This is a genomic window from Streptomyces sp. NPDC046215, assembly GCF_040646215.1.
In the GTDB taxonomy this organism is placed as follows: domain Bacteria; phylum Actinomycetota; class Actinomycetes; order Streptomycetales; family Streptomycetaceae; genus Streptomyces; species Streptomyces stramineus.
Map to the genome: position 1 here is coordinate 1 of NZ_JBEYZW010000040.1, position 56274 is coordinate 56274.

Below are 56274 nucleotides of genomic sequence, written 5' to 3' on the forward strand. Positions count from 1 at the left end.
GGTAGTGGCTGAGCTCAGCCACTACCAGCCCGTCCGGCGATTGAGGACGCGCCCGCAGGGCGCTCGCCGCCGCAGGCGGCAAAACAGACCGCAGTCGACGTCTCGCCGGCAGGCCCTGGCGCTCGCCGCCGCAGGCGGCCATGACGGACGCGCCGCAGGCAGATCGTCGGGAGAACCGAATAGGTGATCTTCGGCGGGGCCGGACCGGATGTCCGGGGGCGTGGGAGGCCGTGAACTAGGCTCGACGCGTCCCCGACCGCGGCCGCGGCCGGGCGTGCGGGTGGACAGGAGCGTGGCCCCGTGACGGAGCGGGCGGTGGAGACCGGCAGCAGAGCGGCGGCGGCCCCGCCCGAGCGGCGGCCCGCGGCTGCGCACCCGGGCCCGGCGCCCCGCCGGACCCCCGCCGTCGGCAAGGTCTTCGTCGGCCGCCGCCGGGAGCTCGAGGAGCTGCGCGCCGACATCGACCGCACCGGCCTCGACACCCTCGCCGGCCGCAAGACCCCCCGCAGCCGGGTGCTCCTGATCGCCGGGCGCCCCGGCTCCGGCCGCACGGCCCTGGCCGAGGAACTGGCCCGCCGGCTCGCCCCGGAGTACCCCGACGGGGTGCTGCGGGCCCGCCTCACGGGGGCCGACGGGGAGCCCGTCCCCACCGAGCGGACGGCGCGGGCGCTGCTCACCGCCCTCGGCGCGCCCGTACCGCCCGGCGCCGAGGAGGACGAGCTGACGGAAGCGCTGCGCGGGGCACTGGACGGCCGGCGGGCGCTGCTGATCCTCGACGACGCCGCGGGGGCCGAGCAGGTCGACCCGCTGCTGCCCGACGAGTCCGACTGCCTGGTCGTCGCCGTCTCCCGGGGCCCGCTGACGGGCGTCCCCGACGTGCGCCCCTGCACCCTGGGCGGCCTCGACACGACGGCCGCCGTCGAGCTGCTGGAACGTTACGCGGGCCCGACCCGCATCACCTGCGACCCGGTGGCCGCGGCCGCCGTGGTGGAGGAGTGCGGCGGTCAGCCCGCGGCCCTGGTCCTCGTCGGCGGCTGGTTGGCGGCCTGCCCCAAGATGTCGGTCGTGGACGTGGCCAAGCAGCTGCGGGACCTGCCGCCCGCCGACGGCTACGAGAGCGCCGGCCGGCCCCTGGCCCGCGCCTTCTGGCTCGCCTACGAGGCGCTGCCCGCCTCCACCGCCCGGATACTGCGCCTGCTGGCCCTGGCCCCCGCGGGCCCGGCCGACGCGCACACCACCTCCGCGCTGGCCGGCTGCTCGGTGGCCGCCGCCGAGAGCGCCCTGGAGGACTTCGCCGCCCGGGGCATGCTGCACGCCGAGCCGGCCACCGACTTCCTGGGCGCCCAGTACCAGGTGCCCGGATCGCTGGCGCCGATGCTCCGCGCCCTGCTGGACGCGCAGGAGCGGCCCGCCGAGGTCGAGCTGGCGCGGGCGCGGATGCTGGAGCGGACCGTGCGGCAGCTGCACTCCTGCCGGGCCACCGCCGAGAGCGGCGACCCGCTGACCCGCAAGCGCCTCGCCGAACTGCCCCGGCCCCTGCGCTTCCCCTCGCCGGAGGCCGCCGAGGGGTGGCTGCGCGGCCGGCTGCCGGCGCTGCTGGCCGCCGCGCGCCTGGCGGTGCGCGACGGGCGGCTCGACACCCTGGCGCGGCGTCTGATCTCCGCGCTCACCCGCGCGCTGACGACCCATCTGGGACCGGAGGAGGCGGGGCCCGAGCTCTACGGGCTGCACCAGCTCGTCCTGGACGTGGCGCAGCGCTGCGAGATGCCGCTGGAGAAGGCCGCCGCGCTGCTGAACCTCGGCGACCTCGACGCGCGGGCCGGACGCACCCTCGTCGCGCTGGGCCGCTACCGGGAGGCGCTGGACTCGGCGCGGGAGGCGGCCGACCCGTACGCCGTCAGCCGGTCGCTGGAGTCCATCGCCGCCTCGCACCAGGAGCTCGGCGACTGGCAGCGGGCGGCCGACTGGTACGGGCGGGCACTGGAGCTGCGCCTGACGCGGGGTGAACTCGCGGACGAGGCCCGGCTCTACGGGCGGCTGGGCGCGGTGCGCACCTACGCGGGCCAGTGGGGCGAGGCGCTGCGCGACTGGCGGGCCGCGGCCGCCGCGTGCCGCAGGCTGCGGGACCTGCCCGGCCACGCCCGGGCGCTGAGCGAGATCGCCCGGGTGCAGGAGTACGCGGGCCGCCCGCAGGAGGCGCTGCGCACCTGCCGGGAGGCCGTGGAGTGCGCCCGTCAGGCGGGTGACCTCCGGCTGCAGGCCGCGGTGCGGCTGCGGCTGGCGGACACCCTGGAGCGGCTGGGCGACCCGAAGGCCGCCGAGGGGCACCGGGCGGAGGCCGGGCGGCTGCTGGCGGCCGACGCGGCCGCCGCGGCCGCCGCCAGGGCCGCGGGGGCGGCCGCGGGCGTGGCGAGGGTCACGGCCGCGGATCCGGCGGGAGGCACCGGGGGAGGCGCGGCGGGAGGCACGGCCCGCGGGGCGGCTCCGGCGTCGGGCGCGGGGGCGGGCGCCGGGCCGGGCGCGGGGGCGATACCCCCGGCCGCACGCAGCGAGGCCCCGCCCACCGAGGGTTACCTACGAAATCAGTAGCCGTTCGCCAGAAGATTGGCTCTTTGCAAGGCTAGACAGGGCGGGATCCTTCATTAGACTGGTTGCGCCGCGATCGACGCGGTCTGCTCTGGTGTGCCCCGGCATTTCCGGAATAGCCTGTCATTCTCTGATTCAAGGACCGTGATCGACGTGAAGGTCGGCATCCCCCGCGAGGTCAAGAACAACGAGTTCCGCGTGGCCATCACGCCCGCCGGCGTGCACGAGCTCGTCCGCAACGGCCACCAGGTCTTCGTGGAGAAGGACGCCGGTCTCGGCTCCTCCATCACGGACGCCGAGTACGTCTCGGCCGGTGCGAACATCCTGGAGACGGCCGACGAGGTCTGGGAGACCGCCGACCTGCTGCTCAAGGTCAAGGAGCCGATCGCGGAGGAGTACCACCGCCTCCGCAAGGAGCAGACGCTCTTCACGTACCTGCACCTGGCCGCCTCCCGCGAGTGCACCGACGCGCTCCTGGAGTCCGGCACCACCGCCATCGCCTACGAGACGGTCGAGACCGCGAACCGCGCCCTGCCGCTGCTCGCCCCGATGTCCGAGGTCGCGGGCCGGCTGGCCCCGCAGGTCGGCGCCTACCACCTGATGCGCGCGGCCGGCGGCCGCGGCGTGCTGCCGGGCGGCGTCCCGGGCGTCGCCGCGGGCAAGGCCGTCGTCATCGGCGGCGGCGTCTCCGGCTGGAACGCCGCGCAGATCGCCATCGGCATGGGCTTCCACGTCACGCTGCTCGACCGGGACATCAACAAGCTCCGCGAGGCCGACAAGATCTTCGGTACCAAGGTGCAGACGATCGTCTCCAACGCGTTCGAGCTGGAGAAGGCCGTCGTCGAGGCCGACCTCGTCATCGGCGCCGTCCTCATCCCGGGCGCCAAGGCCCCCAAGCTGGTCACCAACGAGCTCGTCGCCAAGATGAAGCCCGGAAGTGTACTTGTCGACATTGCGATCGACCAGGGCGGCTGCTTCGAGGACTCGCGTCCCACCACCCACGCCGAGCCGACCTTCGAGGTCCACGAGTCGGTGTTCTACTGCGTCGCGAACATGCCGGGCGCCGTGCCGAACACCTCCACCTACGCGCTGACCAACGCCACGCTGCCCTACATCGTGGAGCTGGCCAACCGCGGCTGGAAGGAAGCGCTGCGCCGTGACGCCGCGCTCGCCAAGGGTCTCAACACCCACGAGGGACAGGTCGTTTACGGCCCCGTCGCCGAGGCGCACGACCTGCCGCACATCGAACTGAGCGACCTCCTCGGCTGAGTCGTCAACGCGACACACCAAGAGCGTGCACCCGGCCGGGCCTTGCTGAGCAAGGTCCGGCCGGGCCTTTTCGGGGGCGTTCGGCGCCCCGGGAGGAGCGCCGCGAAACTTCCGGGCGATAGGCCGTACACCCTTGACAGAAGGGTGTTCGATCGCCGACACATCGTGCCGTCTCCGGCGGATTGTGTTGCTGCGGACCGCCGACACGCCATAGAGTCGCAGACCGTCGGCATGGTGCAACGCTGACCTATCTAGATGTTTCCTGGTCACCAAGGAGGTAGGACGACTTGTGAATGAGTCGACATTTGCTCCCGGGGGTGGTCACCCAGGAATGTCTGCGCAGGGCCAGAGTCCCGTGGGACTTCAAGCTGTCGGCTCCGTCGCTGTCCACACCTTCGCGGCACACCAGAACATCCAGAGCACGCAGAGAGCACAGAGCACACCGACAGCCCACCAGAGCATGGACGGCCATCACGTGAACGCCATGGCCGGCGACCGCGGCGGAGCGGATCCCGCCCGGCTCGCCGACTACGAGGACGTGCCCGAGGGGCACTTCTACGACCCTGACGCGGAGTACGAGCCCGACCCCGAGTACGCGGCCACCCTCGCGCCCGACGCTGCCCGGCAGCGCCGCGAGCGCATCGGCCCGACCGGGCGTCCCCTGCCGTACTTCCCCATCCCCGGACCGCTGACCGACCACGGGCCCGCGAAAATCATCGCGATGTGCAACCAGAAGGGCGGGGTCGGCAAGACCACCTCGACCATCAACCTGGGCGCGGCGCTCGCGGAGTACGGGCGCCGGGTGCTGCTCGTCGACTTCGACCCGCAGGGCGCGCTCTCCGTCGGCCTCGGCGTCAACCCGATGGAGCTCGACCTGACGGTCTACAACCTGCTCATGGAGCGGGGCATGCAGGCCGACGAGGTGCTCCTGAAGACGGCCGTGCCCAACATGGACCTGCTGCCCAGCAATATCGATTTGTCAGCGGCCGAGGTCCAGCTCGTCAGCGAGGTCGCGCGCGAGTCCACGCTCCAGCGCGCGCTCAAGCCCCTGCTGGCGGACTACGACTACATCGTCATCGACTGCCAGCCGTCCCTCGGCCTGCTCACCGTCAACGCCCTGACGGCGGCTCACAAGGTGATCGTGCCGCTGGAGTGCGAGTTCTTCGCGCTGCGCGGTGTGGCCCTGCTCACCGAGACGATCGAGAAGGTCCAGGAGCGGCTCAACCCCGACCTGGAGCTCGACGGCATCCTCGCCACGATGTACGACTCGCGGACCGTGCACAGCCGTGAGGTCCTCGCGCGCGTGGTCGAGGCGTTCGACGATCACGTCTACCACACGGTCATCGGCCGGACGGTCCGCTTCCCCGAGACCACGGTCGCGGGCGAGCCGATCACCACGTACGCCTCCAACTCCGTGGGCGCCGCCGCCTACCGCCAGCTCGCCAGGGAGGTGCTCGCCCGGTGTCACGCCGAGTGAGTCTGCCCGGCGCCGACGAACTGTTCCGCACCACCGGGGGGACCGGGCTCCAGTCGTCCTCCCCCCGCCGGCAGGCGAACGGCGAGGCGGCCCCGCGGGTGCCCGGCCCGGCCGCCGGGTCCGACGCCGAGAACGGCGGGACGGGCCAGGCCGAGCACGGCGGGCGCGGCACGGCCGGCACCGAGCGGGAGCCCGCCGCCGAGCGGCGCGCCCCGGGCCCGGAGCGCGCCACCGCGGGCCAGCCCGTCGCCCCCGCGCAGGGCCGCCGCCGCGGGCGCGGCGGCGGCAACCGCCGGCCCAGCGGGCGCGAGCGCCACGACGAGAAGATCACCGTCTATGTCTCCGCCGAGGAGCTCATGGATCTCGAACACGCCCGGCTGGTGCTGCGCGGTGAGCACGGCCTGGCCGTCGACCGCGGCCGGATCGTCCGGGAGGCCGTCGCGGTCGTCCTCGCCGACCTGGAGTCGCGCGGCGACGCGAGCATCCTCGTGCGCCGGCTGCGCGGCCGCTGAGGCCCGCGCCGATAGCCTGCCTCCCCCGAGACCACGAGGCCGCTCCCCGCGGCCGCGTAACGGCCCCACAGGCCCGTGCAGGTGTGTACGTGCCCACGGGGCCGCCCCGTACCGCCCCGCACCCTGGACAGCGACCGCCACTGATGCCCGCCGCCACACCCGCCGCCCCGGCCCCCCGAGCCCGCCGGCCCCTCGGCCACGGCCACGGGCAGCCGCCCGCCCCCGAGGCGGCGCCGGGCGAGGGCGCGGAGCCGGCCGACGGCCGGTTCACCGTCCGGCTGGCGAACTTCGAGGGCCCGTTCGACCTGCTGCTCCAGCTGATCTCCCGGCACAAGCTGGACGTCACCGAGGTCGCCCTGTCCGAGGTCACCGACGAGTTCATGGCCCATCTGCGGGCCATGGGCCCGGACTGGGACCTGGACCAGACCACCGAGTTCCTGGTCGTCGCGGCGACCCTCCTCGACCTGAAGACGGCCCGGCTGCTGCCCGCCGCCGAGGTCGAGGACGAGGCGGACCTCGCACTGCTGGAGGCCCGCGACCTGCTCTTCGCCCGGCTCCTGCAGTACCGCGCCTACAAGAAGATCGCGGACATCTTCGCCGACCGGCTCGCGGCCGAGGAGCACCGCCACCCCCGCACGGTGGGCCTGGAGCCGCACCACGCCGAGCTGCTGCCCGAGGTCGTCCTCGGCATCGGCCCGCGCGGCCTGGCCGAGCTGGCGGTAAAGGCCATGCGGCCCCGGGCGGAGCCGCAGGTCTACACCGACCACATCCACGCCCCGCTGGTCAGCGTCCGCGAACAGGCCGCGGTCGTCGCAACGCGGCTGCGGCAGAGCGGGCAGGCCAGCTTCGGAGAGCTCACCGCGGACGCCCCGGACACCCTGACGGTCGTGGCGCGCTTCCTGGCGCTGCTGGAGCTGTACCGCGAGCGCGCGGTCGCCCTCGACCAGGAGCAGGCCCTGGGGGCGCTCACGGTCCGCTGGACGGGCCCGGCGGACGGCCCTCCAGGGGTGACGGACGAGTTCGACCGTGAGGCGGCGGCCGGAGAGACAGCGAGCGGGCAGAGAGCGACCGGAGAGACGGCGGAGTGAACGACACAGTGCGGGAGAGCGGGCCGGAGGCCGGCGGCGACGGCGGTACGGGGCAGGCCCCCGCCGGGCTGCGGGACGTGGCGGGGCTCGCCCTGCGGCCGGCCCTGGAGGCCGTCCTGATGGTCGTGGACGAACCGGTGGCCGAGGACTACCTCGCCCGGGTCCTCCAGCGGTCCCGCCGCGAGGTCGCCGAGGCGCTGGCCGCCCTGGCCGCGGAGTACACCGCCCAGGGCCGCGGTTTCGAGCTGCGGGCGGTCGCCGGCGGCTGGCGGTTCTCCACCCGCCCCGAGTACGCCGACGCCGTCGAGAGCTTCGTCCTCGACGGCCGGCAGGCCCGGCTGACCCAGGCCGCGCTGGAGACCCTGGCCGTAGTCGCGTACCGTCAGCCGGTCAGCCGATCGAGGGTTTCCGCCGTGCGCGGGGTGAACTGCGACGGCGTGATGCGCACCCTCCTCCAGCGGGGTCTGGTGGAGGAGACGGGGACGGAACTCGAAACAGGTGCGATCCTGTACAGGACGACGAATTACTTTCTGGAGCGAATGGGCCTGCGCGGCCTGGACGAGCTCCCGGAGCTCGCCCCCTTCCTCCCCGAGGCGGAAGCGATCGAGGGCGACACTCAAGAAGGTGTGCCGTCGTTCGATCCGGACGCACCGGACACCGACGCAGACGACAAGACGGAATTTTGATGCGAAGCAGCGGCAGGAACAGCGGAAGCGGCAACCGGGACGACCGGGGGGCGCGAGGAGGATCTCCCCGTCCGGCGTCCGGAGGCGGGCGTGCGGGCGGCGGCCGTTCCGGCGGCGGGCGTCCCGAGGGCGGCCGCTCCGGCGGTGGCCGTCCCGAGGGCGGGCGCTTCGACGGCGGCCGCTCCGGTGGCGGTCGCCCCGGTGGCGGGCGCTTCGACGACCGGCGGTCCGACGACCGGCGGTCCGAGGGTGGTCGCCCCGGTGGCGGGCGCCCGGAGAGCGGTGGCCGTTTCGACGACCGCCGTTCCGGCGGTGGCCGTCCCGAGGGCGGCCGGTCCGGCGGGCGCTTCGACGGCGGCCGCGGCGGGGATCGTCGTGACGACCGCCGTGACGACCGGGCGCAGGAGCGGCCGCGCCGTCCGCGCCCCGAGGAGCGCCGCTACGACGTGGGCAACGACGCGCCGGGCGCCGGCGGCGGCAGCCGGGGCGCGGCGGCCCGCGGCGGCGCCAAGGGCGGCCCCAAGCGGAGCTCCGCGGCCGGCTCCGGCGGCCGCAGCAGCGGGCCCGCCCGCGGCCACCAGTGGACCCCGTCGCGCCCGCGCGAGCTCGACGCCAAGATCGAGGAGCGCAACCGTGAGCGGCACAACAAGCCGCAGGTGAAGACGCCCAAGACGTTCCCCGGCGCCGAGCAGGAGGGCGAGCGCCTGCAGAAGGTGCTGGCCCGGGCCGGCATGGGCTCGCGGCGCGCCTGCGAGGAGCTGATCGAGCAGTCCCGCGTCGAGGTGAACGGCGAGATCGTCACCGAGCAGGGCAAGCGCGTGGACCCCGAGAAGGACGAGGTCAAGGTCGACGGCCTGACCGTCGCCACCCAGTCCTACCTCTTCTTCGCGCTGAACAAGCCGGCCGGCGTCGTCTCCACCATGGAGGACCCCGACGGCCGCCAGTGCCTGGGCGACTACGTCACCAACCGCGAGACCCGGCTCTTCCACGTCGGCCGTCTCGACACGGAGACCGAGGGCATCATCCTGCTCACCAACCACGGTGAGCTGGCCCACCGCCTGACCCACCCGAAGTACGGCGTCCAGAAGACCTACCTCGCCGCCATCACCGGCCCGCTGCCGCGTGACATCGGCAAGCAGCTCAAGAGCGGCATCCAGCTGGAGGACGGCTGGGCCCGCGCCGACAACTTCCGGGTCATCCAGCAGACCGGCAAGAACTACCTGGTCGAGGTCACCCTCCACGAGGGCCGCAAGCACATCGTGCGGCGCATGCTCGACGAGGCGGGCTTCCCGGTCGAGAAGCTGGTCCGCACCGGCTTCGGCCCGATCCCCCTGGGCGACCAGAAGTCCGGCTGGCTGCGCCGCCTGACCAACACCGAGGTCGGCATGCTGATGCGCGAGGTCGAGCTCTAAGCGCTCCGCTGGAAGCCGAGCACGCCGTCTGCGGGCGCGTTGTGGCTGGTCGCGCAGTTCCCCGCGCCCCCTGCGGGGCGCGGGAGCCCGCCCGGACACCGAGCCCTGGACACCCCCGTCCGCGACGGCCCCCCGGCACCCGCCGGGGGGCCGTCGCGCGTTCCCCTCAGCCCGCCGACGCCCGTCGGACCCGGACCAGGAAGTCCTCGACGCGCGCAGCGTCCGGCTCGGCCGGGAGCGGGGTCGCCGTGGCGGCCGCCGCCGTCTCCGCTTCCAGCCGGCGCAGCCACGCCTCGACCTCCGGCCAGGTCACCTCGCCCCGCTTGACGGCCAGCAGCCGCTCGCGGTGCTCGCCCACGTCGACGTGGAGCCGCCCGGTGCGCAGCAGGTCACGGCCGCTGATCAGCAGCCGCACCAGGTGCATCGCGTGCTTCCAGCGCGGTTCGCCCCGGGTCCGCAGATCCGCTTCGAGCTTCCGGCGCTGGGCCGTCGCGTAACCGGCGAACGCCTGGTGGGCCCGGCGGGAGAGGAACGCCCCGCGCAGGTCGAGCAGCTCGCGGCCGGTGGCGTCGGCGTGCTCGACGAGCGGGGAGTGCAGGACTTCGAGGACGTTGGGGTTGGCCCGCAGGGCCAGCTCCGCGAACCGCTCCAGCTCCCACGAGAACCGCTCCTCGCCCGGCCCGTCCACATGGGTGGGCGGCTTGGTGAAGCCCCAGAACATCGGCGTGGGCGCGACGTAGACGCCCCGCCGGTCGGTGTCGCTGTCGGGGGTGGCGAGCCCGAAGGCGCGCGAGCCCGTCACACAGGAGTAGACCGTGTGGTCGGTCACCAGTGCGTGCGGGGTGACGGGGGCCGGCTCGGCGGCGGGCGTGTCGTGCATGGGGTGATGGTGGCGGCCCGGGAGCGGGCGTGTCACCCGAAATTCCGCCCCCCAGGGGGCTCACGACCAGACGGCCAGGCCCGTCGCGCGGCCCTCCTCGTCCCGCTGGATCTCCATCATCCCCTCGACCGCGTCCCGATTGATCCGCCCGAAGACGTGCGGGAACAGCGTGCCGGGCGCGGTCCCGGGCGGCGGGGCCGGGTCCGCGGCCTCCCAGCGGACCACGACGTCCAGCTTGTGCTCGTCGATCAGCAGCACCATCAGCGGGCCGGGCACCTGCCGGTAGAAGGCGGAGGCCACCGAAAGCGTCGTCTCCTCGTCGGGCGAGCAGTGCACGAAGCCCTCGTCGGAGAGCGAGGCGGGGGAGTACGGGCGGTCGGGAACGGCCAGCCAGTCGTCCAGGGGCACCACGTGGTAGATCATGTACATGGTTGTACCGGAATCGGGCCGCCCACGGGCGGAAGGGAGCTCCCCGAACCGGTGGGAGAGCCCGCCCGCCCGGCTGGCTAGGCTGGGTGAGCACGACCCGCACCACCCGCACACGACCCGTACGAGCACCCACGTGCCCGTACGGCACGCACACCGGCGTGTGCCCACCCCGGCGCCGCGGCCGCCCTTCGCAAGGACTTCGCCAGTGAGAACCGCCCTCGTCATCGGTACCGGACTGATCGGCACCTCGGCCGCGCTCGCCCTCGCGGGCCGCGGGGTCCAGGTCCACCTCGTGGACCACGACCCCGACCAGGCGCGGACCGCCGCGGCCCTCGGCGCCGGCACCGACCGGGCGCCGGACGGCCCGGTCGACCTCGCGGTCGTCGCCGTGCCGCCCGCCCACGTGGCGGCCACCCTCGCCGAGGCCGTCGCCGGCGGCCTGGCCCGCGGCTACCTCGACGTCGCCAGCGTCAAGGGCGGCCCCCGCCGCGAGCTGGAGGCCATGGGCTGCGACCTCACCGCCTACCTCGGCACCCACCCCATGGCGGGCCGCGAGCGCTCCGGCCCCCTCGCGGCCACCGCCGACCTCTTCGAGGGCCGCCCCTGGGTGCTGACGCCCACCCGCGACACCGACACCGAGGTCCTCAACCTCGCCCTGGAGCTCGTCGCCCTGTGCCGCGCCGTGCCCGTCCTCATGGACGCCGACGCCCACGACCGGGCCGTCGCCCTCGTCTCGCACACCCCCCAGCTGGTCTCCAGCATGGTCGCCGCCCGCCTGCGGGACGCCGACGAGACCGCCGTGCGCCTGTGCGGGCAGGGTATCCGCGACGTGACCCGGATCGCGGCCTCCGACCCCCGGATGTGGATCGACATCCTCTCCGCCAACCCCGGGCCCGTCGCCGACGTCCTGGCCGCCGTCTCCGCCGACCTCGACGAGACCGTGCGCGCCCTGCGCGCCCTGGACTCCGCGGACGAGGGCGAGCGGGGCGGCGGCGCGGCCGGCATCGAGGACGTGCTGCGCCGCGGCAACGCGGGCCGCGCCCGGGTCCCGGGCAAGCACGGCGCCGCCCCGGCGGTGTACGAGACGGTGACCGTCCTGATCGGCGACCAGCCCGGCGAGCTCGCCCGGATCTTCGCGGACGCGGGCCGGGCCGGGGTGAACATCGAGGACGTGCGCATCGAGCACGCCACCAACCAGCAGGCCGGTCTGATCCAGCTGATGGTCGAGCCGGCCGCCGCACCGGGCCTGGCCGCGGCCCTCCGCGAGCGCGGCTGGTCGGTCCGGCAGTAGGCCCGGCGAGAGGACCGGCGGTGAGCCAGTAACCTTGTCTGAGGTTCTCTGCGCCTTGTCGTACCCGGCGCAGCAACCGACACAGCACCCGATCAGCACCGAAGCAGCACCACAGCAGCCCCGCCCCGCACCCCAGAAAGGTGTCTGACACCCGTGAACAACACCGGCAACGCCGCAACCGCTGCCCGGACTGCACCGGGAGCAGTCGTCGTCGGCATCGACGGCCCTTCCGGCACGGGCAAGTCCAGCACCTCCAAGGCCGTGGCCGCCAAGCTGGGCCTGCGCTACCTGGACACCGGCGCCCAGTACCGGGCGATCACCTGGTGGATGCTGAGCAACGGCATCGACGTCAACGACGCCGAGGCCGTGGCCGACGCGGCGGGCAAGCCCGAGATCGTCTCCGGCACCGACCCGTCGGCGCCGACGATCTCGGTCGACGGCCTGGACGCCGCGGCGCCCATCCGCACCCAGGAGGTCACCTCCGCGGTCAGCGCCGTCAGCGCCGTCCCGGAGGTGCGCACCCGGCTCACCGAGCTCCAGCGGGCCATCGCCGCCGAGGCGCCGCACGGCATCGTGGTCGAGGGCCGGGACATCGGCACGACCGTGCTGCCCGACGCCGACCTGAAGATCTTCCTGACGGCCTCGGCCGAGGCCCGCGCCGCCCGCCGCAGCGGCGAGCTGGGCGGCAAGGCGGCCGCCGACCTGGCCGCCACCCGGGCCGCCCTGGTCAAGCGCGACGCCGCCGACTCGGGCCGCAAGACCTCGCCGCTGGCCAAGGCCGGCGACGCCGTCGAGGTGGACACCACCGAGCTCACCCTGGAGCAGGTCATCGAATGCGTGGTCACCCTCGTCGAGGAGAAGCGGACGGCGTGAGCGCCTCCGCATCCGGTGCCGCCGTCGGCCGGCGGATCGGCATCGGCCTGATGTACGGGCTGTGGAAGCCGCGTGTGCTGGGCGCCTGGCGGGTGCCCGTCGCGGGGCCGGTCATCATGGCCGTCAACCACGCGCACAACCTGGACGGCCCGATGCTGATGGGCACCGCGCCCCGGCCGGTGCACTTCCTGATCAAGAAAGAGGCGTTCGTCGGCCCGCTGGACCCGTTCCTGCGCGGAATCGGCCAGCTGAAGGTGGACCGCGCGGGCACCGACCGCACGGCGATCACCGGGGCGCTGGACGTCCTGGCGGCCGGCGGCGTCCTGGGGATCTTCCCCGAGGGCTCCCGGGGTGAGGGCGACTTCGCGTCGCTGCGCGCCGGGCTCGCCTACTTCGCCGTACGGTCGGGTGCGCCGATCGTGCCCGTGGCGGTGCTCGGCAGTGCCGAGGAGCGGGGCCGGGCGATACCGGCGCTGCCGCCGCTGCGCAGCCGGGTCGACGTGGTCTTCGGCGACGCCTTCCAGGCCGGCGACGGCAGCGGGCGGCGGACGCGCACGGCGCTGGACGAGGCGACCGTGCGGATCCAGGGGCACCTGGCCGCGCACCTGGCGGACGCCAAGCGGCTGACCGGCCGCTGACAGAGACTTTGAGTAGTGGGTCGCGTAAGAGCGGCCCACCGATGACGAAGAACGAGGAACGGACTTCATGAACGACCAGATCCACTCCGGCGACGAGCACGGTGAGCTTGGCGACGCCGAGTACGCGGAGTTCATGGAGCTCGCTGCGCAGGAAGGCTTCGACGCCGAGGAGATCGCCGGCGCGATCGAGGAGGCCGGCCACGGCCCGCTGCCCCGGCTCGCCGTCGTCGGCCGCCCGAACGTCGGCAAGTCGACGCTGGTGAACCGCATCATCGGCCGCCGTGAGGCCGTCGTGCAGGACAAGCCCGGCGTCACCCGGGACCGCGTCACCTACGAGGCCGAATGGGCCGGCCGCCGCTTCAAGGTCGTCGACACCGGCGGCTGGGAGCAGGACGTCCTCGGCCTCGACGCCTCCGTCGCCGCCCAGGCCGAGTACGCCATCGAGGCCGCCGACGCGGTCGTCTTCGTCGTGGACGCCACGGTCGGCGCCACCGACACCGACGAGGCCGTCGTCAAGCTGCTGCGCCGGGCCGGCAAGCCCGTCGTGCTGTGCGCCAATAAGGTCGACGGCCAGTCCGGCGAGGCCGACGCCGCCGCCCTGTGGTCGCTGGGCCTGGGCGAGCCGCACCCGATCTCGGCCCTGCACGGCCGCGGCACCGGCGACATGCTCGACGCCGTCCTGGCGGCCCTGCCCGAGGCCCCGGCCCAGACCTTCGGTGCCGCCGGCGTGGGCGGCCCCCGCCGCATCGCGCTGATCGGCCGCCCGAACGTCGGCAAGTCCTCGCTGCTGAACAAGGTGGCGAACGAGGAGCGCGTCGTCGTCAACGAGCTGGCCGGCACCACGCGTGACCCGGTCGACGAGCTGATCGAGCTCGGCGGCGTGACCTGGAAGTTCATCGACACGGCCGGCATCCGCCGCCGGGTCCACCTCCAGGAAGGCGCCGACTACTACGCCTCGCTGCGCACCGCCGCCGCGGTGGAGAAGGCCGAGGTCGCGGTCATCCTGATCGACTCCAGCGAATCGATCAGCGTCCAGGACCAGCGCATCATCACGATGGCCGTCGACGCGGGCCGCGCGATGGTCATCGCGTTCAACAAGTGGGACACGCTGGACGAGGAGCGCCGCTACTACCTGGAGCGCGAGATCGAGACGGAGCTCGGGCAGATCGCCTGGGCCCCGCGGGTCAACGTCTCGGCGCGCACCGGCCGGCACATGGAGAAGCTCGTTCCGGCGATCGAGACGGCCCTGGCGGGCTGGGAGACGCGCATCCCGACCGGCCGGCTGAACGCCTTCCTCGGTGAGATCGTCGCCGCCCACCCGCACCCGGTCCGCGGCGGCAAGCAGCCGCGCATCCTCTTCGGCACCCAGGCGGGCACCAAGCCGCCGCGGTTCGTGCTCTTCGCCTCCGGCTTCCTGGAGGCGGGCTACCGGCGCTTCATTGAGCGCCGTCTGCGCGAGGAGTTCGGTTTCGAGGGCACGCCGATTCACCTGTCGGTGCGGGTGCGCGAGAAGCGCGGGCGCAAGAAGTAGGGGCGCGCGCCGGCTGGGCTGGGGGTCCGGGGGCGATCCCCCGGGCGGGCACGGTCCTGTCGGTGCGGGTGCGGGAGAAGTGCGGGCGCAAGAAGTAAGCCGGAGCCCGTGCGGGCCCCGTGAACAGCGGACCCCGGGCCCTGGAGGGCCCGGGGAGATACGGGCCCCGTCAGAAGCCGCGCATGCGGCCGTCGCGGGGAGCGGGCGGCAGCGCGGCGGGCATCGGCCCGCCGCGCTGCCGCCCGTACTGCGTTTCCCAGCCCCCGGGGTAGCCCGCAGGGCCGTGGTACCCCGGCTGGCCGCTCAGCTGTCCGTAGTGGCCGTGGCCGACGAGCTGGGGGCCGAACCCGGTGAACCTCAGCTCCTCCTCGCCCGACCGGTCGAAGGGGAGCGCCCGGAACAAGCGGCGGTACTCGGCGCAGAGCGCATCGTAGATCGGGGTGACCGAGGCGGAGTGGCTCTGCGGGGCGGCTTCGCGGGATGGGCGCATGCCGGGGATGTGATTCGGGTACGGGATCCGGGAGGCGGGCTCGTATGAGTGCACGTCTGAGCCAACGAGCCCGTGGCCCGTCGGATGCGGCCCCGGCGTCGAATGGCCCGCCGGCGCGTGGCGTACGGGGGGCACCGCGAGGGTCACGTACCCGCGAGCGGCATGGACGCGGCGACCAGCTGGCCCCGGGAAGCGGCGCGGTCCAGGGCGTCGCGCAGCAGGTCCTCGCGCGGCTGCTGCCCGATCGTGCCGACGGGCGCGGCGAAGACGAGGACCTTGCGCGTCTTGTTGACGGCGGCGCGCCACTCGTCGGCGACCTGCATGGCCTGGTGCGCCTGCCACCAGGCGGTGGGGGAGGGGCCCGAGGTGGCCGGCTGGAGGATCGCGTGCAGCTTCCCCATGGCCAGCAGCACCGACCAGCCCGGGGTGGGCTCCGGCACCTGGTCGACGGCGGCGATGGGCGCGAAGCCCTGCTCGATCAGGAGCGGCAGGAAGACATCGACGGGACCGGTGGTGCCGGGGCGGGCGATGGGGCCGAGCGGCTCGACGACGAGCGCCGGGTGCAGCTCGCCGCCGATGAGGACCAGACCGCTGGTCACCCCCAGCTCGGCCTGGACGGGCCCGTCGGCCGGCGGGGCCGGGGCGGGCGGCGGGGCGGGGGCCCGGTCGCCCTCGGCGGTGATGGACTGCACGGCGGTCTGGAGCTGCTCCTCGGAGACGGGGACGACCTGGGAGGGGATGCAGGTCGCGTGCGCGAAGGCCAGCACCGCCGTCTCCTCGCCGACGAAGAGCACCGTGGAGGTGGGCTCGCTGTCGGTGTTGCCGGGGTTGCGGCAGGAGGTGCAGTCGTAGCTGCCCGGGGCGTTGTCGCCGCCGAGCAGGCGGTCGGCTTCTTCGTCGCCGATCTCGGCGCGGACCTCGTCGCTGACGTCGAGCAAGCGCGGCACGGTGGCTCCTAGAACTCGGGTGCGTGGTGAGGCGGGTGTCCCCGGCTCGTCATGGAGACAACGGGCGATCCGTGGCAGGGGTCACGCATCGGTGAAGATCGCGCAAACTTCCCCGTTCCGCTTCCGGTAACGGTGTTTTCGGGCCTTCCGGAACGAGTTGGTGATCGGGACCAACCTCAGGGGCCTCACCACGGTCTAATCTCTCGGTAGGCGGGCTGCACGGAATGTCCGCGGCGAAACGGCTGCATACGGGGACGAATGCACATCTCATTCCTGATTCACAACGCGTACGGCATCGGCGGGACCATCCGCACCACGTTCAATCTCGCGAGCACGCTCGCCGAGCAGCACGACGTGGAGATCGTTTCCGTATTCCGTCACCGCGAGGAGCCGGTCTTCTCGCCGGGCGGTAAGGTGCGGCTGCGGCACCTGGTGGATCTGCGCAAGGGCACGCCCGGCTACGAGGGCGACGATCCGGCGTACGAGCGGCCGGCCTCCGTCTTTCCCTCCGCCGAGGGCCGCTACAAGCAGTACAGCGAGCTCACCGACCGGCGGATCCGGGAGCACCTGCAGAGCCTGGAGTGCGACGTGGTCGTCGGCACCCGGCCCGGCCTGAACGTGCACATCGCCCAGCAGGCCCGACGCGGCGTCGTGCGCGTCGGCCAGGAGCACCTGACGCTCAGCACCCACTCCGCGCCGCTCAAGCTGGTGCTGCGGACGCAGTACCCGCGGCTCGACGCCGTCACCACCGTCACCGAGGCGGACGCCGCGACGTACCGCAAGCTGATGCGGCTGCCGGGGGTGCGGATCGAGGCGGTCCCCAACAGCATCCCCGCGCCCGTCCTGGAGCCCGCGGACTCCACCGGCAAGTGGGTGATCGCGGCCGGCCGGCTGGCCCCCGCCAAGCGCTACGACCTGCTGATCCGCGCCTTCGAGAAGGTCGTCGCCGAGCGCCCCGACTGGCGGCTGAGGATCTACGGCGCCGGCGCGGAGCGCGCCAAGCTGCGCGCCCAGATCGACAAGCGCGGCCTGTACAACCACGTCTACCTCATGGGCCCCGCGAACCCCCTGGACCCCGAGTGGGTCAAGGGCTCCATCGGCGCGGTCACCTCCAGCCTGGAGTCCTTCGGCATGACCATCGTCGAGGCGATGCGCTGCGGCCTGCCGGTCGTCTCCACCGACTGCCCGCACGGGCCCGGCGAGATCATCGACAACGGTGTCGACGGACTGCTGGTGCCCACCGGCAAGGTCGACGCCATCGCCGCCGGCCTGCTGAAGCTGATCAACGACGACGACCTGCGCAAAACCATGGGAGAGCGGGCCCTGGCGAACTCCGCCCGCTTCGACCCCGCCCAGGTCGCCGGCCGCTACGAGCGGCTCTTCACCGACCTGACCTCGCGCGGCGGCCTGCGCGGCTCGCTGCACCGCACGCGCGGCGCCCTCCTCAGCGGCGCCCTGCGGACCACGGACAAGAGCCGCTCCGCCCTGCGGAAGGGGCGCGCCGCATGACACCCCCCTCCGGCCCCGCCCGTCCCTCTGAGCCCACCGGCCCGTCCCGCACGGGCAACACTCCCGAGGAGCCCACCACCGTGTCTGCCCCTCTCCAGGTCTTCGGCGTGGAGGACCCCGCCGCCGACTGCATCGCGGACTCCGCGGGCGGCATCACCTTCGACCTCGACGCCCCCGGGGTGCCCGACGCCCCGGGCGACTGGTCCGCGGCCCTGGTGCTGCGCCGCCGGGGGAGCGACGAGGAGGCCGAGGAGTTCCGCCTGCCGCTCGCCCCCAACGGCGACGGCCGGCTGCGCGCCGTGCTGCCCAGCACCGTCGCCCTCCCCGAAGGCCGCTGGGACGTCTACGTCGCCTGCGCCGACGCCGAGCCCAGACGCCTGGTGCCGGGCCTGGCCGATCTCCGCTCGCTCGTCGACCGCAGACCCGGGCCCAGCACCTCGCCGCTGGCCGTCCGCATCCCCTACGCCACCAAGCACGGCAACCTCTCCCTGCGCAGCTGGCTGCGCGGCCCCCACGCCGAGGCCGGGGACCTGCGCCCCGGCACCCGCGGCCTCACCGGCCGCGGCCGCCTCTACCGGGTCCAGGACCCGGCGGCCTGGCTCGCCGGGGCCGTCGTCGAGGCCAGGCTGCGCCGCGATCCGGACGTGGTCGTCACGACCCCGGCCGGCGCCGTGACCGCGGAAGGCGCCGACGCCCAGGACTTCACCTTCACCCTGGACTTCGCGGAGCCGGCCGGCCACTGGCAGGGCGGCCTGGACGTCTGGGACCTGTGGCTGCGCGGCGCCGGCGGCACGGAGACGGCCCGTATCGCCCGCATCCTGGACGACATCGCCGACAAGAAGCAGATCTTCACCTACCCCGCGCAGGACGTGGCCGCCCCGTACGCGCCCGCGCAGGTCGGTCCGTACTACACGGCCGACAACGACCTCGCGATCCGGATCGACGAGCGTCCGCCGGCGGCGGGCTGAACCGCGGCCGCCCGCGCGGCGGGCAGGGAGCGTGACGCCCGGCGCCTCCCCGGCGCCGAGCTCGCCGCTCCCGGCGGCACGGGGAGCTCCCCCGGGGCGTGTCCGCCCACGCCTGCGCCGAGCGGGACACCGCGGATCAGAGTCCGGCCCGGTCGGGCTCGACCGGAGGCGACGGCTCCTCCAGCTTCGCCACCTCCGGGTGGTGCAGGTCGAACGCCGGTGACTCCGAGCGGATCCGGGGCAGCGTGAGGAAGTTGTGCCGCGGCGGCGGGCAGGACGTGGCCCACTCCAGGGAACGGCCGAAGCCCCAGGGGTCGTCGACGTCCACCTTCGGGGCGTACTTCGCGGTCTTCCAGATGTTGTAGAAGAACGGCAGCGTCGACAGACCCAGCAGGAACGCCCCGATGGTCGACACCGTGTTGAGCGCGGTGAAGCCGTCGGCCGCCAGGTAGTCCGCGTACCGCCGGGGCATGCCCTCGGCGCCCAGCCAGTGCTGGACGAGGAACGTGGTGTGGAACCCCACGAACAGCGTCCAGAAGTGGACCTTCGCCAGCCGCTCGTCCAGCATCTTCCCCGTGAACTTCGGCCACCAGAAGTAGAAGCCCGCGAACATCGCGAACACCACCGTCCCGAACACCACGTAGTGGAAGTGCGCGACGACGAAATAGCTGTCCGTGACGTGGAAGTCCAACGGCGGTGACGCCAGGATCACGCCCGTGAGCCCGCCGAACAGGAAGCTCACGAGAAAGCCGATCGCCCACAGCATGGGCGCCTCGAACGACAGCGAGCCCTGCCACATCGTGCCGATCCAGTTGAAGAACTTCACCCCGGTGGGCACCGCGATCAGGAAGGACATGAACGAGAAGAAGGGCAGCAGCACCGCGCCCGTGGCGAACATGTGGTGCGCCCAGACCACCACCGACAGCGCCGTGATCGCCATGGTGGCGCCGATCAGCATCACATAGCCGAAGATCGGCTTCCGGGAGAAGACCGGGATGATCTCGGTGATGATGCCGAAGAACGGCAGCGCGATGATGTACACCTCGGGGTGGCCGAAGAACCAGAACAGGTGCTGCCACAGCAGCGCCCCGCCGTTGCCCGCGTCGAAGACCATGGACCCGAACCGCCGGTCCGCCTCCAGGCAGAGCAGCGCCGCCGCCAGCACGGGGAACGCCAGCAGGATCAGGATCGACGTGAAGAGCACGTTCCAGGTGAAGACCGGCATCCGGAACATCGTCATCCCGGGCGCGCGCATCCCGATGATCGTGGTCAGGAAGTTCACCGCGCCGAGGATCGTGCCGAAGCCGGACAGCGCCAGCCCCATGATCCACATATCGGCGCCGGTCCCCGGGGAGCGCGTCATGCTGCTCAGCGGCGCGTACCCGGTCCAGCCGAAGGTCGCGCCGCCCTCGGGCATCAGCAGGCTGCCGACCACGATCAGGCCGCCGAAGAGGTACAGCCAGTAGGAGAACATGTTGAGCCGGGGGAACGCGACGTCCGGCGAGCCGATCTGCAGCGGCATGATCGCGTTGGCGAAGCCCGCGAAGGCCGGGGTCGCGAACAGCAGCAGCATGATCGTGCCGTGGGCCGTGAACGCCTCGTTGAACTGCTCGTTGGTCACCAGCTGCTGCCCCGGGCGGGCCAGCTCGGCGCGCATCAGCATCGCCAGCAGCCCGGCCACCATGAAGAAGCCGAACGAGCTGATCAGATAGAGGCTGCCGATCTTCTTGTGGTCGGTGGTCGTCAGCCAGTCCACCACGATCCGGCCGGGCCGCCGCTCCCGTGTCTCGCCGGCGGCCGCCTGCGCGGTGTCCGTCCCCATCTGCGCTCCCTCGATGTCACTGTCGACGGGCTTTCAGGCTCACGCCATGATGCTCGCCGGGCGGTGGGTCGCGCGAGGGTGCGTCCGGTGTGTCGACCCCTCACTCGCGGGGCAGCAGGGGGCCGAGGGGGCCGAGGTCCAGGTTGAGGTCCTCCGGCTCCAGCCCGTAGCGCGTCCGCAGCTCCTCCATGCGGTCGGCCAGCAGCATCAGCGTCAGCCCGATCCGTTCCTCCTGGTCCTCGGTCAGACCGCCCCGCTCCACGCGCCGCAGGGCCTGGCGCTCCATCAGCTGGCGCAGCAGTTCCACGACCGTCAGCACCAGCTTCATCAGGTCGCGCTCGACGGTGTCCTGGTCGAATTCCATCCGTCGGGTCATGGCGGGGGCTCCTCCCAGGGCGAGGGCACGCTGTCGTCGATCGAGCCGATGAGGGCGTGCAGATCGATCCGGACGAGATCGACCTCGGCGATCCGCAGGGTCACGTCGCCCGCCACCACGACCCCGCCGGCCAGCAGCCGGTCGAGGAGGTCGACCAGGGACAGCTGCTGCTGGGCCGCGGGGGCCGGCACGCCGGTCACCGGGACACCTGCCCGGCGGTGCGGGGCTCGCGGGCGACGAAGGAGTACGGGGCCCAGGGCCCGGTCAGCTCCACGCGCAGCCCGTCGGCGCCGTCCGCGAACGCCGCGACGGCCGAGGTGAATTCCGGGCCGTGCTCGTGCCGGACGAGATAGGCGGCGTTGAGGACGTTGCTGCCGGGGCGCCCGGAGAGCCGGGAGTCCTGCGGGGGGTGCAGCCGGGCCTCCTCGGCGAGGGTGAGCAGCGTGGTGTGGACCTCGGTCGCGGTGTCCTCCGCCCGCCGCCACCCGTCCTCGCGGGCCCGGCGCTCGGCGCCGCGGCGCCGCAGGTAGTCACGGCCCGAAGCGGGAGCGGCGGCGGGGGCGGCGGGGACGGGTTCGGGCTCCGTCCAGATCTTCACGCCCCACTCCGCGCGGCCGTCGAGCCGGTCGAGCGCCGCGCCGAGCTCGGCGCGCTCCGCCGCCAGCATCCGCCGCAGCCCCGCCTCGTCGCGGTAGACGGTGGCCAGCCGCAGCGGCAGCACACAGGCCGCCGCCGTGGCCGCGTCGACGACCCGCTGGTGGCCGCGCGCGACCCGCTCCAGCCAGGGGAGGTCCTCCAGCCGTTCCCGCAGCGGCCCCTCGTCGAACTCCGCCGCCGGGACGGTACCCACCAGGGCGGCGAGCCCGAGCTCCCGCACGGCGCGCACGGGCCCGCCCGCCACCCCCTGCACGTCCGTCAGGGCGCTCCCGGGCAGGTCGGCGTCCCGGGCGACGGCGTAGGCGTACAGCAGTTCCTCGGTGTCTCCCGGGCCGGTCATCGTGGCTCCTCCCGTGACTCCAGTTCGGCGATGCGGGCCTGAAGGCGTTCGTTCTCGGCCCCCAGCTCCTTCTTGCGGGCCCCGGGGGAGAGGGCGGGGTCGTGCTCCCACCAGTCGATGCCCATCTCCTTCGCCTTGTCGACGGAGACGACGATCAGCCGCAGCTTGATGGTGAGCAGCTCGATGTCCAGCAGGTTGATCTTGATGTCGCCGGCGATGACCACGCCCTTGTCGAGCACCCGCTCCAGGATGTCGGCCAGGTTGGCCGAGCCCCCCGGTGGCTGCGGGTCGGGCAGACGGCTGGGGAAACTCATCGTGGATGGTTCTCCGTCCATCGCTGTACCTCTTCCAAACGGTCCAGGAGCGCGTCCTCCTCCCGGTCGAACTCCTCCTCGGTGATCGTCCCCTCCGTCAACCGGGCCTCCAGGTTCTTCAGTTCGCCCCGCACGACGGCCGGGTCGTAGTACAGGCGCTCCGCCTCGGCCAGGACCTGGCGGAGCACCCAGCCGATAAACGTCATGTGCTCGCGAAGCTGTACGGCGGCAGCGGCCCGTGGACCTTCAGGTCCAGCTGCGGGTGCGCCTTCTCCAGCGCTCCCACGGCGGTGAGCAGCTCCTCGCCGGCGGACTCCGGGACGAGGAAGGAGAGGTTGAGGAACCAGCCGGCGCTCTCCGGCCCGGGGCAGCACTCCTCGGCCAGCGGCGTCAGGGTCTCCGTCACCAGGGCGGCGTCGCGCACCTCGCGCTCCCGGACTCCGTTGGCGACCATCTCGCCGAAGCGCAGCCGCTCGTCGTAGGACCCGCCGCCGGACGCCCGGTTGGACTCGGCCAGCGCGCGGAGCTCGGGGTGCTCGGCGAGGACCACGTGCAGCACCACGTCCTCGTGGTGCACGGCCTTGACGTTGTACTCGACCCGGCCGGTCAGCTTCTCCAGCTTCTCCTGGTACCGCTCGGCGTGCTCCGACAGCACCGAGCGCACCTTCTCGTCGTCGTCGGAGACACTGCCGAACCGCATGGGCAGCACGGCGGAGCGCCGCCCCACCTCGCTCAGCACCTGCTGGTGGGCGAGCAGGTCCCGCCGCTTGGGCCGCAGCTGCTCGGGACAGTCGCTGACCACCGCGGACAGCCCACCGCCGGTGACGACGCGCACGGGGCGCGGTGGGTCGCCGATGCCGGTGAGCCCCTCGGGCAGCCCGGTCCGTTCGCCGCGCGCGATGCCGTAGACGTACGTGCTCAACTGCTCTCCTCCTTCTTCTGCCGGGAGGCCGTGCGGCGGCCACCGCTCTCCTCGCGGCCGGAGCTCAGGGCGTCGGTGACGGTCTGCGCCGCACCGGACAGCGCGCCCTTGACCTTGCCGCGGGCCCCGCCCTCGGTGACCTCGCCGACGAGGTCGGGCAGCCCCGCACTCCGGTTCGGGCCGGCCTCCAGGTCGAGGCGGTTACAGGCTTCGGCGAAGCGCAGATAGGTGTCCACGCTGGCCACCACGACCCGTATGTCGATCTTCAGGATCTCGATGCCGACCAGGGAGACGCGCACGAACGCGTCGATCACCAGCCCGCGGTCGAGGACGAGCTCCAGGACGTCGTACAGGCCGCTGGTGCCGCCCGCACCCCCGGACTGCTGCGCCGGGACAACGCTCATGTCTGTCTTCCTCTCCTGCTGCTGTTGCCTTTCGCTCAGGTCCGCCGAGGCTTCGGGGCCTCGTTCCGGCCGGCCTCAGCGGCGGTCGGACCTCCCGCGTTCGTACCGGGCGACGCGGCGGTAGCCGGTCAGGAGACCGTTCGCATCGAGGGTCACCTCGTAGAGCGCCACGATGCTCATCGTCTCGGGCACCCGGGTCACCTCGACGACCTCGGCCTCCAGCGTCCAGCCGTCCTCGGTCCGCTCGAACCGGGAGACGCCCTCGGGGCTCATCCCGGTCAGCTCGGTGAGCTGGTCGCGGGCCGCGCGCAGGAGCTCCAGGGGGGTCGGCTCCGATGCCGGCGCCCGCCCCTTGCCCTTCTCCGTGGTGTCCGTCCCATCTGTCTTGTCTGTCTTGCTCTTTGTGTTTCGTTCGGATGATGTGTCGTTCATGGGAACCCCTGGTGCTGCGGGTACCCGGTGACGCCCCGTCAAACCTGGGCCTGGGGGCGGCCGGCTCGCGGCGTAGGGGTGGGGTGGGGGAGCGAGGCGTGGAAGCGGGGTGCGGAATAAAGGATTCCGAATAGGTCGGGCCGGATAAGCGGCAGCGCCCCGGCCCCTGCCCCCGCTTCGTTTACGCATGGGGGCGCGCATGGGAATTCCCGGCGCATTACCCGGGTGTTTCCGCCGGTATTCGGAGAGGTTTTGCGCGGAGTTCCGGAGAACCCGGGTGAAGGGCGGTGCGGGCGATACCGGAAGGCACGTACGAGTGATGTCCCCGTGGCAAACCAGCGCGAGTTTTCTGTAACAGAAGCGTGACCGGCACCGGACGCGGAGCACACCTCCGCACGGTCCGCTCCTGGCTTCCGCTCACGGTCGGCACGGCTTACGGTGGCCCCCATGGCACCCCTACCGAACCTCCCCGCCGACCCCGACGACGACCCGGAGGGCTACGTCGGCCTCGACACCGCCACCGCGGCCGGCCGGGCCCGCGAACGCGGCTGGGCGACCGTGCGGTCACTGGCCCCCGGCGCGATCATCACCATGGAGTACCAGGTGAGCCGGTTGAACTTCGAGGTCCTGGACGGGACCGTGCGGCGCTGCTGGAAGGGGTGACGGACGGGGCACGCGAAACCGCGGTGGCCCCGGAGCCCCGAAGGGGCGCAGGGACCACCGCGGTCGCGGTGCGCGGCGCGGGCCGGTGTGCGTACCCCCGCGCCGGTGCTGCTCGGGCGCCCTCTAGCCGACGGTGCGGCCGCGGCCCGTGGCCGGGCCCAGCGGTGTGGTGCGCGGCGCGCGGTCGGAGCCGGCCGGGCGGCGGCTGCCGGTCGGGGTGACGGGCGTGCGCTCGGAACGGGCGGTGTGCGGCCGGGGCGAGAGGTGCGGCCGGCCGTCGGGGACGCGGGCCGTGCGGGCACCGGCGCCCACCGGCTCGCGGACGGGCAGCTGGTCGTCCACCGGGGGGCGCGGGGCGCCGACGGTGGCCACGGGGGCGAGCGGCGCGGGCAGCAGGGCACCGCGCTCGCGGATGCGCTGCCAGACGCCCAGGAGAACGGCGTCGGCGCGGGCCATCGGCGCCTCGAACCAGGGCAGGGCGAGCAGGACCAGGAGCCCGGCGCTCCAGCCGAGGGTCACATCGCTCATCCAGTGGGTGCCGAGGTAGACCGTCGTCATGCCGACGCCCAGCGCCAGCAGCGCGGCGATCACCGACGCGACCCGGCGAGTGTGCGGAGTGGTGGCCAGGTAGGCGAGGACTCCCCAGGTCACCACGGCGTTGGCGGTGTGACCCGAGGGAAATATGTCGCCGCCGGCGAACATCTCGTTCGAGCCGATCTCGGTGGCGTAGTGCGGACCGAGCCGGCCCATGCCGATCTTCGCGGCGCCGACCGTGGCGTTGAGCAGCAGCAGCGAGGTGCCCAGCACCAGCAGCGGCCGCAGGGTCTTCTGCCGGTAGGTGCACCAGCCCAGCCAGGCGGCGACCGCGACGGCGGTCGGGCCGCGCTGGCCCAGGACCACGAAGTAGTCGAGGAAGGTGTGGATCTCCGGCCACTGCTTGTACGGGCGGAAGAGCATGACCTGCCAGTCGAACCGCACCGGCCAGGACGTCGTGAGCACGCCGACCACGATCGCCAGATAGACCACGGAGGTGGCCACGAAGATCCCGAGACGGGTCCGGGTCATCCGCGGCCGCACGGGCTCGGTCGGGCGCTCCTCCGCTTGGACGAGCTCGTCTTTGGTACGCACTCAATCGACGTTACATTGCGTGACGGGAAGGTTTGGCCGATCAGGCCGCTTTGTGATGACGATGTGATGTGGAATGCGTCTCAAACATGACTTTCGGCACGTTTGATTCCGGAGAACGAACCCGTGATTAGCGGCGCCCGGAGAAAGCGGCGACGGTCCCCCGCGGGTGGGCCGGCCTTGTTGTTTTCTTTATGCCGGACGGTGTTTATCGGTGATTGACCGGCGTGTTCCCCGGTGTTTCTGCGCCGTTCCCCGAGGGGCTTTTCCCCGGCCGCCCCGGCCCCTCCCGCGGCGCCGGCGAAAAGATCACGGCGGGCCGGAGCCGTGCAGCCAGAACGCCCCGTAGGCCGCCGACACCAGCGCCACCGCGCACACCGTCAGCACTGCCCGCACCGTCCGGAGCCGGGCGAGGGCCAGAGCGAGCGGCAGCAGCAGCGGGAAGGCGGGCATCATCAGCCGCGGCTTGGACCCGAAGTACCCCTTGGCCGTCAGGGCCAGCGCCAGGACCGTGCCCCCGTAGACGAGCAGCGGCAGCGGCTGCCGCTGCCGTACCCCCACCCCGTACAGCCACACCACCAGGGCCACCCCGACGAGCAGGCCCACCCCGGCCGGCCACGCCCCGCCGGTGAACCGCCCGGCGACGAAGGAGCCGAAGGCCACGCCCCCGTCGAAGCCGTTGCCCCAGCCGCCCTGCACGTCGAGATAGCCGGTCACGCTCCCCTCGCGGGCCCCCACCCACGCGAAGTACGCCAGCCAGCCCAGCGGGGCGAGCACACACCCGAGCAGCGTCCGCAGCTCCACCCGGCGGCCGCCGCGCCACCACGTCACCGCCGCGGTGATCCACACGGCCGCCACCACCGCGGCGCCCACCGGCCGGGTCAGCCCGGCCAGCGCCGCCAGCGAGCCCGCCCACACCCACCGGCCGGTGAGCACGCAGTAGACGCTCCACGCGGCGAGCGCCGTGAACAGCGACTCCGAGTACGCCATCGACTGCACGATGCCGACCGGCAGCACGGCCCACAGCGCCACCAGGGCGACCCCGGCCCGCCGCCCGCCCTGCCGCTCACCGATCAGGAACAGCGCCCAGGCCGCGAACAGCGAGGAAACGGCGCTGACCACCAGCCCCGCGTCGGCCGCGGACAGCGGGAACACCGCGGACGCCAGCCGCTCCAGCCACGGCAGCAGGGGAAAGAACGCCAGGTCCGAGTGGACCTTGCCACCGCTCAGATGCAGGGTGTGCCCGTACCCCTCCTCGGCGATGCGGGAGTACCAGAGGGAATCCCAGCGCGCCGAGAGCAGCTGGTGCGGGCTCTTGCCCGCCACCTGCCCCCACCCGGCCAGCACCACGACGCCCAGCGCCCGCACCCCCGCGTACACCAGCAGCGCGGGGGCCGCCCGGCGCAGCGCGCGGCGGGCCGCGGCGGCACCGCGCGGGCCGGGCGCACCGGCGTCCGTACCGGCGGGGGAAACGAGATCGGTCACCGAGCAATTGTCCAGCATGCGTCAGGCGCCCCCCGCAAGGGGCCGTCCGCGTGACCGGGAGCACGTATCGGTGGCCGGGACTCGCGTACTCTGTCGACTCACTCGCCCCCAGCCGGCCGGGCCCACCGTCCCCCACGGCCCGCCGCCGGGTGCGCGAGCGCACGACACGGAGGTGTGTGAATGTCAGGGACGACCACGGCCGGCCCCCCACGGGCGGCGGGTGTTCCCCGGCAGCGGTCCCGGCGCGGGCTGCGGTACCAGCCGCGACTGCCCCTCGGGCGCGGCGCCGAGGCCAACCGCTGGACCGTCCTCGTCGTCCTCTGCGTCAGCCTGCTCCTCGTCGCCGTCGACGCGACCGTGCTGCACGTCGCCGTCCCCGCGGTCACCGAGGACCTGCGCCCCGGCGCCATCCAGCTGCTGTGGATCGTCGACGTCTACCCGCTCGTCTGCGCCTCGCTCCTCATCCTCTTCGGCACCCTCGGCGACCGCGTCGGCCGGCGCCGCGTGCTGCTCCTCGGCTACGGGCTCTTCGGCGTCGCCTCCGCGTTCGCCGCCCTCGCCACCAGCCCCGACGTCCTCATCGCGGCCCGGGCGCTGCTCGGCGTCGGCGGCGCGATGATCATGCCGGCGACGCTGTCCATCCTCCGGCAGGTCTTCCCCGACCGGAAGGAGCGGGCCCTCGCGGTCGGCATCTGGAGCGCGGTCGCCGCCGTCGGCGCGGCCTTCGGGCCGCTGGTCGGCGGGCTGCTCCTGGAGAACTTCTGGTGGGGATCGGTCTTCCTCATCAACATCCCGCTGATGGCGGTCAGCCTGCCCGTCGGGCGCTGGCTGCTGCCCGAGTCGACCGGCGACCGCGACGGCCCGTGGGACGTCGCCGGTGCGCTGATGGCCGCCTTCGGACTGTTCGGGCTCGTCCTCGCGGTGAAGCGGATCGGCGGCGGTGAACCGCCGCTGACGCTCGGCACGCTCGTCCCCGGGGCCCTCGGGGCCGCCCTGCTGATCGTCTTCGTCCGGCGGCAGCGGCGCCGGACCCACCCGCTCGTCGACCTCCGGCTGTTCGCCCGGCCGGCCTTCGGGACGTCCGTCGGCTGCATCGTGCTGGCCATGCTGGCGCTCGTCGGCCTGGAGCTCATAGCGGCCCAGTACCTGCAGCTCGTCCTCGGCCTCACCCCGCTGGAGACCGGGCTGCGGCTGCTGCCGCTCACGCTCGCCGCGATGGCCGCGGGCCTCGTCGGCTCCCGGGTCCTCCACCGCTTCGGGCCGCGCGCCATGGTCACCCTCGGCTTCGTCCTCACCGCCACGGCCGTCGCCTCGCTGACCGTCATGGGCCAGCAGGACCGCCCCTGGGCCCTCGTCGCGGGCTTCGTCCTGCTCGGCTTCGGGCTGGAGACCACGCTCTTCGGGGCCTACGAGTCGATGCTCAGCGAGGCCCCCGCGGAGTCCGCCGGGGGAGCGGCCGCGATAGGGGAAACCTCCTACCAGCTCGGCGCGGGCATCGGCATCGCCCTCCTCGGCAGCGTCATGAACGCCGCGTACGCGCCCGGTGTCAGCGGCGCCCGGGGGGTACCCAGCGCGGAGAGCGCCGCCGCGAGCCACTCGCTGGGCGAGGCGTACGAGGTCGCGACGCGACTCGGCGGCCCGGCGGGCGAGGCCCTCCGCGCGGCGGCCCGCGACGCGTTCGTCCACGGCCTGCACGTGACGCTCCTGCTGAGCGCGGGCCTGCTGCTCCTGGGCGCGGCGGCGGCGCTGCGGCTGCCGCGCACGATGGATTGCGGCGGCGCTCCCGCTGAGGGTCAGCCGGCGGTGGCGCCGGCGCCACCGCCGCTGAGCGCGAAGTCCACGACCTGAGCGAAGTCCGGCACCGCCGGGCTGCGCCGTGGTGGCGGAGGTTTGTTGCGGCGGGGGTAAAGGGCTGGGCCAGGCGGCCGGTGCGTCTTCGCGATGGGGGGCTGCCCCCCTCCTCCGCCGCGACGGCGGAGCATGAGAACGGCGGTGTCCGGCGGTGCCGTGCGGGCGGGGCCCGGTTCTTGGGCGGTTTCGGCACCGCCGGGCTGCGCCGCGGTGGCGGGGGGTTGGTTGCGGCGGGGGTGAGGGGCTGGGCTTGGCGGGCCGGTGTGTCTTTGCGATGGGGGCTGTTCCCCTCTTCCGCCGCGACGGCGGAGCATGAGTACGGCGGTGCCGGGCCGGCGAGGCCGTCGTCGGCCGGGGCCCAGACCCCCTGGACGCCCGGCGTCAGCCGGATTAGCGTCGGGGGCGACCGGATGATCACACCCGGGCGTCCGGGGCCGGGCCACGGCAGCCCGTGCCGCAGCGAGCCGGAGGCTGGCCCATGTCCGTACCCTCGTCACCCTCGTCTTCCCCCGCACCCCGTAAACCGTCGCCCTTCGACCCGCACGACCCCCTCGGCATCGACGACCTGCTGTCCCCCGAGGACCTCGCCGTCCGCGCCACCGTCCGGCAGTGGGCCGCCGACCGCGTCCTGCCGCACATCGCGGACTGGTACGAGCGCGGCGAACTCCCCGGCATCCGTGAACTCGCCCGCGAGCTCGGCTCCATCGGCGCCCTCGGCATGCAGCTCAGCGGCTACGGCTGCGCCGGTGCGAGCGCCGTGCAGTACGGCCTGGCCTGTCTGGAGCTGGAGGCCGCCGACTCCGGCATCCGCTCCCTGGTCTCCGTGCAGGGCTCCCTCGCGATGTACGCGATCCACCGCTTCGGCTCCGAGGAGCAGAAGCAGCGGTGGCTGCCCGGCATGGCCGCCGGCGAGATCATCGGCTGTTTCGGGCTGACCGAGCCCGACCACGGCTCGGACCCCGCCGGGATGCGCACGTACGCCAAGCGCGACGGCGGCGACTGGGTGCTGACCGGCCGGAAGATGTGGATCACCAATGGTTCCGTCGCGGGCGTCGCCGTCGTCTGGGCCCGGACCGACGACGGCATCCGCGGGTTCCTCGTCCCCACCGACCGGCCCGGGTTCTCCGCCCCCGAGATCCGGCACAAGTGGTCCCTGCGGGCCTCCGTCACCAGCGAGCTGGTCCTCGACGAGGTGCGGCTGCCCGCGGACGCCGTCCTGCCGGAGGCCGCCGGCCTGCGCGGGCCGCTGAGCTGTCTGAGCCACGCCCGGTACGGAATCGTCTGGGGCTCGATGGGCGCCGCGCGCACCAGCTTCGAGGCGGCGCTCGACTACGCGCGGACGCGGGAGCAGTTCGGCAGGCCCATCGGCGGCTTCCAGCTCACCCAGGCCAAGCTCGCCGACATGGCGGTGGAACTGCACAAGGGCATCCTGCTCGCCCACCACCTGGGGCTGCGGATGGACGCCGGGGCGCTGCGCCCGGAGCAGGTCAGCTTCGGGAAGCTCAACAACGTGCGGGAGGCGATCGACATCTGCCGTACGGCCCGGACGATCCTCGGCGCGAACGGGATCTCCCTCGAATACCCGGTCATGCGGCACGCCACGAACCTGGAGTCGGTGCTGACCTACGAAGGCACCGTCGAGATGCACCAGCTGGTGCTGGGCAAGGCGCTCACCGGCCTCGACGCGTTCCGGTGAGCACCCGGCCGTGCGGCCGGGGCTGCCGTGTCCCCACCGGAGGGCCGACCACGGGCCCCGGCCGGTGGGGACCGGCCTTCAGCTCTGGTTGAAGAAGCCTCCGCTCCTCGCGCGGCCCGCCTCGCCGCTCAGCACCTGGTAGTCGGCGGGGGTCAGCAGGAAGACGCGGTTGGCCACGCGCTCGATCGAGCCGCGCAGCCCGAACGTCAGCCCGGCGGCGAAGTCCACGACCCGCTTGGCGTCGTCGGGCTCCATGCCCGTGAGGTTGACGATCACTGGGACGCCCTCGCGGAAGAGCTCGCCGATGCCACGGGCGTCCCGGAAGCCGTCCGGGGTGACCGTGGCGATACGGGTGCCCTGTTCCTGCGCGGCCTCGTCCGCGACCCGCACCTTCGGGTTGGTCACCCAGGAGTCGCCGGGCTCGGGCCCCTCGGCGTAGTCGTCGTCGTAGTAGCGCTCGTCATCGCTGTCGTCGACGAGGCCGAGCCAGGCACTCGCCTTGCGCACCGATCCCATGGACGCCTCCTCTCACACGCGGTGTGGTCCGACCGCTTCTCTATCGTCGTCCATGATGCGGATGGTGTGCCAAGTGGATAGCCGCCAAGCGAGGATTTCGTGACGCATCTGGTGCAAAGCGGTTGGCGGTGCGTCAGAAATCCCGAGAGCTGCGCCACACGCTCTGGACCTGGGCATATGCGGTACGGGAAGCGGCCCGCTGGGCGCGGGCCGGTGTGGTTGTCCGGTGATTAGGATGCCCGGGTCCATCCACACCACACACGGGGGCGGGAATTGTTCGGGATCATCAGGCCATGTCGGCACCGGCTGTCCGAGTCGATGCACACGGAGTGGATGGCTCATCTGTGCGGCCTCTGTCTCGCTCTGCGGGGTGACCACGGACAGTTCGCCCGAGCGGCCACGAACTATGACGGTCTGGTCATATCGGTGCTCGTCGAGGCGCAGTCGCCGCGCACCGAGGGCGCGAACTCCTGGCGCCGCACCGCGGGGCCCTGCCCGCTGCGCGGGATGCGCACGGCCTCCGTGGCGCGGGGCGAGGGCGCACGGCTGGCCGCCTCCGTCTCGCTGGTGCTGGCGTCGGCGAAGATGCGCGACCATGTCGCCGACGGCGACGGCGCGTTGGCCCGGCGGCCGGTGGCCGCGGCCGCCCGCCGCGTCGCCGCCCGGTGGGACCGCGCCGGCGCCCGCACCGGCGCGGACCTCGGCTTCGACACCGCCGTGCTCGTCGACGCGGTCGAGCGGCAGGCCGGAATCGAGGAGTCGGCCGGTATCGGCACCTCCCTGCTGGAGGTGACGGAGCCGACCGAGACGGCGACCGCCGCGGCCTTCGGCTTCACGGCGGTACTGGCGGGCCGGCCCGCCAACAGGGCGCCGCTGGAGGAGGCGGGCCGGCTCTTCGGACGGCTTGCGCACCTGCTGGACGCCGTCGAGGACCTGGCCGAGGACGCCGCGGCGGGCGCGTGGAACCCCGTCACCGCGACGGGGACGGACCTGGCGGAGGTCCGGCGGCTGTGCGACGACTCCGTGCACGGCGTGCGCCTGGCGCTGCGCGAGGTGGACTTCGCGAGCAAGGGGCAGAGCAAGCTCGCCCACCTGCTGCTGGCGCACGAGCTCGCGCGCGCGGTCGACCGGGCGTTCGGCACCTCCGGGTGCGGGCACGACGGCCACGCGGAAGGTCACCATCAGGCCCCGGAAGGGGCGTTCGGAGCGCCGCCGGTCATGCCGCCCGGCGCGCCGCCCGAGCCGCCGAGGCGGGGGCGGCGGCGCGGGCTGATCGCCGGCTGCGCGGTGTGGACCGGTCTCTGCTGCACGGGTCAAGTGTGCTGCAAGAACCCCTACGACGACCCGTGGACAGGCCAGCCGCGCGAAGGTTGGTGCCACAAATGCGATGACTGTAGTGACTGCTGCGATTGCTGTGACTGCGGCTGCAACTGCTGCGAAGGCTGCGATTGTTGCGGGTGCGACTGCTGAGCGAGGTGAAGCGGGTGGTGCAAGGGGAGGGGTGGTCGAACCGCCGCGGAGGTGCGGCGGGGTGAAGGCGACCGGGGCCCGGACGGGCTGAGAAAGAGCGCCGAAAGGCGCTCAGGGGACTGAGGAGCACAGGAAGACGCGGCAGGGCCCGCCGGGCGCGTCAGCCCTGACAGGGGCGCCGGCGGGGACGGGTGCCCGTACACGAGGCCGACCACACCCGACCGAGGTCGATGTGGTGGCGCGTGACCAGCCGTTGCCCTGAGTGCATGGCACAAGTGGAACAGCCATCCGGTTCCGCGTCAACTCACTTGAGACGGCCCGCTCACAGTGCGGACACCTGCTTGACAGCAGGCCAGGACCCCGGCCTAGCCTCGGGGTTCCGGCCCGTGCTGAGGGGCGCGAGCCGGGCGTGAAGGCACCATCTCCCGTGTTCGATCCCCGCATCCACGGAGCCTTCGCATGCCCCCGCACCCTCCTGTCCCCTCCCTCGTCGTCATCGGCGCGGGCCCCCGCGGCACCGGACTCCTGGAACGCATCGCCGCCAACGCCCCCGAACTCCTCGCCGGCCGCCGCCTCGACGTCCACCTCGTCGACCCCCACCCGCCCGGTGGCGGCCGGATCTGGCGCCACGACCAGTCCCCGCTGCTGTGGATGAACTCCACGGCCGAGGACGTCACCCTGTACACCGACGACACGGTGGAACAGCGGGGGCCGGTCCGCCCGGGCCCCTCCCTCGCCGACTGGGCGGCCGAGATCCGCGCCGGCGGCGCCGACACGCCCCGCCTCGACGCCGCCACCGCGGCCGAGGCCCGCCGGCTGACCGGCGGGAGCTTCGCCGGCCGCCGGTTGCAGAGCGCCTACCTGAGCTGGGTCTACGCACAGTCGGTCGCCGCCCTCCCGCCCGGCGTCGTCGTCCACGAGCACCGGCGGCGCGCGTTACGGATCACCGGACCGCGCGACGGGCGGCAGCGCGTCCAGCTCGACGGCAGGCCCGCCCCGCTCCTCGCCGACCTCGTCGTGCTCGCCCTCGGCCACCTCCCCTCCGCCCCCGACGCGGACCAGCGCGAGCTCGCCCGCTTCGCCGCCGGCCACGGACTGACCTACCTGCCACCGGACTTCACCGCCGACAGCGACCTGAGCGGGCTGCTCCCCGGCGAACCCGTGCTCGTCCGCGGCTTCGGGCTCGCCTTCGTCGACCTGATGGTGCTGCTCACCGAGGGCCGCGGCGGCCGGTACACCGACGACGGCACCGGAACCCTCACCTACCACCCCTCCGGGCGCGAGCCCGTGCTGCACGTCGGATCGCGCCGCGGCGTCCCGTACCGCTCGAAGACCGGCTATCCCTGGGCCGGGGAGCGGCCCCCGCTGCCCCGCTTCCTCGGCCCCGCCGAAGTGGCCGCCCTGCGCGCCCGGCCGGGCCCGCCCGACTTCCGGCGGGACGTGTGGCCGCTCGTCGAGAAGGAGCTGGGGTTCGCCCACTACCACCGGCTGTTCACCGCCCACCCGGAGCGCACCCGCGCCGGCTGGCCCGGCTTCGAGGCGCGGTACGCCGCCTGCGCCCCCGGCAGCGCCGCACTCCACGCGCTCGTCGCCGCCACCGTCCCCGACCCGGCCGACCGGCTCGACCTGACGGCGCTCGACCACCCCCTCGACGGGCTGCGCTTCTCCGGCCAGGAGGCGCTCCAGGACGGCCTGCGGGCCCACATCGAGGCCGACCTCGCCCGCCGCCACGACCCCCGGCACAGCGCCGACCAGGCCGTCTTCCTCGGCCTGCTCTCCGTCTCCGGGCAGCTCGCGGCCCTGGGGGACACCGGACCGTGGTGGCACGGCTTCTTCAACTACCTGGCCTCCGGGCCGCCCGGCCCCCGGCTGCGGCAGCTCCTCGCGCTCTCCCGCGCCGGGGTGGTGCGCTTCCTCGGCGCCGGCATGACCGTCACCGCCGACAGCGCGCGGGGCGTCTTCCGGGCGGAGGGGGCGAGCGCCCCCGGCACGGCGGTCGAGGCGAGGGCGCTCGTCGAGGCGCGGCTGCCCCCGCCCTCGGTCGCCCGCAGCGGCGATCCGCTGCTGCGCGGCCTGTACGGGGAGTCGGCCACCACCGCCTCCGGACTGCTGGCCGTCAGCCCCGACGACGGCCGCGTCCTCGGCCGGGACGGCCGCCCGCACCCACGCCGCTTCGCCCTCGGCCCGCACACCGACGCCCGCACCTCCGTCGCCTTCGCCCGGCCGCGCACCAACGCCCCGGCGTTCCGGCAGAACGACGCCACCGCCCGCGCGGCCCTGACCGCCCTGCGCGAGCTGTCCCGCCCCGCCGCGCCCGCGCCCGCTGCCCCTCCCACACCCCCAGGGGGTCCCGTGCCCGTGCCCACCCGGCCACTCCACCTCGCCGTCGCCCTCGACCGGCCCCGCGGCCGGGGCGCCGAAGCGTACGTCCGCGCGGCCCGCCTCGCCGAGCGCGGCCGGCTGGACTTCGTCACGCTCGGAGACTCCCTGGGCCCGCCCCGGCGCGGCGAAACCCGCCTCGACGCCCTCGCCGTGCTCGCCCGGGTCGCCCCCGCCACCGAGCGGATCGGCCTGGTGCCGACCGTCACCACTACCCACACCGAGCCCTTCCACCTCTCCTCGGCCGTCGCCACCCTGGACTGGGTCAGCCGCGGCCGGGCCGGCTGGACGGTGGAGGTCTCGGCCGGGGAGGCGACGGCCCGTCACTTCGGGCGCCGCCCCGCCGCACCCGGGCCGCGGCTGTGGCACGAGGCGGGCGAGGTCGCCGACGTCGTGGCCCGGCTCTGGGACAGCTGGGAGGACGACGCCGAGATCCGCGACGCGGCCACCGGCCGGTTCGTCGACCGCGACAAGCTCCACCACGTCGACTTCCAGGGCGACGCCTTCAGCGTCCGCGGCCCCTCGATCGTGCCCCGGCCGCCGCAGGGCCACCCCGTCGTCGCTGTCGACGTCACCGGACCCCTGCCGCGCGAGACGGCCGCCCGCCACGCCGACGTCGTCTTCGTCCGCACCGGGCCGCCCGGCGGGGCGGACGTCCCCCGGGCGGTCCGCGCCGCGCGCGAGGACCTGCGCGCCCGCGCCCGGGCCCTGGGCCGCGACCCCGGCCACCTCGTCGTCCTCGCCTCGCTGCCCGTCGCCCTGTACGCGGCCGCCGACGCCGTGGCCCTCGCCGACCTGGCCGGCGCCTGGTACACCGACGGCTTCGTCGACGGCTTCCACTTCCGCCCGGAGGACCCCGACCGCGACCTGCCGCTGCTCGTCGACGCGACCGTGCCCGTCCTCCAGCACCGCGGCCTGCTGCGCTCCTTCTACCCGGGCGGCACCCTGCGCGAGCACCTGTGCCTGCCCCGGCCCGCCAACCGCTACGCACCCGCCAGGGGGACCGCATGACCCACCGGGCCGCCCGCCGGCGGATGCACCTCGCCGCACACTTCCCCGGCGTCAACAGCACCACCGTCTGGACGGACCCCCGCTCCCGCAGCCAGATCGACTTCGCCTCCTTCGCACACCTGGCGCGCACCGCCGAACGTGGCCTGTTCGACTTCTTCTTCCTCGCCGAAGGGCTGCGGCTGCGCGAGCACAAGGGCAAGCTGCACGACCTCGACGTCGTCGGCCGCCCCGAGGCGATCACCGTGCTCAGCGCGCTCGCGGCCGTCACCGACCGGCTGGGCCTGGCCGCCACCGTCAGCGCCACCTTCAACGAGCCCTACGAACTCGCCCGCCGCCTCGCCACCCTGGACCACCTGAGCGGCGGCCGGGCGGCGTGGAACGTCGTCACCTCCTCCGACGCCTTCACCGGCGCGAACTTCCGCCGCGGCGGCTACCTCGACCACGCCGACCGGTACACCCGCGCGGCCGAGTTCCTCGCCACCGCCCGCGAGCTGTGGGACTCCCGGGCGGCCGGCACCTCGCGGCCCTTCGCCCACCACGGCCGGCACTTCACGATCGCCGGGGAGTTCGACGTCGAGCCCGGCCCGCAAGGCCACCCCGTCGTCATCCAGGCGGGCGACTCCGGCGAGGGGCGGGAGTTCGCCGCCTCCGCCGCCGACGTCGTCTTCACCCGGCACGGCACCCTGGAGGCGGGCCGCGCCTTCTCCGCCGACGTCAAGGGCCGCCTCGGCGCGTACGGCCGCCGGCCGGAGGACCTGAAGATCATGCCCGGGGTGAGCGTCGTCCTCGGCGACACCGCCGCCGAGGCCCAGGAGAAGGCCGCGGAGATCCGCGAGCAGCAGGTCTCGCCGCAGACCGCGCTGCTGATGGCCGAACAGGTGTGGGGCCGGGACCTCTCCGCCTACGACCCGGACGGGCCCCTGCCCGCGATCGGGCCCGACCCCGGCGGCGAGGTCGCGCAGGGCCGGGTCAGGATCGCCGATCCCCACGCCGTCGTCGACCACTGGCGGGCCGTCTCGAAGGCCAAGGGGCTCACCCTGCGGCAGACCGTGATCGAGACGTCCGGCCGGCAGTCCTTCATCGGCACCCCGCGGGACGTCGCCGCGCGGCTGGAGGAGTTCGTCGCGGCGGGCGCCGCCGACGGCTTCATCCTCGTGCCCCACCTCACCCCCGGCGGGCTCGACGAGTTCGTCGACCGGGTGGTGCCCCTGCTCCAGGAGCGTGGCGCGTTCCGTACGGAGTACAGCGGTCCGACGCTCCGCGACCACCTCGGGCTCGCGCTGCCCGCGGCCCACACCCTGTGAAAGGTTGACCGGCATGAGCACTGACGCACAACAGCAGTGGAAGGCGTGGCGCGAAGAGCGCACCGGGGCGGTCTCCGCGCCCTACGGGCCGCTCTCGCTCACCGGCACCCACTGGCTCGCCGACCACCCGGACCGTCGAATTCCGGCCGTGCCGGGGGAGTGGCGCGAAGAGGGGGAAACGGTCCTGCTCACCGCCGCGGCCCCGGACGGGCTGACCGTCGACGGCCGGCCGCTGGACGGGGAGGTCCGCCTCACCCCGGACGGCGGACCCGGCACGGCCCGGGTCGCGCACGGCGGCCGCCGGCTGCTCGTGCTGCGCCGCGAGGGCCTGTGGGCGGTGCGGGTCTTCGATCCGGACGCCGCGGCCCGCCGGGCGTTCGCCGGGATCGACGTCTTCGACCACGACGAGCGCTGGGTGCTGCCCGGCCGGTTCCGCCCGTACGACAGCGCCCGCACGGTCACCGTGGAGAACGCCGACGGCCGGGAGCGGGGCCTGGGGCTCGCCGGTGAGCTGGCCTTCGACCTCGCCGGGGAGGAGCACACCCTGCGGGTCGCCACCGAGGCGGACGGCTCGCTGTGGGCCGTCTTCGCCGACGGCACCAGCGGCACCTCCAGCTATCGCTTCCGCTTCCTGCGACCGCCCGCGCCGGACGCCCGGGGGAGGGTGACGGTCGACTTCAACCGCGCCCTGCTGCCGCCCTGCGCCTTCGCCGAACACTTCATCTGCCCCTTCCCGCCGCCCGGCAACACCCTCACCGTCGAGGTTCCGGCGGGGGAGCGGAACTCCCGCACGCGCTGACGCGTCGAAAGGGCGGACCCGGGGGGTCGGGCACGGCGGGCCCCGGCGGAGCCTGCGGGCCGCCGGGGTCCTTCGTCCTGCCCCGGCGCGTCCGAAAGGTGCTCTTGCGCCGCCCGGCCTCCGGCCCGAATACTCCCGAACAGCGCTTGTCAGGGGCACGGCGAAAAGTGGAACGCGGTGTGCCCTTTCGGCTGCGCCTCACCGGCCCGCGTGCGTGTGCGGGCCCCCCGACCCCCCACGGGAGGAAGAACGTGAGGATCAAGCGCACCATCCCCCACCGCACCGCCGCCCACCGCACCAGCACCGGACGCATCCGGCTGATCGCCCTGGCCACCGGCCTCACGGCCGTCTCCGCGCTCGTCGCCACCCACGCCCACGCCGAGCCCTCCCGGGCGGCCCAGCTGAAGGCACCCACCGCCGCCCAGCTGACCGCCGCGAGCGCCGCCGTGCGCTCGGCCGATGTCCCAGGCACCGCCTGGATGGTCGACCAGAAGACCGGCTCCCTCCTCGTCTCCGCCGACTCCACCGTCTCCGCCGCGGAGATAGCGAGGATCAGAGCCGCGGCCGGGCCGGACGCCGGCGTGCTGCGCATCGAGCGCGTCCCCGGCACCTTCACCAAGTACCTGCGCGGCGGCGACGCCGTCTACGCCACGAGCTGGCGCTGCTCGGTCGGCTTCAACGTGCGCAGCGGCAGTACGTACTACTTCCTGACCGCCGGCCACTGCACCGAGGGCAAGCCGCCCTACTACGCCGACTCCGGGCGCGCCACCAGCGTCGGCCCGTCCACCGGAACGAGCTTCCCGGGCAACGACTACGGCATCGTGAAGTACACCAACACCTCCCTCGCGCACCCGAGCGAGGTCAACCTCTACAACGGCAGCTCGCAGAAGATCACCGCGGCCGCCGACCCCACCGTCGGCCAGAGCGTCCAGCGCAGCGGCTCGACCACGGGTCTGAAGAGCGGCAAGGTCACCGCCCTGAACGCCACCGTCAACTACGGCAACGGCGATGTCGTCACCGGCCTCATCCGCACCACCGTCTGCGCCGAGCCCGGTGACAGCGGCGGCGCGCTCTTCGCCGGCTCCACCGCCCTCGGGCTCACCTCCGGCGGCAGCGGCAACTGCCGCTCCGGCGGCACCACGTTCTTCCAGCCCGTCGTCGAGGCCATGAAGGCCTACGGAGTGACCCTCCCCTGACGCCGGTCCGCCAAGCAGCGGACCGGACCCCGGCTGCCCTTGCCGTGAGCACGCACCTTCTTCCCCACGCCTGCGGCCGGCAGCACCCGAGCCCCCGTCCCGTACCCCGGGCCGGGGGCTCGACCCCCGGTCGGCAGGGGCATACCGTGGAAGACGACACCCGACGCGGATCCCGACGGCAGGGGGTCGTGATGATCGAAGAGCTGCTGACGGCGGCGGTCGCCGCCGGATCCGCGGGCGCCCTGTACGTGGCCGCGGGCGCGCGGGTGGTCAAGCAGTACGAGCGGGGCGTCGTGCTGCGGCTCGGCCGGCTGCGGGAGCAGATCCGCCCGCCGGGCTTCACCATGGTCATCCCCGGCGTCGACCGGCTGCGCAAGGTGAACATGCAGATCGTCACGATGCCGGTCCCCGCCCAGGAGGGCATCACCCGGGACAACGTGACGGTGCGCGTCGACGCCGTCGTCTACTTCAAGGTCGTCGATCCGGCCGAGGCCGTCATCCAGGTCGAGGACTACCGCTTCGCGGTCTCCCAGATGGCCCAGACCTCCTTGCGCTCGATCATCGGCAAGAGCGACCTGGACGATCTCCTGTCCAACCGCGAGAAGCTCAACCAGGGCCTGGAGCTGATGCTCGACAGCCCGGCCATCGGCTGGGGCGTGCACATCGACCGCGTCGAGATCAAGGACGTGTCGCTGCCGGAGACGATGAAGCGCTCCATGTCCCGGCAGGCCGAGGCCGAGCGGGAGCGCCGGGCCCGTGTGATCAACGCCGATGCCGAGCTGCTGGCGTCCAAGAAGCTCGCCGAGGCCGCCGCGACCATGTCCGAGCAGCCTTCCGCCCTTCAGCTGAGGCTGTTGCAGACGATCGTCGCGGTGGCCGCCGAGAAGAACTCCACGCTGGTGCTGCCGTTCCCCGTGGAGCTGCTGCGCTTCCTGGAGCGGTCCGCCCAGCAGGGCCCGCCGCCCGCCGCGCCTGCTACCCCACCCGCACCTCCCGCACCGCCTTCACCCTCCGTCTGACACCGGCGCCGGGGGCGCGCGCGTGTACCCGCAAGCCAGGTCGATTCCGCCTTGTACACGCCCTCTTGAGGCGGGGATACTCGACGGACAACTTGGCATGGACGCGCCTTTCGTAAAGCCGGGAGGCGGGCCTGTGTCGTCTGTCCTCCGGGCAATCGGCACCCCACTGTCGGGCCCGCCCCCACTGGAGGTGCCGAGTTGAGATCTTTCCCGATGCGGATGCGGATGCGCACCGCTCCGGCGGCCGCGGCGGTGGCCGCGCTCGCGGCCGTGACCCTGGGGCCGCAGCAGGCCGGCGCGTCGACGGACCAGGGCGCGCGGGTGCTGTCCGCCGCCTCGGCGGCGCAGCTCGCGCGCTCGCTCGACACCCGGCTGGAGGACGCGGGGGCCGGCTCGTACTACGACAGCCGGGCGCGAAGGCTCGTCGTCAACGTCGTCGACCCGGCCGCGGTGGCCACGGTCCGCGCGGCGGGTGCCCAGGCCAGGGTCGTGCGCTTCTCGCAGGCGCAGCTGGCCTCCACCCAGAGCGCGCTGGATGCCAGTGAGGAGATCCCCGGCACGGCCTGGGGCATGGACCCCCGGGTCAACCGGGTCGTCGTCACCGCTGATCCCACGGTCGAGGGCGAGGGGCTCGCCCGGCTCGAGAAGGTCGTCGAGCCGCTCGGCGAGCGGGTGGTGGTGCGGCGGACGGACGCGGAGCTCACCCGGTTCATCGCGGGCGGTGAGGCGATCTACGGCACCGGCACCGGCACCACCGGGCGGTGCACGCTCGGCTTCAACGTCACCAAGGGCGGCAGGCCCCACTTCCTCACCGCCGGACACTGCGGCGGCTCGCTCAAGACATGGGCCGCGACCGAGGGCGGCGCGGAGATCGCACGGACCGCCGGCTCCAGCTTCCCCGGCGACGACCACGCCGTCGCGGAGTACACCGCCCCCGTCGACCACCCCAGCGCGGTGTATCTGCACAACGGCACCACCCAGCCCATCGAAGGGGTGGGTGAGGCGGGGGTCGGTCAGGCGGTCCGGCGCAGTGGCGCCACCACCGGGCTGCGCAGCGGTACGGTCACCGGCCTCAACGCCACGGTGAACTACCGGGAGGGCCGGGTGACCGGGCTGGTCCGGACCGATGTCTGTGCCGAGGCCGGTGACAGCGGTGGCCCCTTCTTCGCGGGCGACCGCGCGCTGGGGCTCACCTCGGGAGGCAACGGCAACTGCCGCACCGGAGGCACCACTTATTACCAGCCGGTCCAGGAGGCACTGGAAGCGTACGGCGCGTCCCTGCCGTAGGGCCGCGGGACCGCCCGCACGGCAGCGGCCCCCGGACACCTGCACGGTGTCCGGGGGCCGCCTCGTGTGCCGATGTCAGAAACTGAACACCAGGCCCTTGCCCGCCTGCGTCATGCACGGGTTGGCGAAGGTGTGCTCGAAGTTGACTCGCCGGCCTTCCCACACGCCTTCGGCCGTGACGACGGTCGGGTTCCACTCCTTGGTGCAGACCGTGTCGGCCTTGATGGTGGTGATCTTGGTGAAGTCACCGTCGGCGGCGCGCAGCTGTGCGCACGCGCCCTTGACGTTCGGGTGGGTGCCGCTCGCGGTCGGCGTGCACGTCAGTGTCACCGCGCGCTGGACGCCGGAGTCGGACCTGTTGGCGCCCTTGCCGATGGTGAGGACCAGTGCGGAGGACGCGTAGAGGCTCTGCGTCGCCTGTGTCTGTGCGGCGGGGACCGGTGCGGGTGCGGCGCTTGCGACCGTGGTCCCGGCCGCGATGAGGCCGCCGCCCAGTGCCAGCGCGGCGCCCAGTGCGATGCCCCCAGTGATGTACCGCATTCCGAACACTCCCTTGCTCGTCGCTTCAGATAACGGACTGGAGTCTTGCCCAAGTTGGGCATGAACGCACACCGAACGAACACTTTCAGTCGCTGGTTGAAAACCCTGAGTAATGGCTTGAACTTGTGTGAGGCACGTCTCGACAAAGTCGTGCAGAGGTGGAACGGGTTCATGCGCATGTCCGACTTGGGAGGGAAAGGTGGGGATTAATGTTTCAGGAGTGTTGACCAGCAAGGATTCCTTGTAATCATCGATGAATTAGAAAATTGACCTTCAAAAACACCGTTTGCGGAGCGTCCTGCCGCTGTATCTAATGAACCGCACCCCGGGGTGGGAGACCCCCGTACCCCGGCCGAAAAGAGGCCCGCCCTGTGACCGAGCGGCGGCCGGAGCGATTCAGGAGCGCGGCAGCAAATGGCCGAAGTACACGGGGAAGGACCCCGTAAACGACAGTCCCAGGGCCCCTTCGCCTCCGCTTGCCGCGCCTTCCGGCGGGATATGACGGGCATGGCCGCCCTCGCCGTCGTCCTCCTGTGCGCCCTCCTCGCCCTCACCGCACCCCTGCTCGCCGCGCTCTACGGCAAGAACCCCACCGACCACTACGGGCAGCAGACCCCCGGCCTCCTCAGCCCCGAGGGCCTGCCCGTTCTCCCCAACGGCGGCATCTCGGCCGACCACTGGTTCGGCATCGAACCCGGCCTCGGCCGCGATGTGTTCACCCAGCTCCTCTACGGCATGCGCACCTCGCTGCTCGTCGCCTTCGCCTCCGTCGCCGTGATCGCCGTCGTCGGCGTCGCCCTCGGTCTCACCGTCGGCTACCTCGGCGGCCTCGCCGACCGGGCCTTCACGTTCGTATGCAATGCGCTGCTCGCTTTCCCGACACTCCTGCTGCTCCTCGCGCTCAGCCCCGTCATCCGAAGCCGCTTCGTCGACCCCGGCGAGAACGAGCCCGCCTGGATGCAGTTCGCCTCGCTCATCGCGGTGTTCGCGGCCTTCGGCTGGGTGCCGCTCGCCATGGTGCTGCGCACCACCGTGCGCTCCCTGCGCGAGCGGGAGTTCATCGAGGCGGCCCGGGCCGTCGGGGCGAGCCGCCGCCACATCGTCCTGCGGGAGCTGCTGCCCAACGTCTGGGCCCCGGTGCTCGTCCACATCACCCTCGCCGTGCCCGGCGTCGTCACCGCCGAGGCCGCGCTGTCCTTCCTCGGCGTCGGCATCAACGAGCCCGTCCCCGACTGGGGCCGCATGATCTCCCGCGGCTCCGAGGTCTTCTACGACGACCCGACCTACCTGGTCTTCCCCGGCGTGGCGCTCCTCGTCTTCGTCCTCGCCTTCAACCTGCTCGGCGATGCCGTGCGGGACGCGCTCGATCCCCGCACCGCGCGCTGAACACACCCCCTTACGGGGCGTCCCGTCCCTCTTTCCCCTTCTCGACCCGGAGTTCACCATGGCCCGAATCAGCCCGCGCACCGCAGCCGTCCCGGCGCTCGCCACTGCCGTCGCCCTGCTGGTGTGCTCCTGCTCGGCCGGCGCCGGCGCGGACGCGGGGGAGAAGCAGGGCGGGACGGCCGCGGCCCGGAGCGGGCAGCGGCTGACCGCGACCCTCGGCACCGCCGACGACAGCCGGGGCCCCGCCCCCGCCGTCCCGGGCGCGCGGCGCGGCGGCACCGTCAAGGTCGCCAACCTCAAGGACTACAGCCACCTCGACCCGCAGAAGATCTACGCCGGCGAGGGCTACAGCACCTCGCTGCTGTGGGGCCGCCAGCTCACCCAGTACCAGGTCGTGGACGGCAAGCCCAAGCTCGTCGGCGACCTCGCCACCGACACCGGCACCCCCTCCGACGGCGGCCGCACCTGGACCTACCGGCTCAAGGACGGCGTCGCCTGGGAGGACGGGCAGCCGATCACCTCCGAGCACGTCAAGTACGGCATCGAGCGCACCTTCGCCCCCGGCTTCGAACTCGGCCCCACCTACTGGCCCGAGTGGCTCACCGGCTCCGAGGACCGCACCGCCGCCGTCAAGAAGTACGGCGGCCCCGGGGACGGCGACCTGGACGCCATCGAGACCCCGGACGCGCAGACCCTCGTCTTCCGCTTCCCCCGGCCGCAGTCCGACGTCCCCTACATGGCCGCCCAGTCCTCTTCCTCACCCGTCCGCAAGGACAAGGACACCGGCACCGGCTACGACGTGAAGCCGTTCGCCACCGGCCCGTACAAGATCGTTGAGCATCGGCAGAACCAGAGCCTGACCCTGGAGCGCAACCCGCACTGGAAGCCGGAGACCGACCCGATCCGCCACCAGTACGCCGACCGCTTCGAGTTCACCTTCGGCAAGAAGATCCTCAACACCGCGCAGGAAGTCCTGAGCGGCCGTGGAGACGGCGCCGGCACCGTCACCACCAAGAGCGAGCTCCCGCCCGAGATCTACGCGGAGGCCCGGCGCGACCCCGGGAAGCGGGAACTCCTCGTCGCCGGCAGCCAGGGCGCCTACACCAACGACCTCTACATCAAGAACAGCCGGGTCACCGACCCCGAGGTCCGCAAGGCCATCCACTACCTCTTCCCCCGTGAACAGGCCCGCCAGGTCCTCGGCGGCCCCCGCGTCGGAGACTTCGCCACCACCCTCTCCTCGCCCGCCGTCGTGGGCTGGAAGAAGTACGACCTCTACCCCGTCCGGCCCGCCGGCGACATCGAGAAGGCCAAGGAACACCTGGCCCGGGCCAAGGACAGGCCCCGGTCGCTGACCTACGCCTACGAGACGGAGAGCCCGCAGGACGACCGCCTCGCCCAGGTCCTCGTCGACGCCTTCGCCAAGGCCGGCATCCAGCTCGTCACCAAGCCGCTGGAGCCCGCCGCGTTCACCAGCGAGGTCTTCCGCGGCGACGCCCCCTACGACCTGTGGATCTCCACCAACTCCGTGGACTGGCCCACCCCCTCCACCCTGCTGCCCGACAGCTACCACAGCAAGCTCGACGCCCTCGCCAACGGCATCCGCTACGCCAACCCCGCCGTCGACAAGGAGCTGGAGCGCATCGCCGGCATCGGCGACGCCCGGCAGAAGGCCGACGCCCTCATCGACCTGGAGCGGACCGTCATGAAGGACGTCCCGGTCGTGCCCTTCCTCTACACCAGCGTCACCCAGTTCCGCGGGAAGAACATCGGCGGCGCCGCCATCCACCCGATCTACGGCTCCATCGCGGCGGCCGACCTGTACGTGAAGAAGCCCTGACCTGACATGACCGGATACGTCCTGCGGCGCGCCCTCCAGGCCGCGGCGGTGCTCCTCGCGATCACCGCCGCCGCCTTCGGGCTCTTCTACGCCGCCCCCGCCGACCCGGCGCTCATCGCCTGCGGCCCCAAGTGCGACACCGGCCAGGTCGAAGCCGTCCGCCACAGCATGGGCCTCGACCAGCCGCTCGCCGAGCAGTACGCCGACTACCTGCGCGGACTCCTCACCGGCCGCACCATCGACGACGTCGACGGCACCCCCATCGACTGCGCCGCGCCCTGCCTCGGCTACTCCTACACCCTCCACCAGCCCGTCCTCGACGCCATCGGCGACCGCTTCCCCGTCACCCTGTCCCTCGCGGGCGGCGCCCTCGCCGTGATCGTCGTCCTCGGCGCCGGCACGGGCTTCGCCGCCGCGCTCCGCCGGGGCACGGCCGCCGACCGGCTGCTGTCCGGCTTCACGCTGGTCGGCGCGAGCGTGCAGATCTATTTCCTCGGCTACGCCCTGCAGTACCTGCTGGTCTACTCCACCGGCCTGTTCCCGGTGCCCGGGTACGCGCCGTTCGCCGACGGACCCGGCGCGTGGGCCGCGGGGCTGCTGCTGCCCTGGCTGGTCCTCGGCTTCGTCAACGCCGCCGTCTTCGCCCGGCTCTCCCGCTCCCAGCTGCTGGAGACGATGCACGAGGGGTACGTGCGCACCGCGCGCGGCAAGGGGCTCGGCGCCACCCGGGCCCACCTGAAGTACACCGCGCGCGGCGCGGCCGCCCCCCTGGTGCAACTGCTCGGGCTGGAGGCCGGGGCGCTGTTCGGCGGGGCGTTCATCACCGAGACCGTCTTCGGCCTCGGAGGCGTCGGCAAGCTCGCCGTCGACGCCGTCGTACAGAACGACCTGCCGACGGTGGTGGGCACGGTGCTGCTCGCCGCGTTCTTCGTCGTGGTGTTCGTGGCCCTCGCCGACCTGGTGGTGGCCTGGCTCGACCCGAGGGTGAGGCTCGCGTGACTGAGGTGTTCGGACCGGGTGCTGTGTCGGGCGGCCCTCCGTCGGATCCGGTGCTCCGGGTGCGTGACCTGGCCGTCTCCTTCACCGGCCGGGGCCGGACGGTGACCGCCGTCCACGGCCTCTCCTTCGACCTCGCCCGCGGCGAAGTCCTCGGCCTGGTAGGGGAGTCCGGCTCCGGCAAATCGACCGTCGGGCTCGCCGCGATGGGGCTGCACGACGCCGCCCGGACCCGGGTGAGCGGCAGTATCTCGGTCGGCGGCACGGAGATCGTCGGCGCACCCGACTCCGCCGTGCGCGCCCTGCGGGGCGCCCGGATCGCGATGGTGTTCCAGGACGCGCTGGCCGCGCTCTCGCCGTTCCACCCGGTGGGCGCGCAGATCGCCGAGGCGTACCGGATCCACTCGGGCGCGGGGCGGGCGGCGGGCCGGGCCCGGGCGGCGGAGATGCTGGACCGGGTGGGCATCCCGGCGACCCGCGCCCGCGACTACCCGCACCAGTTCTCGGGCGGCATGCGGCAGCGGGTGATGATCGCCATGGCGCTGGTCAACGCCCCGGACGTCCTCATCGCCGACGAGCCGACCACGGCGCTCGACGCGCGGGTGCAGCGCCAGGTGCTGTCCCTCCTGGCGGAGCTGCGGGAGGAGAGCGGCACGGCGGTGCTGCTGATCACCCACGACGTGGGCGTCGTCGCCGGAACGTGCGACCGGATGCTGGTGATGCGGAACGGCCACCTGGTGGAATCGGGCCCGGCCGACACGCTGCTGACGAACGCGCAACACCCGTACACACGCGCCTTGATCGACGCGGCACCGACGCTGGAGACGGTGCCGGGGGTGCGGTTGCCGGTGGCTTTCGCGGCGGGTCCCGATGACGGGCCGGCTGCCGGTGGTGGGGTGGGTTGCGGTGCTGGTTCCCTTGTTTCCGCCGCGACGGCGGGTCGTCCCGCGGCGGATGCCGGCGGTGCCGGGCCGGCTGCCGCCGGTGGGGTGGGTTGCGATGCCGGTTCCCTTCTTTCCGCCGCGACGGCGGGTCGTCCCACGGCGGATGCCGGCGGTGCCGGGCCGGCCTTGGCCGGTGGGGCCGTCCCGGTGGCGGTGTCAGTGGATACCGGGCTGCCACCGGCCGGGCACCGGGCGCTCCCCGTCGCAGCGGGCAAGGGTGCGGGGCCGAGCCCCGCCGGTGCCGGGCCGGCCTTGGCCGGTGGGGCCGTCCCGGTGGCGGTGTCAGTGGATACCGGGCCGCCATCGGCCGGGCACCGGGTGCTTCCCGTTGCGGCGGCCAAGGGTGCGGGGCCGAGCCCCGCCGGTCTCGCCGAAGTCATCGACCTCCACGTCGAATTCGGCGGACGCCGCACCCTCTGGGGGCGCCGGTCCCGCCCCGTGCGGGCGGTCCGCGGGGTGAGTCTTCGGGTCGGGGCCGGTGAGACCCTCGGTCTCGTCGGGGAGTCCGGGTCGGGGAAGTCCACCACCGCCCGTGTGCTCGCCGGGCTGCAGCGGCCCACCGCCGGGAGCGTCCGGTTCGACGGGCGGGACATCGGCCGGGCCGCCGTCGACACCCGGCTCCGCCGGGAGCTGAGCAGGGAGGTGCAGCTGGTGTTCCAGGACCCGTACGCCTCGCTCAATCCGCGCCGCACGGTCGAGGAGATCGTCACCACGCCCCTGCGGGTGCACACCGGCATGGGTGCGGCGGCCCGCCGTGACCGGGCGGCCGAGCTCCTGGGGCAGGTGGGGCTGGATCCGGCGCACCTCTCGCGCTACCCGCACGAGTTCTCCGGCGGCCAGCGCCAGCGCATCGGCATCGCACGGGCCCTCGCCCCGCGCCCCCGGCTGATCGTCGCGGACGAGCCGGTGTCCGCGCTGGACGTGTCCGTACAGGCCCAGGTGCTCAACCTCCTCATGGACCTCCGCGACGAACTGGGCCTCTCCCTGCTCTTCGTCTCCCACGACCTCGCCGTCGTACGGCACTTCTGCGACCGGGTGGCCGTCATGCGGGCCGGGACGGTGGTGGAGAGCGGCCCCCGGGACGAGGTCTTCGGTGATCCGAAGGCGGACTACACGCGCGAGCTACTCGCGGCCGCCCTCTGAGACCCCCGCCGGAGCCCCCGTGCCGTCGCCCGTGGAGGGGGCGGGCGGCGGCACGGGCCGCCGGGGCCGCAGCAGGTCCACCGGCACCCCGGTGACGTCCTCGGTGAAGCTCAGCCGCCGGTGCCGCGAGGGGAGCTCCCCGTCACCGGGCAGCCCGCCCAGCCAGCGGGCGAGCGCTCCGGCGTAGGCCGCGGCGGGGGCCGTCACCTCGGGCGGCAGCCCCCGGCGGGCCATGTCCCGCGCGAGGCGGGAGCGCGCCCGGCGGACCGCCGCGGCACGGGCGGCGAGGAGCTCAGGGGGGAACCCCCGCTCCCGGGGGTGGGGGAGGACGGCCGCACCGGTCAGCGCCCCGAAGGCCGGCAGCTCGCGGACGGGGGGCGGCACTTCGTACCCGCAGGTGTACTCGATCAGGTCGTGCAGCGGCCGGCTCACCCCCGCCGCCCGGCACTCGCGGCCCGCCGTCTCCATGAGCCGGGCGCCGAGGAACGCGTGGAAGCGGCCGAGGAAGCGCAGGCGCCACGCCGGTGACATCGCGGGGGCCACCATCCGCCAGGCGTCGGCCAGCCCCCGCTGCGCGGCGGTACGCGGCGGCGGCGTCCGGCGGAGGTCCGGCGGCAGGAAGTCGAGGAGGGCGTCGGCGAAGGGCGGGGACTGGCCGGTCAGCCCGCCCGGCCCGTGCTCCGCCACCTGGTCGTCGAGGATGAAGAGCCACACCAGCCAGGCCGCGCCGCGCTTTAATCGCTCGCGGTCGGCGTCGGGCATGACGCGCGCGGCGTAGTCGGCGCAGCCGGCCTTGCGGAAGCGCTGCTGGGCGGAGAAGGACTGAATGAGCCCCGTCCGGCGCACCCAGCGGTCGATGAACACGGCGGCCTCGGGGGCGTGCGGGTTGGCCCGGGGCGCGATGATCGGCGGCCGGTCGCTGGGCATGGGTTCCTCACCGGGTAGCGCTCGTGAAGTCCTCAGGGTCCCCCCGGCGCCGTGCCGTAGCCACGGCTCATCAGTGCACCGGGCGGCGCACGCGGGTGCGCACGCGCCGGGGTGCGCCGTCAGGCCGGGCCGTGGTTCCTGCGCCGGACCGCGGCGCACACCATCGTGACCACCGTGCCGGCCACCGCCCAGGCGGAGAGCACCAGCAGCGGGCAGGTCAGCGCGCTGCCCCGGAAGTAGGCGATGGAGCGGGCGGCGAAGGTGCCGGCGCCCGGCGGCAGGGCGGGGCCGATCGCGCGCCAGAAGGGCGGCAGCAGCGGGTAGGGGTAGGCGCCGCCCGCGCTCGGATTGCCCAGCACCACGACGATCGCGATGGCGAGGCCGATGCCGATGATCCCGGCCAGCCCCTGGAGGGCCAGCGTCGTGGCCCCGACCGCGAAGACCACCAGCGCGCCCAGCCCCCACAGCCCCAGGACGCTGCCGGGCAGCGCGTCAAGGACCGGCCCGGTGATGACGGCGCCGAGCAGGCCCGCGGCGAGGGCGTAGAGCGCGAGCGCGGCGAGCCGGAAGCTCGCCCGCCGGGGGTTGGCGGGGCGGGCCCCGGCGCTGATCGCGAGGATCGCGGCGCACAGATAACCGCCCACGCACCAGCCCACCACCAGGTAGAACGAGCTCAGCCCGCGCGCGTCGCCCGCGGCGGCGGGGGCGATGTCGGTGACCTTCAGGGAGCGCTTCTCGGCCGCCTCGGCACGGGTGACGACGGCCTCGGCGGCCTGCGCGAGCGAGGCGCCCGAGCCGCCGGCGACGAGCAGGGTGTCGGTGGTGCCGCGCGGGTCGACGATCAGCGCGGCCTCCAGGTCGCGGTCGCGGATCTGCCGGACGGCCGTGGCCTCGTCGGCCACGGTGCGGGGGTCCAGGGGGCTGCCCGGCAGGGCGCCGAGCCGGTCGGTGAGCTGGTCGCCGACCTGCCGGGGGGCGACGACACCGAGGGGGATGTCCTGCGGCTTCGGGGCGTGGAAGGCCCCGACGTAGGAGGTGATGAACGCGAGCTGGAGCACCAGCGCGCCGAGCACCAGCAGGGCGGCGCGGCCCGTCACCGCCTCCCGCACCTCCTGGAGGAAGGGGATGTGAGTGCTGTCACCGGAGGTCCCCGGGGTGCCGGGCGTCTGGGCGGCCATGGTCCCGAGCCTGCGGGGTGCGGGGGCCCGCCGCAGGCGGTGCGGTCCGTTCGGGCGACCCGTTCATGTTCGTACGAATGTTCGAGTGTTGGTTTATGGTGGATACGGGAGGGCGGAAATCAGCCAGGGGGTGACGCGAGCGGCAGGAGGTGCGATGGCAGGGTTCACGCACCTGCACACCGCGTCGGGGTTCTCGATGCGGTACGGGGCCACGCACCCGGAACGGCTCGCGGAGCGGGCCGCCGAGCGCGGCATGGACGCGGTCGCCCTCACCGATCGCGACAGCCTCGCCGGGGCCGTCCGCTTCGCCAAGGCGAGCGCCAAGGCCGGGGTCCGGCCGCTGTTCGGCGTGGACCTGGCCGTACGCGAACGGGCCCAGCGGCCCGGTGCCACGGCCCGCCGCCGCACCCCCGTGCGCGGCGGCGCCTTCGTCGACGAGTCCGCGCCCCGGGTGACCTTCCTCGCCCGGGACGGCGCCGCCGGCTGGGCCGCGCTGTGCGGACTGGTCTCCGCCGCCCACGCCGAACCGGCCGCCGCCACCGCGCCCACCGCCCGTCCCGAGCTGGCCTGGGAGGAACTCGCGGCCGCCGCCACCGGGATCCGCGCCCCGCTGACCGTCCTCCTCGGCCCCGGCTCCGAGCCCGGCCGCGCCCTCGCCGCCGGCCGCCCCGACCGGGCCGCCCGGCTCCTCGCGCCATGGCGGGAAATGTTCGGTGACGCCCTGCGGCTGGAAGTGGTCTGCCACGGCCGCACCGGCACCGGCCCCGGCTCGCTGCGGCTCGCCGCCCGCACCCTCGGCCTCGCCGCCGACCAGGGCGTACCGGCCGTCCTGACCAACGCCGTGCGCTACGCCGACCCCGGCCAGGGGCCCGTCGCCGACGTCCTCGACGCCGCCCGCCGGCTGGTGCCGGTCGACCGCCGCAGGCCCGAGGCCCTCGACAGCGGCGAACGCTGGCTCAAGGGCCCCGGCGACATGGCCGCCCTCGCCGGCCGGATCGCGGAAGCCGCCGGATTCCGGCGCGGGACCGCCCACCGGCTGCTCGCCATGACCGAGGAGACCGCCGCCGCCTGCCTCGTCGACCCCGAGGACCACCTGGGCCTGGGGACCGTCCACTTCCCCGAGCCGCACCTGGTCGGGGCCGGGCGCCGCACCGCCGCCCGGGTGCTGCGCTCCCGCTGCGCCGCGGGCCTGGTGCTGCGCGGCCGCGGCCACGACCGCCGCTACTGGGACCGGCTGGACGCGGAGCTGGACGTCATCGGCGGGCGCGGCTTCGCCTCGTACTTCCTCACCGTCGCCCAGGTCGTCGACGACACCCGCGCCCTCGGCATCCGCGTCTCCGCCCGCGGCTCCGGGGCCGGCTCGCTCGTCAACCACCTGCTCGGCATCGCCCACGCCGACCCCGTCGAACACGGCCTGCTGATGGAGCGCTTCCTCTCCGCGCGCCGCGCCGCGCTGCCCGACATCGACATCGACGTGGAGTCCGCGCGCCGCCTGGACGTCTACCGCGCGATCTTCGACCGCTTCGGCGCGGACCGGGTCGCGACCGTCGCCATGCCCGAGACCTACCGGGTGCGGCACGCGATCCGCGACGTGGGCGCGGCCCTGGGCATGGACCCCGCCGACGTGGACCGGCTCGCGAAGGCGTTCCCGCACATCCGGGCGCGCGACGCCCGCTCCGCCCTGGCCGAACTGCCCGAGCTGCGCGGCGTCGACGCCTCGCGGTACGGGCGCTCCGACACCCGGCTGTGGGACCTGGTCGAGGCGCTGGACGCCCTGCCCCGCGGCATCGCCATGCACCCGTGCGGGGTGCTGCTCTCGGACGCCACGCTGCGGGCCCGCACCCCCGTCGTGCCCACCAGCGGCGAGGGGTTCGCGATGGCCCAGTTCGACAAGGACGACGTGGAGGACCTCGGACTGCTCAAGCTCGACGTGCTGGGCGTGCGGATGCAGTCCGCGATGGCGTACGCGGTGCGGGAGGTCGAACGGACCACCGGACGGCGGCTCGACCTGGACGACCCCGCCCAGGTGGCGCCGGGCGACCGGGCGACGTACGAGCTGATCCGGTCCACCGAGACGCTCGGCTGCTTCCAGATCGAGTCCCCCGGCCAGCGCGACCTGATCGGCCGGCTCCAGCCCTCGACCTTCCACGACCTGGTGGTCGACATCTCCCTCTTCCGGCCCGGCCCCGTCTCGGCCGACATGGTGCGGCCCTTCATCGAGGCCCGGCACGGCCGGGCCCCCGCCCGCTACCCGCACCCCGACCTGGAAGGGCCGCTGCGCGAGACCTGCGGCGTGGTCGTCTTCCACGAGCAGATCATCGAGATCCTGCACATCATGACCGGCTGCGACCGGCACTTCGCCGACGAGACGCGCCGCGCGCTGTCCGACCCGGAACTGCTGGGCCGGGTGCGCACCTGGTTCGGGGACCGGGCGACGGAGCGCGGCTACGCGCCCGAGGTCGTCCGCCGCACCTGGGAGATCGTCGAGGCGTTCGGCAGCTACGGCTTCTGCAAGGCGCACGCCGTCGCGTTCGCCGTGCCGACCTACCAGTCGGCCTGGCTCAAGGCCCACCACCCGGCGGCCTTCTACGCCGGGCTGCTCACGCACGACCCGGGGATGTACCCCAAGCGGCTGCTGCTGGCGGACGCCCGGCGGCGCGGGGTGCCGATCCTGCCGCTGGACGTGAACCGGTCGGCAGCCGCCTATCAAATCGAACTGGTGTCTGAGATGGAGGGTTTCGGCGTCCGCCTCGCGCTCTCCGAGGTCCAGGGCATCACCGAGGCCGAGACGGAGCGCATCACGGCCGGCCGCCCGTACACCTCGCTGCAGGACCTGTGGCGGCGCGCCCGCCCCAGCCGGCCCGTCGCCGAAGGGCTCGCCCGCGTCGGGGCGCTGGACGCCTTCGGCGCCAACCGCCGCGACCTGCTCCTGCACATCGCCGAACTCCACCGGCAGCACCGCGCCGCCCCGGCCCAGCTGCCGCTGACCGACGGCGCACGGCCCGAGCCGGCCGGCCTCCCCGACCTCGACGACGCCGAACGCCTCGGCGCCGAGCTGACCGTGCTCGGCATGGACACCTCCCGCCACCTGATGTCCGACCACCGGGCGTTCCTGGCGGAACTGGGCGCGCTGTCCGCCAAGCGGCTGCGCGACGCGCGGCACGGCGAGACCGTCCTGGTCGCGGGAGCCAAGGCCGCCACCCAGACCCCGCCGGTCCGCTCCGGCAGGCGCGTCATCTTCACCACCCTGGACGACGGCACGGGCCTGGTCGACTGCGCCTTCTTCGACGACAGCCACGCCGCGTGCGCGCACACCGTCTTCCACTCCTGGCTGCTGCTCGTCCGCGGCGTCGTCCAGCGCCGGGGGCCGCGCAGCCTGAGCGTGGTGGGAGCGGCGGCGTGGGACCTCGCGGAGCTCACCGCCCTGCGCGCGGAAGGCGGCCTCTCGGCGGTGGCCGAGCTCCTGGCCGGACCCTCCGGCGCGGACGGCGCCCCTGCGGCGGACGGCGCGTCTCCGGCGGGCGGCGCGCCCGCGGCGAACGGCCGCCGCATCCACCTGCCCACCGGCTACGCCATGCACCCCTGGGCCGACCTCCGGCCCGCGGGCGAAGGCGCCCCCACGGGCCGCAAGCTGTGGCACGCGAGCCAGGGGAGCGCGGGATGAACGTCCGAGCGCTGCCCCTCGCCCCGGGCGCCGGCCGCCCGGTCCGTCCGGCGTCCGGCGAGCGCGGCCCGGAGCGGGCCGGGGAGACGACCGTCCTGTACGTCCACTTCCACCCCGCCGCGCGGGGCGCCCTCGACGAGGGGACCTACGACGGCCTGCTCGCCCTGCTCACCGAGGTGACGCCCGTCGTCGAGGCGCTGCCCCCCGACGCGGCGCTCATGGACGTCCGGGGCGCGCTGCGGTACTTCGGGCACGACCCCGCCGAACTCGCCGCACTCCTGCGCGTCCGGGCGCTCGCCCACTACGGGGCCGACTGCACGATCGGCATCGCGGGCAACCCGATGCTCGCGCGGATGGCCGCGCAGGACGGGCCGCCCGGGGAGATCCGCACGCTCCCCGGCAGCCCCGGCGCCGTGACCGCGTTCCTCGCCCGCAAGCCGGCCGCCGCCCTCCTCGGCGTCGGCCCCGCCACCGCCCGCACCCTGTGTTCCTACGGCCTCGACAGCATCGGCCGGATCGCCGCCGCGCCGCTGCCCGCGCTCCAGCGGATCCTCGGGGCGGCCGCCGGGCGCCGGATCCACGAGCGGGCCCGGGGCATCGACCCGACGCCCGTCACCCCCGGCGCGCGGGCCCGCTCGATGGGCGCCGAACACCGCTTCCCCGGCGACGAACTGGACGGGGACCACCGGCGCCGCGCACTGCTCACGCTCGCCGACGAACTGGGCGCCCGGCTGCGGGAGAGCGACCAGGTGGCCCGCGGTCTGACCCTCACCGTCCGGTACGCGGACGGCTCGTCGACCACCCGCACCAGGGCCCTCGCCGAACCGACCGCGCACACCCCCGCGCTGACCGCCACCGCGTACGCGCTGCACGGCGCGCTCGCCCTGCAACGGGCCCGGGTGCGGGCCGTGGCGCTGCGCGCGGAGGGTCTCGGCGACGCCGCCCTCGCCGCGCACCAGCTGACGTTCGACCCCGCCGACGACAAGGCGCGCCGCGCCGAGGCCGCCGTCGACCGGGCACGGGCGCGGTTCGGCCCCGCGGCGGCGGGGCCCGCGGCCGCCCTGCGGGTGGCGTAAACACGCCGGGCCGAACTTCCCGGACATCTCCCGTTTTGCTTGACGCAAGCAAGAAATCTGCGCACTCTACTGGCGGGTAAGTTGACGATCTTTTAGCGCAGGGGCCCGTTGGCCCCCGGCGCTCCGTCGGCGTACCCACCCCCCACCTGCGAGGAGTTGACATGAAACTGCGCCGGAGATCCCTCCGCAACCTGCTGCCCGCCCTGGCGCTGACCGTGGCGGCTGCCGTGGCCCCGACGGTCGCGACCGCCACCCCGGCCCACGCCGCGACGGCCACCGGGTCGGTCACCAGTGGCTTGAACGATTACTCCTGCAAGCCGACGGCGGCCCACCCGCGCCCCGTCGTCCTCGTCCACGGCACGATGGAGAACGCCGGGAACAACTGGGTCTTCCTCGCCCCCTACCTGGTCGCCCGCGGCTACTGCGTCTTCTCCTTCGACTACGGCCAGCTGCCCGGCGTCCCCGTCTTCCACGGCCTCGGCCCGGTCGCGAAGTCGGCCGAACAGCTCTCCGCGCAGGTCGACAAGGTGCTGCGCGAGACCGGAGCGGCCAAGGTCGACCTGGTCGGCCACTCCCAGGGCGGCATGATGCCCCGCTACTACCTGAAGTTCCTGGGCGGCGCCCCCAAGGTCAACACCCTGGTGGGCATAGCCCCCAACAACCACGGCACCACCATGTCGGGCCTGACCAAGCTCCTGGACGTGGTCCCCGGCGCCCGCGACGCCATCCAGGGCATGGCCCCCGCCCTGACCGACCAGGTCGTCGGCTCGGACTTCATGAAGCGCCTCAACGAGGGCGGCGACACCGTCCCCGGCGTCAACTACACGGTGATCGCGACCAGGTACGACGAGGTCGTCACGCCCTACCGGACCCAGTTCCTGGAGGGCCCGAACGTCAACAACATCCTGATCCAGGACCGCTGCGCG

The 56274-nt window shown here is 73.8% G+C and carries 48 protein-coding genes and 2 pseudogenes (1 of these 50 only partly in view); 31 read left to right on the top strand and 19 right to left on the bottom strand.

The annotated features are described in order from the left end of the window. The first annotated feature begins 447 nt into the window (after positions 1 to 447). From ABZ951_RS18780 to ABZ951_RS18810, 7 genes are all read left to right on the top strand, one after another. Positions 448 to 2589 (top strand): tetratricopeptide repeat protein, encoded by a 2142-nt coding sequence (locus ABZ951_RS18780; protein WP_361280299.1) that lies wholly within the window; start codon positions 448 to 450, stop codon positions 2587 to 2589. Positions 2590 to 2739: 150 nt separating this feature from the next. Then, positions 2740 to 3855: an alanine dehydrogenase gene (ald, locus tag ABZ951_RS18785; protein ID WP_344098178.1), complete on the top strand. Its 1116-nt coding sequence runs from the start codon at positions 2740 to 2742 to the stop codon at positions 3853 to 3855. 331 nt (positions 3856 to 4186) lie between these two features. Then, on the top strand, positions 4187 to 5332 hold the full coding sequence (locus tag ABZ951_RS18790; protein WP_344098176.1) for a ParA family protein: 1146 nt from the start codon (positions 4187 to 4189) through the stop codon (positions 5330 to 5332). Continuing rightward, positions 5317 to 5844, top strand: coding sequence for a hypothetical protein (locus ABZ951_RS18795; protein ID WP_361280278.1), 528 nt, complete (start codon positions 5317 to 5319; stop codon positions 5842 to 5844). Before ABZ951_RS18790 ends, ABZ951_RS18795 begins: the two co-directional genes overlap by 16 nt. Beyond that, entirely contained in the window at positions 5841 to 6932 is a 1092-nt protein-coding gene (locus ABZ951_RS18800) for a segregation/condensation protein A (protein ID WP_344098199.1), read from the top strand. The genes ABZ951_RS18795 and ABZ951_RS18800 overlap by 4 nt, the downstream gene beginning before the upstream one ends. Positions 6933 to 7000: 68 nt before the next feature. Continuing rightward, positions 7001 to 7618: an SMC-Scp complex subunit ScpB gene (scpB, locus tag ABZ951_RS18805; RefSeq protein WP_344098198.1), complete on the top strand. Its 618-nt coding sequence runs from the start codon at positions 7001 to 7003 to the stop codon at positions 7616 to 7618. Then, positions 7618 to 9030: a pseudouridine synthase gene (locus ABZ951_RS18810; protein WP_361280280.1), complete on the top strand. Its 1413-nt coding sequence runs from the start codon at positions 7618 to 7620 to the stop codon at positions 9028 to 9030. Before scpB ends, ABZ951_RS18810 begins: the two co-directional genes overlap by 1 nt. 166 nt (positions 9031 to 9196) lie before the next feature. Here the strand turns inward: ABZ951_RS18810 and ABZ951_RS18815 are convergent, their stop codons facing one another. Further along, complete coding sequence (locus tag ABZ951_RS18815) at positions 9197 to 9910, bottom strand: nucleotidyltransferase domain-containing protein (protein WP_344092890.1); 714 nt, start codon at positions 9908 to 9910, stop codon at positions 9197 to 9199. Between the two features lie 60 nt (positions 9911 to 9970). Further along, positions 9971 to 10333: a DUF952 domain-containing protein gene (locus ABZ951_RS18820; protein WP_344092888.1), complete on the bottom strand. Its 363-nt coding sequence runs from the start codon at positions 10331 to 10333 to the stop codon at positions 9971 to 9973. A gap of 211 nt (positions 10334 to 10544) precedes the next feature. Between ABZ951_RS18820 and ABZ951_RS18825 the strand changes: the two genes are divergently transcribed. From ABZ951_RS18825 to der, 4 genes are all read left to right on the top strand, one after another. After that, complete coding sequence (locus tag ABZ951_RS18825; protein ID WP_344092886.1) at positions 10545 to 11630, top strand: prephenate dehydrogenase; 1086 nt, start codon at positions 10545 to 10547, stop codon at positions 11628 to 11630. Positions 11631 to 11783: 153 nt separating this feature from the next. Continuing rightward, positions 11784 to 12503 carry a (d)CMP kinase gene (gene cmk / locus ABZ951_RS18830; protein WP_344092884.1) on the top strand — a complete coding sequence of 240 codons (720 nt, stop codon included), beginning with the start codon at positions 11784 to 11786 and terminating at the stop codon, positions 12501 to 12503. Further along, complete coding sequence (locus tag ABZ951_RS18835) at positions 12464 to 13141, top strand: lysophospholipid acyltransferase family protein (protein WP_344092881.1); 678 nt, start codon at positions 12464 to 12466, stop codon at positions 13139 to 13141. The genes cmk and ABZ951_RS18835 overlap by 40 nt, the downstream gene beginning before the upstream one ends. 67 nt (positions 13142 to 13208) lie before the next feature. Further along, positions 13209 to 14672 (top strand): ribosome biogenesis GTPase Der, encoded by a 1464-nt coding sequence (der, locus tag ABZ951_RS18840; protein WP_344092879.1) that lies wholly within the window; start codon positions 13209 to 13211, stop codon positions 14670 to 14672. 169 nt (positions 14673 to 14841) lie between these two features. Here der and ABZ951_RS18845 read toward each other — a convergent pair whose 3' ends face one another. Beyond that, a complete protein-coding gene (locus ABZ951_RS18845) occupies positions 14842 to 15162 on the bottom strand; it encodes a hypothetical protein (protein WP_344092877.1) in 321 nt (106 codons plus the stop codon). 143 nt (positions 15163 to 15305) lie between these two features. Beyond that, complete coding sequence (locus tag ABZ951_RS18850; protein ID WP_344092875.1) at positions 15306 to 16109, bottom strand: hypothetical protein; 804 nt, start codon at positions 16107 to 16109, stop codon at positions 15306 to 15308. A 258-nt stretch (positions 16110 to 16367) separates the two neighbouring features. Here ABZ951_RS18850 and ABZ951_RS18855 point away from each other — a divergent pair, with 258 nt between their 5' ends. Both ABZ951_RS18855 and ABZ951_RS18860 read left to right on the top strand, forming a co-directional pair. Then, positions 16368 to 17618 carry a glycosyltransferase family 4 protein gene (locus ABZ951_RS18855; protein ID WP_344092873.1) on the top strand — a complete coding sequence of 417 codons (1251 nt, stop codon included), beginning with the start codon at positions 16368 to 16370 and terminating at the stop codon, positions 17616 to 17618. A gap of 80 nt (positions 17619 to 17698) precedes the next feature. Next, positions 17699 to 18586, top strand: coding sequence for a hypothetical protein (locus ABZ951_RS18860; RefSeq protein ID WP_344092870.1), 888 nt, complete (start codon positions 17699 to 17701; stop codon positions 18584 to 18586). 136 nt (positions 18587 to 18722) lie between these two features. On the opposite strand, the gene ctaD is transcribed toward ABZ951_RS18860, so the two are convergent. The 9 genes from ctaD to ABZ951_RS18905 all read right to left on the bottom strand — a co-directional run bounded on the left by ctaD (position 18723) and on the right by ABZ951_RS18905 (position 23853). Further along, entirely contained in the window at positions 18723 to 20408 is a 1686-nt protein-coding gene (ctaD, locus tag ABZ951_RS18865) for a cytochrome c oxidase subunit I (RefSeq protein ID WP_344092868.1), read from the bottom strand. A 100-nt stretch (positions 20409 to 20508) separates the two neighbouring features. Then, positions 20509 to 20784, bottom strand: coding sequence for a gas vesicle protein K (locus tag ABZ951_RS18870; protein WP_344092866.1), 276 nt, complete (start codon positions 20782 to 20784; stop codon positions 20509 to 20511). Then, complete coding sequence (locus ABZ951_RS18875) at positions 20781 to 20984, bottom strand: gas vesicle protein (protein WP_344092863.1); 204 nt, start codon at positions 20982 to 20984, stop codon at positions 20781 to 20783. The genes ABZ951_RS18870 and ABZ951_RS18875 overlap by 4 nt, the downstream gene beginning before the upstream one ends. Next, complete coding sequence (locus tag ABZ951_RS18880) at positions 20981 to 21781, bottom strand: GvpL/GvpF family gas vesicle protein (protein WP_344092860.1); 801 nt, start codon at positions 21779 to 21781, stop codon at positions 20981 to 20983. Before ABZ951_RS18880 ends, ABZ951_RS18875 begins: the two co-directional genes overlap by 4 nt. Beyond that, complete coding sequence (locus ABZ951_RS18885) at positions 21778 to 22095, bottom strand: gas vesicle protein (RefSeq protein WP_344092858.1); 318 nt, start codon at positions 22093 to 22095, stop codon at positions 21778 to 21780. Before ABZ951_RS18885 ends, ABZ951_RS18880 begins: the two co-directional genes overlap by 4 nt. Further along, positions 22092 to 22301 (bottom strand): gas vesicle protein GvpG, encoded by a 210-nt coding sequence (locus tag ABZ951_RS18890; protein WP_344092856.1) that lies wholly within the window; start codon positions 22299 to 22301, stop codon positions 22092 to 22094. The genes ABZ951_RS18885 and ABZ951_RS18890 overlap by 4 nt, the downstream gene beginning before the upstream one ends. Next, a complete protein-coding gene (locus tag ABZ951_RS18895) occupies positions 22298 to 23017 on the bottom strand; it encodes a GvpL/GvpF family gas vesicle protein (RefSeq protein WP_344092854.1) in 720 nt (239 codons plus the stop codon). Before ABZ951_RS18895 ends, ABZ951_RS18890 begins: the two co-directional genes overlap by 4 nt. Beyond that, the gene (locus ABZ951_RS18900) at positions 23014 to 23421 is read right to left on the bottom strand and encodes a gas vesicle structural protein GvpA (RefSeq protein ID WP_344092852.1); all 408 of its coding nucleotides are present in this window, start codon (positions 23419 to 23421) and stop codon (positions 23014 to 23016) included. Before ABZ951_RS18900 ends, ABZ951_RS18895 begins: the two co-directional genes overlap by 4 nt. 75 nt (positions 23422 to 23496) lie before the next feature. Further along, on the bottom strand, positions 23497 to 23853 hold the full coding sequence (locus ABZ951_RS18905; RefSeq protein ID WP_344092850.1) for a gas vesicle protein: 357 nt from the start codon (positions 23851 to 23853) through the stop codon (positions 23497 to 23499). 447 nt (positions 23854 to 24300) lie between these two features. Here ABZ951_RS18905 and ABZ951_RS18910 point away from each other — a divergent pair, with 447 nt between their 5' ends. Beyond that, a complete protein-coding gene (locus ABZ951_RS18910) occupies positions 24301 to 24516 on the top strand; it encodes an I78 family peptidase inhibitor (RefSeq protein ID WP_344092848.1) in 216 nt (71 codons plus the stop codon). Between the two features lie 123 nt (positions 24517 to 24639). On the opposite strand, the gene ABZ951_RS18915 is transcribed toward ABZ951_RS18910, so the two are convergent. Both ABZ951_RS18915 and ABZ951_RS18920 read right to left on the bottom strand, forming a co-directional pair. After that, positions 24640 to 25644 (bottom strand): phosphatase PAP2 family protein, encoded by a 1005-nt coding sequence (locus tag ABZ951_RS18915; RefSeq protein WP_361280287.1) that lies wholly within the window; start codon positions 25642 to 25644, stop codon positions 24640 to 24642. A 306-nt stretch (positions 25645 to 25950) separates the two neighbouring features. Further along, the gene (locus tag ABZ951_RS18920; RefSeq protein ID WP_344092900.1) at positions 25951 to 27048 is read right to left on the bottom strand and encodes a hypothetical protein; all 1098 of its coding nucleotides are present in this window, start codon (positions 27046 to 27048) and stop codon (positions 25951 to 25953) included. A 258-nt stretch (positions 27049 to 27306) separates the two neighbouring features. Between ABZ951_RS18920 and ABZ951_RS18925 the strand changes: the two genes are divergently transcribed. Further along, complete coding sequence (locus ABZ951_RS18925; protein WP_344092843.1) at positions 27307 to 28974, top strand: MFS transporter; 1668 nt, start codon at positions 27307 to 27309, stop codon at positions 28972 to 28974. Between the two features lie 481 nt (positions 28975 to 29455). Then, the gene (locus ABZ951_RS18930; protein WP_344092841.1) at positions 29456 to 30673 is read left to right on the top strand and encodes an acyl-CoA dehydrogenase family protein; all 1218 of its coding nucleotides are present in this window, start codon (positions 29456 to 29458) and stop codon (positions 30671 to 30673) included. 78 nt (positions 30674 to 30751) lie between these two features. Here the strand turns inward: ABZ951_RS18930 and ABZ951_RS18935 are convergent, their stop codons facing one another. Further along, on the bottom strand, positions 30752 to 31189 hold the full coding sequence (locus ABZ951_RS18935; protein ID WP_344092839.1) for a cell division protein SepF: 438 nt from the start codon (positions 31187 to 31189) through the stop codon (positions 30752 to 30754). Positions 31190 to 31462: 273 nt separating this feature from the next. Here ABZ951_RS18935 and ABZ951_RS18940 point away from each other — a divergent pair, with 273 nt between their 5' ends. The 8 genes and pseudogenes from ABZ951_RS18940 to ABZ951_RS18975 all read left to right on the top strand — a co-directional run bounded on the left by ABZ951_RS18940 (position 31463) and on the right by ABZ951_RS18975 (position 41654). Then, the gene (locus ABZ951_RS18940) at positions 31463 to 32659 is read left to right on the top strand and encodes a DUF5685 family protein (RefSeq protein WP_344092837.1); all 1197 of its coding nucleotides are present in this window, start codon (positions 31463 to 31465) and stop codon (positions 32657 to 32659) included. 459 nt (positions 32660 to 33118) lie between these two features. Further along, positions 33119 to 34951, top strand: a pseudogene (locus ABZ951_RS18945) (FAD/NAD(P)-binding protein); the annotation flags it as partial. A 135-nt stretch (positions 34952 to 35086) separates the two neighbouring features. Continuing rightward, a pseudogene (locus ABZ951_RS18950) lies at positions 35087 to 36049 on the top strand (LLM class flavin-dependent oxidoreductase); the annotation flags it as partial. Beyond that, the gene (locus ABZ951_RS18955; RefSeq protein WP_344092835.1) at positions 36046 to 37353 is read left to right on the top strand and encodes an NtaA/DmoA family FMN-dependent monooxygenase; all 1308 of its coding nucleotides are present in this window, start codon (positions 36046 to 36048) and stop codon (positions 37351 to 37353) included. The pseudogene ABZ951_RS18950 and the gene ABZ951_RS18955, both read left to right, overlap by 4 nt. Before the next feature lie 13 nt (positions 37354 to 37366). Continuing rightward, positions 37367 to 38152 (top strand): DUF1684 domain-containing protein, encoded by a 786-nt coding sequence (locus tag ABZ951_RS18960; protein ID WP_344092833.1) that lies wholly within the window; start codon positions 37367 to 37369, stop codon positions 38150 to 38152. A 257-nt stretch (positions 38153 to 38409) separates the two neighbouring features. Continuing rightward, a complete protein-coding gene (locus tag ABZ951_RS18965) occupies positions 38410 to 39348 on the top strand; it encodes a S1 family peptidase (RefSeq protein ID WP_344092896.1) in 939 nt (312 codons plus the stop codon). Positions 39349 to 39539: 191 nt separating this feature from the next. Further along, positions 39540 to 40367 carry a slipin family protein gene (locus ABZ951_RS18970; RefSeq protein WP_344092831.1) on the top strand — a complete coding sequence of 276 codons (828 nt, stop codon included), beginning with the start codon at positions 39540 to 39542 and terminating at the stop codon, positions 40365 to 40367. Positions 40368 to 40565: 198 nt separating this feature from the next. Continuing rightward, positions 40566 to 41654, top strand: coding sequence for a S1 family peptidase (locus tag ABZ951_RS18975; protein WP_344092828.1), 1089 nt, complete (start codon positions 40566 to 40568; stop codon positions 41652 to 41654). A gap of 75 nt (positions 41655 to 41729) precedes the next feature. Here ABZ951_RS18975 and ABZ951_RS18980 read toward each other — a convergent pair whose 3' ends face one another. After that, positions 41730 to 42194: a subtilase-type protease inhibitor gene (locus tag ABZ951_RS18980; RefSeq protein ID WP_344092825.1), complete on the bottom strand. Its 465-nt coding sequence runs from the start codon at positions 42192 to 42194 to the stop codon at positions 41730 to 41732. 414 nt (positions 42195 to 42608) lie between these two features. On the opposite strand from ABZ951_RS18980, the gene ABZ951_RS18985 reads away from it, so the two are divergent. The 4 genes from ABZ951_RS18985 to ABZ951_RS19000 are packed head-to-tail and all read left to right on the top strand — an operon-like array spanning position 42609 to position 48503. Then, a complete protein-coding gene (locus ABZ951_RS18985; protein WP_344092823.1) occupies positions 42609 to 43580 on the top strand; it encodes an ABC transporter permease in 972 nt (323 codons plus the stop codon). 58 nt (positions 43581 to 43638) lie between these two features. Further along, positions 43639 to 45420 (top strand): ABC transporter substrate-binding protein, encoded by a 1782-nt coding sequence (locus ABZ951_RS18990; protein ID WP_344092821.1) that lies wholly within the window; start codon positions 43639 to 43641, stop codon positions 45418 to 45420. A 6-nt stretch (positions 45421 to 45426) separates the two neighbouring features. Then, positions 45427 to 46419, top strand: a complete 993-nt coding sequence (locus ABZ951_RS18995; RefSeq protein WP_344092819.1) for an ABC transporter permease — start codon at positions 45427 to 45429, stop codon at positions 46417 to 46419. Continuing rightward, positions 46416 to 48503, top strand: coding sequence for an ABC transporter ATP-binding protein (locus ABZ951_RS19000; protein WP_361280291.1), 2088 nt, complete (start codon positions 46416 to 46418; stop codon positions 48501 to 48503). Before ABZ951_RS18995 ends, ABZ951_RS19000 begins: the two co-directional genes overlap by 4 nt. Here the strand turns inward: ABZ951_RS19000 and ABZ951_RS19005 are convergent. After that, entirely contained in the window at positions 48483 to 49430 is a 948-nt protein-coding gene (locus ABZ951_RS19005) for a hypothetical protein (RefSeq protein ID WP_344092814.1), read from the bottom strand. The two genes, ABZ951_RS19000 and ABZ951_RS19005, sit on opposite strands and share 21 nt — an antisense overlap. Before the next feature lie 119 nt (positions 49431 to 49549). Next, complete coding sequence (locus tag ABZ951_RS19010; protein WP_344092813.1) at positions 49550 to 50608, bottom strand: DUF3533 domain-containing protein; 1059 nt, start codon at positions 50606 to 50608, stop codon at positions 49550 to 49552. Positions 50609 to 50762: 154 nt separating this feature from the next. Here ABZ951_RS19010 and dnaE point away from each other — a divergent pair, with 154 nt between their 5' ends. The 3 genes from dnaE to ABZ951_RS19025 form a co-directional block, all read left to right on the top strand. Next, a complete protein-coding gene (gene dnaE, locus ABZ951_RS19015) occupies positions 50763 to 54272 on the top strand; it encodes a DNA polymerase III subunit alpha (RefSeq protein WP_344092811.1) in 3510 nt (1169 codons plus the stop codon). After that, entirely contained in the window at positions 54269 to 55348 is a 1080-nt protein-coding gene (locus ABZ951_RS19020; RefSeq protein WP_344092808.1) for a hypothetical protein, read from the top strand. The genes dnaE and ABZ951_RS19020 overlap by 4 nt, the downstream gene beginning before the upstream one ends. 161 nt (positions 55349 to 55509) lie before the next feature. Next, positions 55510 to 56274, top strand: partial view of a triacylglycerol lipase gene (locus ABZ951_RS19025; RefSeq protein WP_344092806.1) — the 5' portion only. Its footprint extends 120 nt past the window's final position; 765 of the gene's 885 nt are visible here — the first part of the coding sequence; its start codon is at positions 55510 to 55512; the stop codon falls past the right edge of the window.

Excerpts from the sequence above, each read along its gene's own strand:
- ABZ951_RS18885 (WP_344092858.1), bottom strand. The coding sequence starts at position 22,095 with ATGAGTTTCCCCAGCCGTCTGCCCGACCCGCAGCCACCGGGGGGCTCG.
- ABZ951_RS18900 (WP_344092852.1), bottom strand. The coding sequence starts at position 23,421 with ATGAGCGTTGTCCCGGCGCAGCAGTCCGGGGGTGCGGGCGGCACCAGC.
- ABZ951_RS18985 (WP_344092823.1), top strand. The coding sequence starts at position 42,609 with ATGGCCGAAGTACACGGGGAAGGACCCCGTAAACGACAGTCCCAGGGC.
- ABZ951_RS18995 (WP_344092819.1), top strand. The coding sequence starts at position 45,427 with ATGACCGGATACGTCCTGCGGCGCGCCCTCCAGGCCGCGGCGGTGCTC.
- ABZ951_RS18925 (WP_344092843.1), top strand. The coding sequence starts at position 27,307 with ATGTCAGGGACGACCACGGCCGGCCCCCCACGGGCGGCGGGTGTTCCC.
- ABZ951_RS18790 (WP_344098176.1), top strand. The coding sequence starts at position 4,187 with ATGTCTGCGCAGGGCCAGAGTCCCGTGGGACTTCAAGCTGTCGGCTCC.
- ABZ951_RS18970 (WP_344092831.1), top strand. The coding sequence starts at position 39,540 with ATGATCGAAGAGCTGCTGACGGCGGCGGTCGCCGCCGGATCCGCGGGC.
- ABZ951_RS19020 (WP_344092808.1), top strand. The coding sequence starts at position 54,269 with ATGAACGTCCGAGCGCTGCCCCTCGCCCCGGGCGCCGGCCGCCCGGTC.
- ABZ951_RS18870 (WP_344092866.1), bottom strand. The coding sequence starts at position 20,784 with ATGACCCGACGGATGGAATTCGACCAGGACACCGTCGAGCGCGACCTG.
- ctaD (WP_344092868.1), bottom strand. The coding sequence starts at position 20,408 with ATGGGGACGGACACCGCGCAGGCGGCCGCCGGCGAGACACGGGAGCGG.
- ABZ951_RS18905 (WP_344092850.1), bottom strand. The coding sequence starts at position 23,853 with ATGAACGACACATCATCCGAACGAAACACAAAGAGCAAGACAGACAAG.
- ABZ951_RS18960 (WP_344092833.1), top strand. The coding sequence starts at position 37,367 with ATGAGCACTGACGCACAACAGCAGTGGAAGGCGTGGCGCGAAGAGCGC.
- ABZ951_RS18935 (WP_344092839.1), bottom strand. The coding sequence starts at position 31,189 with ATGGGATCGGTGCGCAAGGCGAGTGCCTGGCTCGGCCTCGTCGACGAC.
- ABZ951_RS18815 (WP_344092890.1), bottom strand. The coding sequence starts at position 9,910 with ATGCACGACACGCCCGCCGCCGAGCCGGCCCCCGTCACCCCGCACGCA.
- ABZ951_RS18880 (WP_344092860.1), bottom strand. The coding sequence starts at position 21,781 with ATGACCGGCCCGGGAGACACCGAGGAACTGCTGTACGCCTACGCCGTC.
- ABZ951_RS18980 (WP_344092825.1), bottom strand. The coding sequence starts at position 42,194 with ATGCGGTACATCACTGGGGGCATCGCACTGGGCGCCGCGCTGGCACTG.
- dnaE (WP_344092811.1), top strand. The coding sequence starts at position 50,763 with ATGGCAGGGTTCACGCACCTGCACACCGCGTCGGGGTTCTCGATGCGG.
- ABZ951_RS18855 (WP_344092873.1), top strand. The coding sequence starts at position 16,368 with ATGCACATCTCATTCCTGATTCACAACGCGTACGGCATCGGCGGGACC.
- ABZ951_RS18910 (WP_344092848.1), top strand. The coding sequence starts at position 24,301 with ATGGCACCCCTACCGAACCTCCCCGCCGACCCCGACGACGACCCGGAG.
- ABZ951_RS18820 (WP_344092888.1), bottom strand. The coding sequence starts at position 10,333 with ATGATCTACCACGTGGTGCCCCTGGACGACTGGCTGGCCGTTCCCGAC.
- ABZ951_RS18835 (WP_344092881.1), top strand. The coding sequence starts at position 12,464 with ATGCGTGGTCACCCTCGTCGAGGAGAAGCGGACGGCGTGAGCGCCTCC.
- der (WP_344092879.1), top strand. The coding sequence starts at position 13,209 with ATGAACGACCAGATCCACTCCGGCGACGAGCACGGTGAGCTTGGCGAC.
- ABZ951_RS18955 (WP_344092835.1), top strand. The coding sequence starts at position 36,046 with ATGACCCACCGGGCCGCCCGCCGGCGGATGCACCTCGCCGCACACTTC.
- ABZ951_RS19005 (WP_344092814.1), bottom strand. The coding sequence starts at position 49,430 with ATGCCCAGCGACCGGCCGCCGATCATCGCGCCCCGGGCCAACCCGCAC.
- ABZ951_RS18990 (WP_344092821.1), top strand. The coding sequence starts at position 43,639 with ATGGCCCGAATCAGCCCGCGCACCGCAGCCGTCCCGGCGCTCGCCACT.
- ABZ951_RS18845 (WP_344092877.1), bottom strand. The coding sequence starts at position 15,162 with ATGCGCCCATCCCGCGAAGCCGCCCCGCAGAGCCACTCCGCCTCGGTC.
- ABZ951_RS18810 (WP_361280280.1), top strand. The coding sequence starts at position 7,618 with ATGCGAAGCAGCGGCAGGAACAGCGGAAGCGGCAACCGGGACGACCGG.
- ABZ951_RS19010 (WP_344092813.1), bottom strand. The coding sequence starts at position 50,608 with ATGGCCGCCCAGACGCCCGGCACCCCGGGGACCTCCGGTGACAGCACT.
- ABZ951_RS18890 (WP_344092856.1), bottom strand. The coding sequence starts at position 22,301 with ATGACGTTTATCGGCTGGGTGCTCCGCCAGGTCCTGGCCGAGGCGGAG.
- ABZ951_RS18930 (WP_344092841.1), top strand. The coding sequence starts at position 29,456 with ATGTCCGTACCCTCGTCACCCTCGTCTTCCCCCGCACCCCGTAAACCG.